Source organism: Kribbella sp. NPDC054772 (genome assembly GCF_053611945.1).
This window is the reverse complement of record NZ_JBSHBJ010000009.1, coordinates 123,216-180,393: the sequence shown is the minus strand read 5'-3', so window position 1 is coordinate 180,393 and position 57,178 is coordinate 123,216. Positions and strand designations below refer to the sequence as shown.

The window sequence follows — 57,178 nt, the reverse complement described above, 5'->3', positions numbered from 1 at the left end:
CCCGCCGCGGCTCTTCCCACCCGCCCACCCCCAACCCACAAACCCACACCACGCCCCCCCCGCCCCCCCCGGGGCCCCCCCCCAAAACCCCGGGCCCCACCTTTCGCTGTCCTGTCCTCTATTGCTGGAGTTTTAGGACTGTCAGGGGGACCTGGACGGGAATGGGTTGGGCGCCAGGGCCGGTGGTCCAGGCTCGGCCCAGGCGGGGGGCGGCTCGGGTGATGTTGGCGCCGAGGCGGACGCCGATCAACTCGCCGTCGCTGAATGAACGGGCCTCCAGCAACAGTCCGCGTCGTGCGCGCCGGGCCGCGCCGGCCCAGCCGCTCATGCCGGACTGGAAGCCGTCGGTGGTGGCGCCGAACACCAACGCGAGCCCCTGGTCGCGCCCCGACACCACGATGTCCTTCAGCAGTTTGTCCGCGGCCGCCGTCATCACCAGATCGGCGTCGTCGATCACGACCACCTTCGGACCGTGCGGGAGTTGCTCCAGCGCGCCCCGCAGTACGTCCTCGGCCGGGTCCGCCTGCTCCATCAGCAGCACGTGCGGATGCCGCGCCAGCATCCGCAGCGGCGACTCGCGGGGCGTGATCACGGCCAGCGAGGAACCACCGGCCAGCAACGAGACAGCCAGACACGACAGCGCGTTGCTCCGACCCGACCCGGGCGACCCGAGGACGGCGTACGACGATCCGACGCCGCCCAGGTCGACGCCGACAGGACCGACTTCGTCCCCACCGATGCCGATCAGGCCCCACTGCGGTCGCCGGTCGGCCTCCGCCACCCGTTCGTACGCCTCGGCGAACTCGATCGACGACGGCAGCTCCGCCATCTGGAACGGCCGCCGCGCGGCCGGGACCTTCGCGTCCCGTTGCACGGCCTCGGCAGCGATCGCCTTGATCGCGTCCACCTGTTCAGCGCCACCGCCGGTCGCGAGTACGGCGACCTGCGTCTCGGTCCCGGTCAGCACGTGCCAGCCGCGGCCCGGGTTCACGATCGGCGGGATCTTCACCCGCAGACCGACCCCTTGGTAGTCGGTCCGGTCGGCCTGCCGGAGCAGCAGCTTGTGGTCGTTGTGCGACGCTAGGCGCCCACCGAGCAGGGACCTCTCGGACGTCGCGATCACGTGGATGCCGAGACCGGCGCCTTCACGGAGCAGCCGCGTGATGTCCTGCAGCAGGTGGCTGTGGTCACTGTCGTCCAACGTCGCCGACAGCGCGTCCCAACCGTCGACGAACACCAGCACGTGCGCGGGTCGCTCGTTCTTCGGCAACACCTTGCGCAGCTCGTTCAGCCCGGTCGCGTTGTGCTTCCCGGCCAGCTCCTGCCGCTCGCTCAGCTCCTGGTTCAGCCGCCGCAGCAGCCGCGTCATGCGCTCCATGTCGTGCCGCGAGACAACCGCACCGCAGTGCGGCAGCTTCTCGATCGGGGCGAGACCACCACCGGCGGCGTCGATCCCGTACATGTGCAGATCGGCGACACTCAGGTACTTCGCCGCCGAGCCGGCCATCGTGCGGAGCGTCTGCGTCCGGCCGGACCGCGGCGCTCCGATCACGTAGAGATGCCCGAAGGTTTCGAAGTCGAGGCCGGCGACTCGTTGCTGCTGCAGCGCCGGAATGTCCTCCAGCGCGTACGGCGCGAACATCGGTGTGTCGCTCGTGTCGGGCAGCTCGTCCAGCAGGATCTGCGGCCCGAGCGCCGGCTTCCAGGGCTGCGGCTGGGCGGCGAAGTCCGGCAACTCGCCGGCCGCCGCACGCAAGGCTTGGACCAGCGCCTGCAAGTCGGTCGGCGCCGGTGCGCGCCGGTCGGCCTCGGGCTCGGGGTCGTTGTCCCGGTCAACGGTCTTGCCGAGCTCCGTCCACGGCAGCTCGGTGACCTGGACGGCGGCCGGATCGACCGGACCGGCCGGTTCCTCCTGCTCCTCGGTCCGCTCGGCCCCGACCCAGGCGGTCTGGAACAGATCCGCCAGCCGCGGCCCACGCCGGATCAGCGCCCGCCCCGGGATCCCCGGGCTGATCGATGCCGCCTCGTTCACGTCGACCACGTCCTGGCTCTCGGACTGGTCGGTCACCCGCAGCGCGATCCGCAGGTTGGTGTTCGCCCGGATGTCCCCGGTGACCACACCGGCCGGCCGCTGCGTGGCCAGGATCAGGTGGATGCCGAGCGACCGGCCGCGCTGCGCGATCCCGATCAGCCCCGGCACGAAGTCCGGGATCTCGCGCACCATCGCGGCGAACTCGTCGATCACCAGCAGCAGCCGCGGCAACCGCGCCAGTTCCGGGTTCGCGACCCGCTTGGCCTGGTAGTCCGGCAGGTCCTTCGCGTCGGCCGCGGCAAGGATCCGCTCGCGCCGCCGCAGCTCCGCCTCCAGCGATTCCAGCACCCGCTCGACCAAGTGGGCGTCCAGGTCGGTCACCATGCCCAGGGTGTGCGGCAGGCCCGCGCACTCCTTGAACGCACTGCCGCCCTTGTAGTCGACGAGCACGAAGGTCAGTTCGTCCGGCCGGTTCGCGACCGCGAGCGACGCGACCATCGACTGCAACAGCTCCGACTTCCCGGATCCCGTCGTACCGGCGATCAGGCCGTGCGGGCCGTCGGTGACCAGGTCGACGGTGAACTTCCCGTCGAAGTCGCTGCCGAGCACGAATGACGTACTCGCCGGACGGCGTCCCCAGCGGGTCAGGATGTCCGCGGGCTCCGGCGGCTCGAGACCGAGCTCGTCGAGCAGCTTCACCATCTTCGGCAGGCCGGCGTCGTGGTCCGGGCTGACGTCGCGGACCGGCGCCAGCGAGCGAGCGATCTGCTCGCACCACTGCGGCGATACCAGGTCGGCACGCACGTTCTTCTGGTCCGGGATCCCCGGCCGCCGGACCAGCAACGTCTCGTCCTCAGCCAGCACGACCCCGCTGCACTCCTGGGGCAACAGCCGCTCGTCCTTGTCCAGACAGACGGCGTACACACCGACCGCGGGCCCTTCGTTGAGGACCTGCACGAACCCGGGTACGTCGCGCAGCCGCCGGGACCCGTCGGCGATCACCATCACCTCGTAGTCCACCACCGTCTCGCGCTCGCTGGAGGCCTCCGCCCGCCGATGACGTCCCTGGACCTGCGACACCAACTCGCCGATCCGGGCCGCCGTGGTCGCCTCGTCGTTCGCGATCAGGACCGCAGCCGGACCCTTGTCCGGACGCAGCTGCGGCAGCCACCGCACCCAGTCCCAGTCCTCGGCGTCGTCGGACTCGGCCAGTACGACGATCCGCAGCGACTGCGGCGAATGCAGCACGGCCGCCTGGATCGTCAGCCAGCGTGCCAGTCCCCGCACGGTCGGCGCCTCGCCGGCGATCCCGAGCACCCCATGACTGCGCAGCGGTACGGCAATCGGCGCGTCCGGGATCGTCCATCGGATGGTCCGGTGGTTCTCCTCACGGCCTTGGTCGTCGAGCTCCTTCAGCGACGCCTGGTCCGCGGTACCGACGCGCAGCAGCAGGTAGTCCGGATCGTGCCGGCGGCGTTCCCACAGCCGGCTGCCCGGCCGGGTCGCCAGCTGCGCGATCCGGACCGGATCCGGTGCGGTCAGGTTCCGGATCACCCGTTCGCGGGCGACCGCGACCGCGATCTCCTCGTCGAGCGCCGCCTGCCGGGCGAAGTACAGCTGCCGGGCCTTGATGTGGTCGAGCCGGTTGGACTTCCGGCTGGAGAAGAAGTTCATCCCCATCATCATTGGACTGACCAACGTGAAGACGAGGAAGTAGTAGGAGTTGAACAACCCGACCATGACCAGGCCAAGCACCAGCGGCATCAGCACCACCGGCCACGGGAACGGCCGGTTCTGCGGCGGCGGGGGCGGCGGGGGCAGCCGGAGCTTGTCCTCGTCGAGGTGCGGCGCGAGGCGCGGCGGCCGGTTGTAGTCCAGCCCGAACCCGTCGTCGGCGACCCGGATCGCGGCGATCGGCTCGATCTCGCCGCTGCACCGCAGCAGCATCGGGCCGACCACGAGATCCTCGTCGGCCGGCCAGGACCGCACCTCACCGACCGGCGCCGTCGCCGGATCGACGACCCGCCGTTGCGGCTGCGGGTCCGGCATCGGCTCGTCGTCCTGCGGCCGGATCGCGCTGGTCGCCGCGTCGTCCTCCGGCGGTCCGATCCGCCGACTCAGTACGTCGCCGCCGACGTCCTCGGTCCGGTGCCAGTACGCCTCGCCGCTCGCCCCGACCGTGACCCACAGGCCGCGGGCGGGAACGTCGTCCCCCTCGAGCCGGATCGCGCACTGCGGATCGGCCCCGATCTCGTGACTGCCCGGCCCGACCCGCCACACCCGCCCGGCCTGCGGACCGGACACGGCGTGCAGCTCGACGACGACCGGCGCATGCCCCTTCGGCGCACTCTGCAGCAGATCGGGTACGTCGACCGGCCCGCCGACTCCGATCACGCCACCTTCACGAACCCCGGACCTCGCCAGCGGCACACCCGGGTCGAGGCGTTTACGGCCGAGGAAGAGCGTCGTACCCGGTTTGCCGAGGCCGTCCGCGAGACCGGCGACCGACAGGCCGCGCGGAACCCGGACGATCTTGTCGGCCCGGGCGCCGGAGCGCGAGTCGACCGTGGTCAGGTTCAGCTCCACGAGGCGGCCTTCCGGTCAGTGGCGGTCTCGTCCGTGGTCAGCGCCGAGACGCCGACCGATCCGGCCGGCAGTTCGAGGTCGCCGAGGTCCTCGGTCGCGGTGGTCTCCGGGCCGAACGGCACGCCGCTCTCGAACTCGTGCGGTGGCAGCCGCCGGATCGAGCGCGCGACGGCCTTTGCCAACGGCAACGGATCGATCCGCAGCCAGGGCGCGCCGCCGTGCAGCCGCAGCGTCTGGTCGGGCAGCGCCTCCAGCAACCGGCTCGAACCGCGCGGGACCCCGAGGCTGACCATCCGCCGCCCGGCCGGCAGCGGCCCGGACAACGGGCCGGCACCGACCACGAACCACGCGCCGAGCCGGCGCGCGGCCTCCTCCAGCGGCAGTCCGTCGTGCCGCGGATGGATGCCGTCGGCAACCTCGATCGCGCCGACCGGCAGCCGTACGTCGAGTTGGGCGGCGATCGCCTGGACCACCGCGCGGGCGGTCCGATCGACGCCGTACACGGACAGGATGCGCGGGCCGGAGAGCAGGTCGAGCATGATCACGGTCGTGCCGCCGGTGTCGATTCCGGCACAGACCAGCAAGGGCAGCTCCCGCACCGACCCGGTCTCCGGTACGTCGGCGCGCGCGATCCACCACAGCCGCGGATCCTGTGGGTCGGCCTTCCAGGGCGCGGGCGGCTCGAGATCCGAGGCGCCGGCCAGCAGTACGCCGATCCGCTCCTTCGCCAGCGCGACGGCGTACGGCGCCATTCCCGGAGTGACCGCGGCGGCGGCCACGATCGCACGTTCCGCATCGGTCCAGCGCTCGCGATCCCGCAGTACCGAGGTCAGCAGCCGCAGGCGGCGCTTGTACCGCCGGCGGGCCGCGATCGGCTCCGTGAAGGCCCGCACGGTGCGCTTGGTCTCGCGTTTGATGAACCGGAACAGCTTCTTCCAGCCACCGAGCCGGCGTACGACGAGGTTGATGAGGATGATCACCAGCAGGGCGATGCCGATGTAGCCGAGCACGCCGCGGACACCGCCGCCGCCCCCGAACGCCGAGTTCATGCTGCGACTCCGGCCCAGTCCACGCGGCTGAGCTCCGCCCTGATCTGCCGGACGGCGTTGTGCGCCCTCGACTTGACGGTCCCGACCGGTACGCCGAGCACCGCGGCGACCTCCTCGCCTGCGTGCCCGAGCAGGTGCACCCGGGCGATGACCTCGCGATGCGCCGGCGACAAACCGCGCAGTACCTCGACCAGCACCCGCCGGTCGACCACCTGCTCGGACGGGTCCGGCTGACTGACGGAGCCCTGCAACTCACCCGCGCCGAGGCCGACCGGGACCGCGCGACCGGACCGGCGATGGTGATCGACGACCAGGTTGCGGGCCACCCGGAACAGCCACATCCGCACCGGCCGGTCCTGCCACTCGATCCGCTCCGCGAGCTGCCAGGCCCGCAGCAGCGTCTCCTGGACCACGTCCTCGACGGCATGGCTGTCCTGGCCGAGGATGCTGGTGACATACCGGCGAAGGCTTTCCCGTTCGGCCAGACACAGTTCGATGACGGTCGTCCGGCGGACTCGCTCGTCGATGATGGATCTCCCTCGTGGGCGACGCAAAGTGGAGAACCTGGCTGCGCTTCAAAATAGGTTGAGAACGCTCTCATGACAACGCTAATGAGTGAACTCTCAGCAACAATTCGATCTCATGCGGTGATCGGTGTCACCTTTTCGCGCAACGTTTGACGTCAGTGGGGTGGCCGGGTGATCCTCGGCCTCAGACACGCGCAACGCCCCTTCCGTCCCAGAGCACAGGAGCAGACGTGCGACGCCGATCCACCGGTTCGTCCCGTTTCGCGGACACCTTCGCCAGCCGCCCCGGAGTACCCCGGATCACCCGGATGCCCGATCGGCGGGCCTGGTCCACGACCGTGGTCGTCGCTGCTCTCGTGGGCGGGATCGCGATCGGTGCGACCGCCATCACGGGCGGCGGCTCCGGGCCGACGTACACGACCGATGTGGCCTATGTGCCGCAGAGCCGGCCGACGGTCACACCGACCGTCACGCTGACGCCGACCCCCGAGCGGGTGGCCGGTCCGACCAAGACGATGACGGTCAAGGGCGATCCCCAGCAGGTGGTGAAGACGGTCGTGATGCCGGGCGTCACGATCACGCTGCCGCCGACCACGGTCACCGCGAAGCCGCCGCTGGCCGGGAAGCCGCCGACCGCGACCGTCACCGCGACCACGACGGCAACCGCGACCACCACCGCGACCAGGACGGCTACGGCGACCACGACTGCACGGACGACGACCACCACGACCGTGACCACGAAGCCGCCGGTCAAGACCACGCAACCGCGCGGCGCGACGACGCAAGGGCCGCCGGCAGTGGCCGCGGCGCCCGCCGTTCTGAAGAGCGACAGCACCAACCGGTGCATCGACGTACAGAACTCGACCGACGGCGTCGGCCGGGACGGAACTCCCTTGCAGGTCTGGGATTGCAAGGGAGTCGCCAACCAGGAATGGGTCTTCCAGCCCGACAGCACGATCCGCTCGATGGGCCTGTGCATGGACCTCGCCTGGGCGTCGACCGCCGACGGCACTCAGGTCCAGCTGGTCAACTGCAACGGCGGCTGGGCGCAGAAGTTTGCCCTGAGCAACCAACACGAACTGGTCAACCCGAGCTCCGGCAAGTGCGTCACGGCCGATGCCCCGGGCAACGGTGGCAAGCTCACGCTACGAGGCTGCAGCGGTGGCGCCAACCAGAAGTGGCACAAGCCCTAGTGTCCTGAGTCGGAAGTTGGGCGAGTGATTTCGGTGGTCAGGTGCGTGCATCGCGGTGCGTGGTCAGTGGCCTCGATGCGGAGCATCGTGGGCGCTGGGCACGTGCCGTGAGGTGCGTGCCTGGGCGCCGAAAGCGCCGTCGAACTTCCGACTCAGGACACTTAGTAGGCGTAGGGGTACCCTGACCAGTCGGCTGGCCGCTTCTCCAGGAACGAGTCGCGGCCCTCGGCGGCTTCGTCGGTGCCGTAGGCGAGCCGGGTCGCCTCGCCGGCGAACAACTGCTGGCCCACCAGACCGTCGTCGATCTGGTTGAACGCGTACTTCAGCATCCGCTGCGCGGTCGGCGACTTGGCGCAGATCTTCTTGCCCCACTCCAGCGCGACCGCCTCGAGCTCGGCATGCGGGACGACCTTGTTCACCATGCCCATCCGGTACGCGTCCTCGGCGGAGTACTCGTCACCGAGGAAGAAGATCTCCCGCGCGAACTTCTGCCCGACCTGACGGGCCAGGTACGCCGATCCGAACCCGCCGTCGAACGACGCGACGTCCGCGTCGGTCTGCTTGAAGTGCGCGTGCTCCGCCGATGCCAGCGTGAGGTCCGCGACCACATGCAGGCTGTGCCCGCCGCCCGCGGCCCACCCGGGGACGACACAGATCACGACCTTCGGCATGAAGCGGATCAGTCGCTGTACCTCGAGGATGTGCAGCCGCCCCGCTTTCGCCGGGTCGATCGTGTCGGCCGTCGTACCCTCGGCGTACTTGTAACCGTCCTTGCCACGGATCCGCTGGTCACCACCCGAGCAGAACGCCCACCCACCGTCCTTCGGCGACGGGCCGTTGCCGGTGAGCAACACGCAGCCCACGTCACTCGACATCCGGGCGTGGTCCAGCACGCGGTACAGCTCGTCGACCGTCTGCGGCCGGAACGCGTTCCGCACCTCGGGACGGTTGAACGCGATCCGCACCACACCGGCGTCGACCGCGCGGTGGTAGGTGATGTCGGACAGCTCGAAGCCGTCCACCTGCTTCCAGGCCGAAGGGTCGAAGATCTCGGAGACAGTCACCCCGAGAGCATATTTCAGCGCTTGGCCGTGCTCTCCCGCAGTACTACTTCGGCCTTGAAGGTCTCGGTCGCGATGTCGCCGCCCTCGACGGCCAGCTCCAGCGCCCGGCGGCCCATCTGCTCCAGCGGCAGCCGCACGGTCGTCAGCCCCGGCCACACGTCCCGCAGCGTCGCGATGTCGTCGAACCCGGCCACGCCGAGCTGCCCCGGTACGTCGACACCGCGCGCCCGCAACGCCGACATCGCGCCGACCGCCATCACGTCGTTCACCGCGAACACACAGTCGACGTCGGTCTTCCGATCCAGCAGCTGCTCCGCCGCGGCGTACCCACCGTCACGGGTGAAGTCGCCGGTCTCGACCGCCACCGGCCGCAACCCGGCCTCGGCCAGTCCGGCGAGGAACCCGTCGCGCCGGTCCCGCGCCGTTGCGAGTCCTTCCGGACCACCCAGTACCGCGAACTTCCGCCACCCGAGCTTGACCAGCTCCCGCGCCAGGTCGGCCGACCCCGAACGGTTGTCGGGCTCGACGGTGTGGGCCGGCATGCCGGACTGGCTGACCAGCGCGAGACCCGCACCGGAGTTCAGGAAACTCTCCACCTCGGTGGCCGTCCGGGACAGGCTCTCGGTGTCGGTCCGCCGGCTACCGATCATCACCGCGGCCCGCGCGCGCTGCGCCCGCAACGACGACAGGTAAGCGATCTCGCGCTCGTTGTCGCGGAACGTGCTGGCCATCATCACCAGCAGGTTGCGCTCGTCGGCGGCGCGCATCACGCCGTTCGCGATCGCGGCGAAGTACGGGTCCTCGATGTCGTGCACCAGGATGCCGACCAGGTTGGTCGACGACTTGGCCAGCGCCTGGGCCTGCGCGTTCGGCGTGTAGCCGAGCTCGTCGGCGGCCGCCTTGACCCGTTCCTGCAGTTCTGGACGGGGCACGCGGTCCCCGCCGTTCAGCACGCGGGAGGCGGTCGCGACCGAGACCCCCGCTCGTTGTGCAACGTCCAGCAACGTCACTGGTGCTCGCAGATTCACTGGCCTACCCTTTCGTGCGTCCCCCCGTGGGCGGTGGCGGTCACCCTATCGAACCACCCGTCCTCACGCCGTCCTCACGCTGAGTATCGGGCAGGTCGCTGCCAATCTCGGCAGAACCTGGCGTTGCGGCGCGCGAGTGACTAGCCTTCCCAGCCATGACGACCGTCCGCGCCAGGGTGACGATCCTGGTCTCGTCCGCCGTGCTCAGCCTCGCGACCGTCACCGGTCCCGCCGTGGCTGCTCCGCTCCCGGACGGGCCCGGTGCAACCGCCCCGGCAGCTCCCAGTGTGCCGCAGCATGTCGACGCGCGCACCAAGAGCACGCAGCCGGTCTACGACTACGCAGGAGCGATCCGCGAATCGGTGTACGTCGACACCACGATGGACACCGACTCCGACGGCAAGAACGACGTGATCGCCGTCGACATCGTCCGGCCGAGCGAACCCGCGCTCACCGGGACGAAGATCCCGGTGATCATGGACGCCTCGCCGTACTACTCCTGCTGCGGACGCGGGAACGAGAACGAGAAGAAGACCTACGACGGCGACGGCGTGATCCGGAAGATGCCGCTGTTCTACGACAACTACTTCGTCCCCCGCGGGTACGCCATGGTCGGCGTCGACATCGTCGGCACCGGCCGCTCCACCGGCTGCGGTGACGTCGGCGGCCGCGACGAGATCCAGTCCGTCGTCGACGTGATCGACTGGCTGAACGGACGCAACACCGCACATACTGCCGACGGGCAGAAGGTGAGCGCGTCCTGGACCACCGGCGCCGTCGGCATGATCGGGAAGTCGTACGACGGAACGCTCGCGAACGGGGTCGCGGCGACCGGCGTGAAGGGCCTGAAGACGATCGTGCCGATCTCGGCGATCTCGTCCTGGTACGACTACACCCGCTCCGGCGGCGTCCCGTACTCAGACGACTACATGCCCTGGCTCGGCGGCTACGTCGGCCACGACAGCCCGGCATGCGACAACGTGCGCGGCGAGCTCGGTGACAACGACGACGACGAGACCGGCGACTACACGGCGTTCTGGGCCGAGCGCGACTACACGAAGAACGCGTCGAAGGTGAAGGCGTCGGTCTTCATGACGCACGGCCTCAGCGACTACAACGTGCAGACCAACCACTTCTCGCAGTGGTGGTCGGCGCTGTCCCGCAACAACGTGCCGCGCAAGCTGTGGCTCGGGCTCGAGGACCACGTGGACCCGTTCGAGTTCCGGCGCGACGAGTGGGTGGACGAACTGCACCAATGGTTCGACTACTGGCTGCAGGGCCTGCAGAACGGTGTGATGAAGGAGCCGGCGGTCTCGATCGAGACGTCGCCCGACGTGTGGCGCGACTACAAGACCTGGCCGGCCGTGAACCGTCCGGTGGCGGTCCCGCTGACCGCCGGCAAACTCGGTGCCGCGGGCAAGGGTTCGGTGCAGATCACCGACGACCCCGACCTCACCGAGGACGACATCGTCGCGGACCCGTCCCAGGTGATCGCCGGACGGCAGATGTTCCTGTCCGCCCCGTTGAGCGCCGCGATGCGGATCAGCGGTACGTCGTCGGTGACGCTGCGGCTGAAGTCCGACTCGGCGACGACGCCGGTGACCGCGCGATTGGTCGAGTACGGCGACGCGCAGCGGTACTCCGGAGTTCGGCGTACCGACGAGAGCACCTGTGAAGGCTCGAGCACGGACTACGACGACAGCTGCTACTACTCGGTCGAGAAGCAGACCACCCAGAGCGACCACGGCATCGTCAGCCGCGGCTGGATCGACGCCGCCCACAGCAAGTCGCTGTCCAAGCCGACGTCGCTCACCCCCGGCCAGTGGACCACGGTCAACGTCCCGCTGCGCGCCCAGGACCAGGTCATCCCGAAGGGCCGCGTCCTCGGCCTCGCGATCACCCTGTCCGACACCGAGTGGACCAGCCCCAACGACACCGGCGCCACCATCGACATCGACCTGGCCGGCAGCAAACTCAACATCCCCGTCACCGGCGGCAAGATCACCGCCCCCACCAAGATCCAGCCCATCGACGTGAACATCACCACCCCCACCCAACGCCCCGACCTCCGAGACCCCAAGAACTAACCCCTCCCGCCGAGTCGTGAAAATCGGCTCTGAACATCTGCCGCGATCCACGACTCGGGGTTTGGGGCAGAAGCCAATCGCCACGACTCGGCGGGTTGTGGATAACGGAAGTCACGCGGTCGGAGAAATCTGGACAATGGTGGGGTGTTGGTCACGGCAGCGGAGGCTCGAGCCGCGGGAATGTCTCGGGGTGTGCTGCGCGGAGTGCATTACCGGCGCGTGTTGGGGTCGGTGTACGTCGGCGCGGACCTCGCGGTGACGTCCCGGGTGCAGGCCGAGGCCGCGCTGTTGCTGACGCCCGGCGCCGTCGCGAGCCACCAGACCGCACTGAGTTTGTGGACAGGTGACGACCGCGCCGGCGCCGTCGTACATGTGACTGTCGAGCGCCATCCGCGGGTGAGCCTTCCGCGAGTGCGCGGCCTGCGCGTTCACGAAGTACAGCACCTCGAGCGGGTACTGCGAGATGGATTGCTGACGACTCCGCCAGGGCGAACGTTCCTCGACCTCGCGCCGTACTGCGATCTCGTCGAGCTGGTCTCAGCGGCAGACTCCCTTGTACGGCGGTCCGATCTCCGGCCGGAGCACCTGATCGAGTTGGCGGCCGCGACGATCGGCGTTCGGGGCATCCGGCTCGCTCGCGAAGCGGCTGCGCTCGTCCGGTCGGGCGTCGACTCGCCGATGGAATCCCGGCTGCGGCTCATCATCGTTCTCAACGGTCTGCCCGAGCCGCGGATCGGTCACGTCGTCACTGACTCCGCGGGCGGCTGGATTGCGCGGCCGGATCTGAGCTACCCGGAGCTCAAGGTCGCGATCGAGTACGACGGTCAGCACCATCTCGGCGACGCCCGTCAATGGCGGCAGGACATCCGCCGGCGGGAGAACCTGGAACGCGAAGGCTGGCTGGTCCGCGTCATCACGGCGTACGAACTCCTGCAGACCCCCGGCACCGTCGTCGCCCGCATCTCCGAGGACCTCCGCACCCGCCGCCATCCCCGTCTCGCCGCATGATCGTTCCGCCGAGTCGTGGCGTTTGGCTCCCGGCCCCCAGGCCGAGTCGTGAGAATCGGCTGACGATCCTGGCCAAATTCCACGACTCGGGGGGTTAGTTGCTTTCGGCTACGAAGTTCATGGGGTCGCCGAAGGCCAGGTCGGTGATGCCGGCGGTGTGGAAGGCGCCGACGAGGAGGGAGCGGCGGTGGGCGGCGAAGGTGAGGACGTGCGCGACCATGCCGCCGTACGTGAAGACTCGTGGGGGTTCGCAGGTGGTGTCGACGAAGCTTTCGTCGAAGCGGCCGTCCTCGTTCAACTGGTTGACCAGGGCCACGAAGCGGGCGCCGGCTTCGGCGTGCCGGACCCGGAGTTCGGGGATCGGCGTGACGACCTGCCGGCCGCATTCGGGGACCTGGAAGGGGCGGTCCTCGACCGAGGCCAGCCACATCTCCTCCTGCCAGACCAGCCGGTCGAGCAGGTACCTGATCGAGATGTCGTCGTCGATACCTTCGACGGACAGTTCGATCGGGCGGTCCAGGGTGGCGGCGTCCAGGCGGGCGCCGCGTTCGATCAGCTCACCGGTCAGCCAGACGTGATGCTCGACCATCCTGACAAGTACGTCCATCCCTCTCACCTTTCGTCGGGCCGGCAGCCGTAACCCGGCCGGCGGCTGGAAATGCACTCCACTCGGCGCCTCGAGGAAGAACACCCGCGACGCCTCCCGCCGCCACTCCCGTGGCGGCATTCCATAAGCCCTGGCGAACGCCCGCGTGAACGCCTCGTTCGACCCGTACCCGGCCTCGACGGCAACATCGAGTACGGCGACCTGCTCGGCCAGCAACCGGTACGCGGCCCGCTCCAGCAGCACCCGGCGCCGGAACGCGAACGGCGACTCGCCCGCCACCGCACCGATCACCCGGTCGAAGTGGAACCGCGACAGATGCGCCCGCCCGGCGAGATCGGTGCCGTTCACCGACTCGCACGGCCCGGCCAGTCCCGTCGCCACCGCTCCCACGAACTCCTCGAACACATCCGCCATGCCCACCACTGTGCCCCCAGTCGCGACGTTCCGACTTGATCGAAATTGCGGAACCTCTGACTGGTTAGCGGAGTACTCCGCAATATGTAGTAGTGTTCTCCGCGGAACACCGGGAGCGTGACCGGTGCCGGAGGAGGTCTGATGGACACGAGCCAGCTGCTCAAGGGCGTACTGGATCTCGCGGTGCTGGCCGTGCTGCGGGACGCCGACGGCTACGGGTACGACGTCCTGCGCCGCCTGCGCGCCGCGGGCCTGGAGGACGTCGCGGACGCATCCGTGTACGGCACCCTCCGGCGACTGTTCCAGGCCGGCGCGCTGACGTCGTACGTGCAACCGAGCGAGGAAGGCCCGCACCGGAAGTACTACGGGCTGAACAAGACCGGCCAGGAACTGCTGGCCCGATCGACCAAGACCTGGAACCACTTCGCCGACACGATGTCGGTCCTGCTGGAGGAGGAGGCCGCGTGAACAGCACCCTGACCGGAGCGGTCGCGATCTACCTGGCCCAGGTGCGGGCCGAGCTCAGCGACCTGCCGCCGGGTGAACTCGAGGACGTGCTGGAGGACGTGAGCGGTCACCTCACCGAGGTGGCGGCCGAGTTCGGCACCGAGCCGACCGTCACCGACCTGCAGGAGCGCCTCGGCACTCCGCGGCAGTACGCCGACCAGTTGCGCACCGCCGCGGGCTATCCGGCCCGTCCCGCGCCCGTCAGCCAGGGTCACGCCGACGCGGGCCGGAAGGCGCTGGGCTGGGGACTGATCGCCGCCACCGTCGGACCGTTCTTCATCGCGATCGGGATCTTCGCCTGGTCGCGGGACGAGACCGCGTTCTTCGGGATGCTCGGGTTCGGCGTGCTGTTCGTGGCGGCGTTCCTCGGCATCCGGGCGTTGCGCGGGAACGACCCGCGGATCGTCCTGGACACCCCGCGCGGGGAGCGCGGCGCGGAGGCGATCCGCGGCTGGATCGACCAGATCCCGCCGCACATCCGGCGCGAGCTGCTGACGATCGGCCAGCCGGTCTGGTGGGTCGCGCGCGGCGTGATCGGCGCGGGCGGGTTCTTCGCGCTGTTCGGCGCGGCGTCGGTGACCGTGGTCGGGGCGGTCGCGGGCGCGGCGGTGTCGATCTGGATCGGCCGGCGGACCCAGCAGGACCGGCGCTGGCTGTGGTACGTCGTACCGCTGAACGTCGTCGCGGCGATCGCGGTCCCGTCGTTCCTGGCGGCGGCGTACGCCGGCCAGTCGTTCGGGTTCCTCAACAACTACAACGACTACCGCGGCCGGACCTCGCACTACAACCCGCCGTCGAACGGCCTGACGCTGAACGGGACCGAGGTCACGAACATCTACCCGTTCGATGCCCAGGGCAAGCAGGTCCCGGTCCGGCTGTACGACCAGGAAGGGAACCCGATCAGCCTCGACCTGCAGGACTGCTCGGCCAACTTCGCGAACACTCGGCGGGACACCACCACCAACCTGTTCCCGCTCGCCGTGGTCACCCCGGACGAGAACGGCACCGTCGATCAGGAAAGCTGCAAGGACACCACCAAGGCCCCGTTCGTCCCACCGCCGGCGCCGGCGACCATCACCACGTCACCCATCCCGAGCGCGACCCCGACGGGCAAGCCCAGCTCCGGACCGACGACGAGCAGGCCTCCGACCGCGGCCACCTCCAAGCCCGGCGTCACGCTCACCGTCGAACCCACCCGGTGAACGGCTACAGGTGCGCCGCCGCCACCCGGCGGTACCTGTAGCCCAACCGTTCGTACACCGCGATCGCGGCCGCGTTGTCACCGTTCACCATCAACGCGACCCGCCCGTGCCGCTTGACCAGCTCGGCCGTCACGAACGCGCACACCTGCCGCGACAATCCCTTGCCGCGAGCAACAGGATGCGTCGCCACCCCGGCCAGGAACCCGACCCCGGGCGCACTCCACGCATCCGCCGCGATACTCAGCAGCTCACCACGATCGCCCGTCACCGCGGCCCACCGCCGTACGCCGGGATGCCCGGGCCACGCGTACGACGACGGCGACGCCTCGGTGAGCAACGCCTCGACGCCGGCGTCCCCGTCCAGCCAGGCGGCCGTCGTGGTGACCTCCGGGATCTCGGACGCATCCATCCACCCGAACGCCGCCGCGAACTCCAGCCCCGGCACACGCTCGGCCAGCCCGCGGATCAACTCTTCGTCGCCGAACGGTCGGTACGACGGCCCGACCTCGGCCAGCACGCTCGTCGTCAACCGCGCCGCGTCGTCGATCGAGCCGACCACAGCCAGCCGATCGTGTTTCGACACCTCCGGCGAGGCCACCGCCACCGAGGACCCTTCGCACCAAACGCGCACGCCAGCCGCGAATCCCTGAGCCGCCCAAGCGATCAGCGGATCGCCCCCACTCACCAACTCCAGCTGAGCCGGCGCATCGATCTCACGCACACGCTCAACCTTAGGCCAGCCCCCTGACACGGCAGCGATCGGCCGGGCCTTGCTGAGTGGTGCAGGTCCGATGCGGATCTGCAGGCCATCACAATCCGCGAGTCACCGCGGTGCTGAGCGTGCGTGCCGCGCCCGCAGCGCGATTGTGATGGCCTGGCGGTCCGCCACCTACCCGTCGGCGCGCTGCACTGCGTACGGCGTGAGGTGGCGGTAGCCGCGGACGGAGACTCGGCGGAGGCGGTGCAGGGCGTAGGCGGGGTGGCCGTCGAGGGCGGCGGCGAGTTCGCGGTCAGCGAGCACGCGGCCGGGTTTGCACTCGGTGGTCAGGCGAGCGGCGAGGTTGACGACCTCGCCGTACACGTCACCGAGGCGGATCAGGATGGTCCCGTACGCGAGACCGATCCGCAGCTCGGGGAGTTCCCCGTCCGCGCTCACCGCATCCTGGAGCGCGAGCGCGACCGCGGCACCCTGCGCCGCGGTGTCGGTGACGAACAGCACCTCGTCACCGATCGACTTGATTACCCGCCCGCCGTTCAGCGCGACGACGTCGGCGGCCATGCCCTCGAACCGCTCGATCAGTTCACCGAGCTCGGCCTCGGTCAACCGCCGCGTCAGTCGCGTGTAGCTGACGATGTCCGCGAACCCGACGGCACGCACACCGCGCGCGAGCTCGTCCGACCCCGCCACCGCGCGCCCGGCGGCCGCGGCGAGGTGCCGGCGCCACACGTAGGTCTGCAACCGCTCCATCGCGGGCAACAGCAGGCCCGCGACCTCGACCGCCTCGTCCGCCGACAGCTCGGTCCCGCCGAGGAAGTCCAGGAACATCGCGGACTGCCACGACGCCAGCCGGGACTGGGTCTGCCCGAGCTTGCGCGCCAGCGAGGACTCCATCTCGGGCTCGATGAACCCGTCGTCCTCGAGCGCCGCGACCAGCCGCAGCGCCTCGACGTCGTCCTCGGTGAACGCCACCTCGTCGTCCGGCACCGTCGCGAACCCGAGCGCGTGCCACATCCGCTCGGCCCGTTGGATCGAGATCCCGGCCCGCTCGGACACCTGCACCCGGGTGAACTTCCGCTCGCCGCCCAGCAGCGTCTGCTCGAACTCCCGCGACAGCGCGCCCAGGTCCACCTGTCCCGCGGCAACCTGCTCGCCGGCAGGCTCATCGGACGCGCTCACGCCCACGTGTCCCCCAGCCGCCTGCGCCGTCGTCCGCGGACCGCAGGGTCAGGACGTCCCACGACGCTCGGCGATGGTGGCGTCGATCGCATCCCGGAACGCGGGCAGCCGACGCGTCAGGTCGTCGAACTTCTCCCGGGTGAAGTGCAGCAGCTGCAGCCGCGACTTCGCCGTCACGGTTGCCGTCCGCAACGTGTTCTTCCGGACCGCGACCTCACCGGCGATGTCACCGGGTCCGAGCTCGGCGATCTCCTGGCCCTTCTCGCGAACCGCCGCCGTACCGCTGAGGATCAGGTACGCCGCGTCCGGTGGGGTCTGCTCCAGAATCAGCGACCACCCGGCCGGTACCGAGACTTCCTCGCCGGCGCGGAAGATGTCCCGGATGTCTCGTCCGGACAGATCCGCGAACAGCGGCAGGTCCCGTGGGGACGTCCTACCCAGTGCCACGTCGATCCTCCTCGTCGGCACGGTGCCCGCCGGGCCACCCCGGCGATCCGCCGATGTTTCCAGTCGGTAACTCTAGCGGCTCGTGCCCGCCGCGGTCACCCGGAGGTCGCAAACACCAGAAATCGGCGGTACTTCGTCCGTTGCCCACTGCACATACCCGTCCGGGCGCACCACGATCCTCGCCGCGGGGATGTGCGCCGCATTGCCGGCCACGCGGTGAAGGGTTACTCAGGTGGCTAAATTTCTGTCAAGCGCGGGCCGAGACGAGCAGGATCGGTGGGCGGCGGCGGTGGATGGCGAGGTGCGGGTGGGCGGCGACCTGGGCCGGGGTGGGGACGGGTTCGTCGATCAGGTCGAGGTGGAAGCCGTGCCGGCGGAGGGTGGCGACGATCGAGCCGATGGTGCGGTGGTACTTCACGACGCCGTCCACGAACCAGGTCCGCTCGCGGCGGCCCTCGTCGGCGTAGTCGTCAACCACACAGTCGGCGCCCACTCGCGGAGCCGTCATCACCGGATGTTCGATCGTGAACACGAACGCGCCTGGCCAACTCGAACCACGGCCACACGAACCACGCCGACTCGAGCCGCGCCCACTCGAACCAGGCCCACTCGAGGCACGCCCAGGCGAGCCGCGGAGCCAGCGGGCCGCGCGGGCGACCAGGCCGTCGAAATCCTCGACGTAGTGCAGCGCCATGCTGCTGACCACGAGGTCCACGGAAGCCGGCGGGAGGTCGAACGTGGCGAGATCGGCCCGCTGATACCGCACCCGAGGATGCCGAGCCGCCGCCGCCAACATCTGCTCCGACCCATCAACCCCCAGCACCTCACCAACCCCCGCCTCCACAAGCCGAACCCCCAACCCCCCTTCCCCACACCCCAAATCCACCACCCGAACCCCAGCCAACGCTGGAACGTCGCCCGCACCGAGCGCACCGTCCGCGGCGGCCGCGGCCCCCGCGACTGAGAGTTGGCGTAAGGCCGCGTTCATTGCGGGAATTTCCAAAGCGTCGTTGATGCCTTGGCTTGTTCGGCGCAGTTCGCGGTAGCCGCGCAGGAAAGCAGGGTCGTCGTACAGCTCCGCGCCGTTCACAGCGACCGCTCCAGGTCGTGGATGTCGATCATCGGCAGCTCCCAGCGGAGGGCGAACTGTTCCAGGTCGGCAGCGCCAGCCATCACCCCGTCGGCACGCATCACCTCGCAGCAGACGCCCACCGGAGCGAGTCCGGCCGCCTTACACAAAGCAACGGTCGCCTCGGTGTGACCTTGCCGCTCCGCCAGCAACCCAGGCCGAGCCGCCAGCGGAAACACATGCCCAGGCCGCAAGAAGTCACCAGCCACCGCCTCAGGCGAAGCCAACCGCCGAACGGTCGCAGCCCGCTCAATCGCAGACACCCCAGTCCCCCCAGAAGCCGCCAGGTCGACAGGAACATGCATGGCGGTGCCTTGACGGTCCCCGCCGCCCGGGATCGGGCCGATCGCCAACCGCCGGAGTACGTCGGCATCGCACGGAACCGTGGTGTGACCGCAAACCTGGGTGAGCAGGAAACGCATCGCCTCCGGCCGGAAACGCTCACCGGCGAACACGACATCCCCCTCGCCCTCAGCCGTCGGATCCCACACGACGACCCCACCACCGGCCGCGATCTGCGCGACCACCTTCTGTACGCCGGCCTGCCCGCTCAACTGCCCCGCCCACGGCAACTGCGCCACCGCGCGCATCAGCTCGGCCCCCTGCCCGTCCCGCGCCATCCGAACCAACAGGTCGCTCTCGAGATTCACCCGGTCGCCGGCAACGAGCCCACCGAGCTTCGTCTTGGACAACGTGTTCGGCACCAGCACCACGGTGAACCGATCCTTCAACACCTCCGCGACAGTGATGCTCACCCCGTCGACAGCAACCGAGGTCTTGGCCACCAACCGCGCCAGCAACCGCTCCGGCGGCTTGATCCAGACCCGATGCCCGCCGGGCTCAACGTCGACTCGCAACACCTTGCCGACACCCTCGACATGGCCCTGGATCAGATGCCCGTCGATCCGGTCGCCGATCGCCACCGGCAGTTCGACATGCACCGCCATCCCGCCAGCGACCCGATCCAGCGTCGTACGCCGTCGGGTCTCGTCGGTGACCACGACCCGGATCTCGCCGGGGTCACCGGGCTCGGCAGTGAACCTGATCCCGTCCAGGCACACCGCGCCACCGGGCGCGACCGGCACCTCCGACGTCACCCGGAGCAGGTCGCCGGCGACCTCGGCGACGGTGCCTACGTGCTCGATTCGTCCTGTGAACATGCTTCGCTCTCCGCCACTCGATCATGGCCAGGGACCGCCCGGGTGCCCGACGGGGCACCGGAGTCCGAGCTGAAGCGGGGTATCACCGCATGGCCCCGGTAGCACCGGGTCACTCCGCCTTCCGGCAGAGCCGACGGGCCCGGAAGCAGTTCGCTTCCCACCGTCACACCGTGGAATCGCACCACCCGGCAGTAAACCACACGCCACCCGTTGACCCTGCCGACAGCCGCGGTTACGGTGGCGAGCAATCGATTTCTCGACCGGCTCTCTGACCACCGCCCTAGGAGACCCTGATGCGGAAACGATGGTTGCTAGTCCTGCCTGCCCTGATCACAGCGGCCGTGGTGCCCGCCGACCGGTCAACTCCCGCCCAGGCAGCGCCCACTCCCTCGCCGGTGCAACGCGTCGCGAAACTCACCGGCCCGCAGTCGATCAACGACACCGAGGCCCGGTTCGCACTGAAGGCGACCGACCTCGGCATCCTCTGGGACAACGGCTCCGGCGAGATCCTCACCGCGTTCGGCGACAGTTACGGCAGCGGCTGGACCGGCCCGGGCGGCGGCGCCGGCGACCAGGCGACCATCGACTGGCGCTGCAACCTGCTGTTCCGCAGCAAGGACGACACCCTGGCCGACGGGATGACCCTGGACTCGGCCGCCGAGGACAAGCCCGGTCACGCCAAGGAGTTCCTGCCCTGCAAGAAGGTCGACCGCGACGAGCACACCGTGATCCCGACCGCGGGGATCTCGGTCGGGAAACGCCAGTACGTGCAGTACATGTCGGTCAACTACTGGGGCCCGGCCGGCAGCTGGTTCACGAACTACTCCGGTTTCGCCTACTCCGACGACAACGGCGAGAACTGGACCAAGGATCCAGACGCCCGCTGGCAGAACACCAAGGCCTGGGACGACAACTTCCAGATGACCGCGCTGGCCAAGGACAAGGGCTACGTCTACATGGTCGGTACGCCGAACGGCCGGTTCGGCAGCGCGCACCTCGCCAGAGTCCCGCAACAGCAGGTCCTGCAGAAGAAGGCCTGGCGCTACTGGGACGGCCGCACCTGGTCGCCGCAGGAGACCGCCGCCGTACCGATCGCGGCCGGTCCGGTCGGCGAGGTCTCGGTGCAGTGGAACGCCTACACCGGCAAGTGGCTGATGATGTACCTCGACGAGCACCGCGCCGCGATCGTCCTGCGCTCGGCCAAGGACCTCACCGGCCCGTGGAGCGGTGAGCAGGTCGTTGTCAAAGGCACCGACTATCCAGGCCTCTACGGATCCTTCATGCACCCGTGGTCGACGGGGCCCGACCTCTATTTCACGATGGCGCAGTGGGACCCGTACAACGTGTTCCTGATGCACACGAAGCTCACCGACGACGCCCAGCCGGCCAACCTGATCAGCGACCCCGGCTTCGAGGCCCAGACCAGCGGTACGCCGTCCGCGCCCTGGCAACTGAGTGGGACCGGCGGCATCGACCGCACCAACCTCGGACACAGCGGCACGAACAACGCGTTCGTCCGGGACTCGATCGGCACTCACCAACTGCAGCAGACCGTCGCCGTGCGCCCCGGTCACCGCTATCGGCTGTCCGCCTGGATCCGCACCGCGGACAACACGTCCGAAACCATGCTCGGCGTCCGAACGCTGCGTGGACAAACGATTGCGCAACAGTCCGGCGGCGCGCATCCGCAGTACACGCAGGTGAGCGTCGACTTCGACTCCGGCAAGGAATCGCTGGTCCAGGTGTACGCAGGCTTCTTCGGGCACGGTCAGGATGTCTGGCTGCAACTCGATGACGTGGTGCTGGAGGAGGTCCGATGAAGCGACTACTGCTGGCCCTGCTGATCATCGTCAGCGCCCTGACAGCTCCAACCACAGCCCAAGCGGCCACCGGCCAACTGCTCCGCGACGAGACCGGCCTCTACCCGCGCGCGATCCGCCTCGAGCACAGCGGTACGGCGAACGGGCGGGTACTCGCGAGCGTCGTGACGTTCAGCGGCAACAACGGTCTCGGCGCGATCTACGAGAGCACCACCAACGGCACCAGCTTCACCCAGATCGGAACTGTCGCCGACCCACAAGCCTCAGCGGGCAAGGGCCTGTGCTGCGCGACCCTCTTCGAACTCCCTCAAACAGTCGGCGCCCTACCGGCCGGCACGCTCCTGTGGGCCGCATCGGTCGGCGCCGACGCGCGCCCGATGTCGCTCCGGATCTGGAAGAGCAACGACGTCGGCCGCACCTGGAGCTACCTCTCCAGCTGCGCGACCACAACCACCACCAAGGGACTCTGGGAGCCTGAGTTCTCCGTGTCGGCCGACGGCCATCTCGTCTGCCACTACTCCGACGAGACCGACTCGGCCCACAGCCAGAAGCTGATGGAAGTGCGCAGTACCGACGGTGTCACCTGGACCGACCCGTCGCCCACCGTGTCCAGTCCGACGTTCGGGCACCGTCCCGGCATGCCCGTCGTACGGCGACTGCCGAGCGGGACGTACGTGATGTCGTACGAGATCTGCGGTCTCGGTGGGCAGTACGACTGCGCGGCGCACACCCGCCAATCGACCGACGGCTGGAACTGGGGTTCGCCGTCCGATCTCGGCTTCCGCGCGCAGACGGTCGACGGCAAGTACTTCACCCATGCCCCGACGATCGCCCTGGCGCCGAACGGCAAGCTGCTGCTGATCGGCCAGATCCTGCAGAACGCCGACGGATCCGTCGCCGCCGACAACGGCCGCACCATCCTCACCAACACCGAAGGCGGGAACGGCAACTGGTACGAACTGCCCGCGCCGGTCGCGGTCAACAACCCCTACAACAACTACTGCCCGAACTACAGTTCGCCGATGCTCGTCTCACCCGATGGCACCAGCGTCCTGGAACTCGCCTCCGACTACGACGGCACGGTCTGCAAGACGTACTTCGCCACCGGGTCCACGATCGGCACCCAGGACGCGGGCGGTCTGACCGATGCGACGTACCGGCTGGTCAGTGCGCAGAGCGCGAACTGCCTCGACGTCTCCGCGGACTCCCGGGAGCCGGGCGGGAACATCCAGCAGTGGACCTGCAACAACCTCGGTCCGCAGAACTTCCAGCTCACGTCCGAGGGCAACGGGTACTTCCGGTTCCGCGGGCAGAACAGCCAGCTCTGCATGGAAGTCGCGAGCAACTCGTCCACACCCGGGGCGAACGTCCAGCAATGGACCTGCCAGGACGGCGGCTGGCAGCGGTGGAAGGCGGTGAACGTCGGGCGCGGGTACTACACGTTCGTCGGCCAGAACAGCAATCTCTGCCTCGACGTGGCCGGCGGCTCGACCGCACCCGGCGCGAACGTCCAGGTGTGGACGTGCAACAACCTCCAACCACAGATCTGGCGACTAGAACGCCGCTAGGCGGCACCCCGTCGGCGGCGGGTCCTTCGGGGCCCGCCGCTGCGGCGGCGAACCGGTCGGCGAGGTCCGACCAGACGGGGACCGGCCAGCCGGTCCTCGAGGCGGCGGGCCTCGCGGCGGATCGGCTGGGCGACGTACTCACCGAGGATCAGGCCGGACGCGATGGCGATCGCGATCGCCACGGCGGTGGCGAGGCTGACGATGCCGAAGATGTTGCCGCGGCTCATCAGTTCGTAGAGCCCGCGGTAGATCGTCAGTCCGGGCAGCAACGGGATCGAGCCGGAGACGACCACGATCAGCGGCGGGATCCCGGTCCGGCGGCCGAGCGAGTAGCTGCCGATACCGACCACGAAGGCCGCCGCCGCGGTGGACCAGGCCGGCCCGAACGCCGCGCGACTCATCATCGTGAACACCAGCGAACCCAGCGCCCCCAGGATCGCGACCGGCAGCAGCGCCCGCAGCGGCGCGTACGACGCGTACGCGAAGGCCACCGCCATCACCGCGCCGGAGCTGACCATGACCGGGAGATTCGACAACTGCACCATCTGCGCCTCGATGCCGACGTTCAGCCCGAGCTTCAGGCCGATCGCGAGACCGAGCGAGACGCCGGCGATGATGCCACCGGTGAGCAGCATCGCCTCGAGACTTCGGGCCGCCGCCGTCACGTAGTACCCGGTGATGGCGTCCTGGACGGCACCGGTGAGGGCGATCCCGGCCAGCAACATGATGATGCCGGCGGCAACGACGAGGGACGGTTTCACCGGCGCGTGCACGGCGTACAGGACGAGCGCGACGGCGGTCGCCACAAAGGCGCCCGCGACCTGCTGGTAGAACGCGGGCAGTCGCTGCCGGTTGAACCAGCGGTTGTTCAGGTCGATCACGACCGCGGTGAGGATCGCCACCGCCGTGATCAGCCAGCCGCCACCGAGCAGCAGCGTCGCGCCACCGGCCATCACGCCCCACGCGAGCACCGCACTCCACCGCGGGTACGGCGGACCCGCGGACGTCAGCCGGGCCAGCTCGCGGGAAGCCTCCTCGCGCGTCACGTCGCCGCGGGCGAACCGGCGTACCAGCCGGTCGACGTCGGTCAGCCGGGAGAAGTCCTGCGAGCGGTACCGGACCAGGCGGATGTGTGTCTCGGGGGCGACGTCGGGCGCCTCCTGGTACGAGACGGCCATCGAGGTGAACGTGATGTCGACCTCGCAGCCGCGCAGTCCGCCGGCCGCGGTGACACCGAGGATCGTCGCGGTCGCGTCCGCCGTACCGGCGCCGCTCGACAGCAGCACCTCACCGACCCGCAAGGCCAGGTCGATGGTGGCGTAGACCTCCCGCTGCTCTTCAGGTTCCATCTACTCTTCGAGCAACCGGTGTGCCATGGCCAGGTCGGTGATCAGGATGTTCACCCAGCCACCGAGCAGGGCAGCGCGGATCGCCGAGTGCTTGCGGTCGCCACCCGCCACCCCGATCCGCCGCGGTACCGCCAGCAACTCCTTCGCGGTCACCCCGATGACCCGCTGGTCGAACGTCGAGCGCACTAGCTTTCCCTCTTCGTCGAAGAACCGGAAACACACGTCCCCGACGGCACCGAGTCGGCGCAGTTCGTCCTGGTCCGCCTCCGCGACCGCGTTGCCACTGCGCTGCAGCAGCGGTGAAGGCTCCAGGCTGCCGATCCCGACCAGGGCGTCGGTGAGTTGTCCCCAGGTGCCCAGAACGTCCCGAACGGACACATCGTTCATCATCGCCCGCCGGACGCCCGGCGTCCCGACCAGGCCGGGCGCGGGCAGGTAGACCGGCATCCCGCCGGTCAGCTCGGCGAACCGCGCGGTCAGCCGGGTGGCCTGCATCTGCACCGCGGCGTCGCCCAGACCGCCGACGATCTGGACCACCTTGTCGACCACCGGCACGCTCTTGCGCGGCATCCGGTCGACGGCGCTGATCAGCGTTTCGCTCCAGGACGAGATCCCGACTACGTGCCCGCCGGTGAGCGTCATGTCCAGGTACGCCGCCGCGCCCGAACCGAGCGCGGGCAGCACCTCGTCGCCGATCCCGGCGGTGTCGACGACCACTGCGTCGCGCAGCCCGTACTTGCCCTGCAGTTCGTCCTCGAGGTCGCTGTGCACGCCGCTCGGCATGGTCACCACGGTGTGCACGATGCCGACCTCGACGGCCTGCTTGAGCATCCGGGACACCCGCGCCTGGGACAGGTTCAGCTCGGCGGCGATCTGCGGCTGCCGGATGCCCTTCTCGTGGTACATCCGGGCCACCTTCGCGAGCAGCCGCAGCTCGTCCAGCCCGGGCTGGCGCACCGCGCGGTTGCTGTTCACCGGCTCCCCCTTCACGAGAACGATCAGACTGGACTATAGGCAGATGTAGACCCGCGGCGCGCCACCCGCGTCAGGCAGCGGACTTCCCGGCGTGTCCCGTACGCCGCTCGCGACCACCGAACCGTCCCGTGGGTCGACGATCGTGTAGCCCAGCGGGACGCTGTCGTCGAACACCATCACGGGCCCGCCGGTGTCGCGGTACACGATCAGCATCCCGTTCGCTCCGCGCAGCGCCCGGCCGGAGATCACCCGGGTCCAGTCCGGGACCATGTCCGTCGTCGGCAGGCCGGCGAGGATCTTCCCGAGCAGTCCGACGTACGCCGATCCCTCGAAGCCGACCGCCTCGCGCCAGCCCGCGCCCGGGGCGAGGAAGAACTCCGAGTGGCCCGGCTCCTCGGGGTGCAGGCGCCACTGCCACAGGCTGCCCGCCCCGTAGACGACGCCCATCGTGCCGCCCGCGCACAGGTTGCTCCACGCCTCGTGCCCCTGCCACCAGCCCTCCGCGACCCCGGTCCGGCCGGTGTGCTCGTACGTCGGTTCGCCGTTCGCGACTGCCTTCACGGGCTGGTTGCGCCACATGTCCGCGACCCGCTCGGGCACGTGCTCGCCGGTGTGTCCGGTCTGGCACCACTGGAAGTCCAGCCAGTCGGCGTCCTGATGCGCCGCCGGCCGGATGTGCGGCCGGTAGTGGATGCCTGTCGGTTGCTCGTAGCAGTCCACGGCCTGGACCTCTGCGCCGCCCGCTGCGGTCTGCGGCTCGGTGCCCGCGCCATCCGCTCCGACCAGGTAGATCGCCGGCTGAGCGCCGTACCGCGCGACGAGATAGCGGCAGTAGGCGGCGTACTCCTCGGGTGGGACTACCGTGCCGGCGACGTCGAGGCCCTTCCAGCCGAAGCCGTGGAAGACCGGCTGGAGGACCGGGACGATGCCGTGGTCGACGAGGATCCGGAGCAGTACGTCGAGGTACTGGAAGTACTCGGTGTTCGGCTGCAGCAGGTGCCCGTCGGCGAGGTCCTCGAAGCCCACGCCGAAGCCTTCGTCCTGCGTCCGGTCGCGGGGGCCGACGGCGCGCATGTCCGGCTGGACCGACATCAGCAGGACGGCGTTGAACCCCTTCGCCTGTCTGTCGGCGGCGTACTCACGCACTTGGTCGGGGGTGGCACGCCAGGGCAGCGCCCAGGCGGTGTCGGCCACCAGCACCGCGGGCGTGCCGTCCGCGTGCACGAGGCTGCGGCCGCCGGGCGACATCTTCCAGAACCCGTGCGCGTAGAACGGGTTGCTTTCGTCCTCGGCGACCGAAACCTCGAACTCACCGCCCGACCACGTCCACAGACCAGGAAGCGGCGGGGCGAAGCGGACCTTCCGGCCCGCGTCGCCGTCGAGGAAGGTCGGCCGCCGCAGGACGACGCCGGTCTCGTGCGCGAACTCGGCCCACTCGGTGGTGGCGGGCAGCTCGATCTCCCGCCAGACGGATGAGATGGACATGACACTCCCGGGACGCTGGTTGCCGTTAAGCTGAGGACGAGAAGAACACACGTGCTCTGGGGTCGGTGAAATTCCGAGCCGGCGGTGACAGTCCGCGACCCGTGACTTCGCAAGAAGAAGCGGTTGACCTGGTGGAACTCCGGGACCGACGGTGAAAGTCCGGATGGGAAGACGCACGTGGCAGCCGCACGTTCCCTGACGGGGGACGTGAGGCTTGTCGTTGCCCCGGAGTGCTGGTGATTTCACAGCCGAGAGGACAACGATCGTGAACACCATCACCAGCCTGGACACCATCGAACACGCCGTCGCCGAGCTCGCCGCCGGACGCCCGGTCGTGGTCGTCGACGACGAGGACCGGGAGAACGAAGGCGACCTGACCTTCGCCGCGAGCCTCGCCACACCGGAACTGATGGCGCTGCTCGTCCGCCACACCAGCGGCTACGTCTGCGCGCCCGCCGCACCGGAGGTCCTGGACCAGCTGCGGCTGCCGCTGATGGTCCCCGACAACCAGGACAGCCTGCGGACGGCGTACACCGTGTCGGTGGACGCGGCGACCGGCGTCGGGACCGGGATCTCCGCAGCGGACCGGGCGCGGACCGTCCGGGTGCTGGCCGATCCTTCGGCCCGCCCCACGGACCTGATCCGGCCCGGTCACATCCTGCCGCTGCGCGCCGTCGACGGCGGAGTCCGGCAGCGGCCCGGTCACACCGAGGCCACTGTCGAACTCGTCCGGCTGGCCGGATTGCCGCCGGTCGGCGTGATCGGCGAGCTCATGAACGACGACGGCACGCTGATGACCGGAAGCGACCTGCGCGCGTTCGCCGACGCTCATGGCTTCGCGATGATCTCGATCGCGGATCTCGTCAGCTACCTGACGTGACCAGCTTGCGGGCCGCGTCGGCGATGCCCTCGGGGGACAGGCCGTAGCGGTCCAGCAGGTAGCCGGCCGACCCCGTGGGCGCGAACTCGCCGAACCCGAGGATCGACACCCGCGCCGGATGCTGCTGTACGACGGTCTCGGCGACCGCCCCGCCGAGACCACCGCCCCGCACGGCCTCCTCCGCGGTCACGATGCCGGCCGTCTCCCGCGCGGCCGCGACCACGGCGTCGGTGTCGAGCGGCTGCACCGTCGGCATCGACAGCACGCGCGCCGAGATCCCTTCCTCGGCGAGCCGTTCGGCGGCGGCGAGCGCGCGCCACAGCACGGTCCCGTTGCTGATCACGGTCACGTCGTTGCCCTCGCGGACCGTGACCGCCTTGCCCAGCTGGAACTCGTAGTCCTCCGGATACACCTTCGGCACGCTCATCCGGCTGACCCGGATGAACACCGGCCCCTCCGTCGCGGCCGCCCAGCGCAGCGCCGCCGCGGTCTCGATCGGGTCGGCCGGCACGATGATCCGGATCCCCGCGATCGCCCGCAGCCAGGCGACGTCCTCGATCGAGTGGTGCGTCGGCCCGAGTTCGCCGTACGCGACACCGGGGCTCATGCCGCAGAGCTTCACGTTGGTGTTCGAGTACGCGACGTCGGCCTTGATCTGCTCGAGCGCGCGCCCGGTGAGGAAGCAGGACGCCGCAGACACGAACGGGATCCGGCCGCCGTTCGCCAGCCCGGACGCGACGCCGACCATGTCCTGCTCGGCGATCCCGACGTTGATCAGCCGGTCCGGGAACGCCTTGCGGAAGCTGTTCAGCTTGCTCGACCCGACCGAGTCGTTGACGACACCAACGATCCGGTGATCGGCCTCGGCGAGCTGCGCGAGCGTCTCGACGTACGCGTCCCGGCAGTCGTACCGCGGCTGGTCCGCGATCGAGCGGGTCTCCACCACTGTCATGCCAACTCCTTCAGGGCCTGCTGGTACTCGGACGCGTCCGGCACCCGGTGGTGCCACGCGACGTTGTTGCTCATGAACGAGATCGGGTGGCCCTTGTGCGTGTGCGCGATCACGAACGTCGGCTTCCCGGGCCGGAACGGTACGGCGGACAGCACGTCGAGCAGCTCGCCGTGGTCGTGACCGTTCACCTCGACCACCGCGAACCCGAACGCCGCCGCCTTCTCCGGCAGCGGGTCGAGATCGTTGGTCTCCTTGGTGGTCGCACCCTGCTGCAGCCGGTTCCGGTCGACGATTACGGTCAGCCGGTCCAGCTGGTACTGCGAGGCAGCCATCATCGCCTCCCAGTTCGACCCCTCCTGCAGCTCGCCGTCCCCGACCAGCACGTACGTGCGGCGCAGCGAGACGTCGAGCTTGGCCGACAGGGCGTGCCCGACCGCGACCGGCAGCCCGTGACCGAGCGGGCCGGTGTTGGCCTCGACGCCGGCCACCTTGTTCCGGTTCGGGTGCCCGTTCAGCGCGGACAGCGGTTTGAGGAACGTGGCGAGCTCCTCGACCGGCAGGAACCCGAACGCGGCCAGCGTCGTGTACAGCGCTCCGGCGACGTGCCCCTTGCTGAGGATGAACCGGTCCCGCTCGGGGTCGTTCACCGTCTCCGGCGTGATGTCGAGCACCGCGCCGTACAAGGTTGCCAGGATGTCGATCGCGGAGAAGTCGCCACCGATGTGCCCGGCGCCGGCGTGGTGCACCAGCTTGAGGTCCTGGATCCGGATCTGCTTGGCGGCCTCGGCGATGTGCGCGATCTGCTCGGATCGTCCCGCATGCACGGGCAGCCGGCCGAGCACCGGCATCGTCGCATGATCAATGGTCAGCGTCATGCGATCTCTGCCATCGAGCTCAGCAGGACTTTCTGGACCAGCTTCTGGGCGGCCAGCGCGTCGTGCGACGCCTGTGCCGCGGCCAGGGCCTCTTCGTCCAGTACGTCGAGCGCGTGGTGGACCGCCTTCAGGAAGGTGATCGCCTGCTTCGCGGCCTGCACGCTGTCCTCGCGGAACGGGAACTGGTCGAGCTGCCAGACGCCCTCCCAGTTGTTCTTCCGCAGCGTGTGGAAGAACTCGAACGTCTCCACCAGGTGCACCGAGCCGACCACCATGTCGTCGTCCCAGCCGCGCAGGTTGTCGTTGACGTCGATCGCGAACAAACGCCCGTAGTCGATCGCCAGCTGCGCCGCGTCGGCCGGCGTCTCCTGGCCGTACAGCGAGTGCCCGAAGTCGAGCAGGATGCCCAGGTTCGGCAGCCCGATCTTCTCGATCCCGAGCAGCGTCCGGGCGACGTTCGGGAAGATGATCTTCACCCGCGGCTCGCGCGGCTTGTACTCGATCACGAAGTTGATGTCCGGGTGCGCGGACACCAGCTCCTTCAACCCGTCCAGCGCCAGGTTCCAGATGTCGTGGTAGTTCACCTGGAACGGGTAGTCCCAGCCGTCCTGCCCCGGCCACAGCTTCACGTACGAACAGCCCAGGTCCTTGGCGAGCTCGGTTGCCTGGTGCAACAGTTCGAGGGCCTGCTTGCGTTTCGCCGGGTTCGGGTTGGTGAGCGACCCCTTGACGAAGTCGCGGGTGTAGATCTCCGGCGTGATCGCGATCGCCTTGAGGTTGTTCCGCTGCAGCGCGGCCTTCACCTCGTCGAGCGTCCCGTCGTACCCGGCGAACGGCCAGTTCAGGTCGACCACCGAGAGGTCGCCGACCGCACCGGCGCGGTCGATCTGCTCGAGCAGGCCGACGGGTTCGCCGTACCCGTCGGTCGCATAGCGGTCCTTGTAGGTGGCGAAGTGCCAGATGCCTGCGCCGAAGACCGGTAGGTCAGTCATGGTTTCCTATCTCCTTGGTGTGGGGCGGTGAGGTCAGCCCTTGAGAGAGCCGGCGGTCAGGCCACCGACAATCCAGCGCTGAAGCAGGGTGTAGGCAATGAGGATCGGCACCACCGCGATCAGGATGCCCGCCGCGAGGCCGGTGTTGTTGTTCGCGAACTGGCCCTGGAAGTTCAGCAGTCCCACCGGGATCGTCTTGTGCGCGTCGGAGTTCAGCAGGATCAGCGCGAACAGGAACTCGTTCCAGGTCGCGACCGCGTCCAGGATCGCCACCGTGACCAGGGCGGGCACGGACAGCGGCAGGATGATCGTGAAGAACACCCGCCAGTCACCGGCGCCGTCCACCTTGGCCGCCTCGATGATCTCGTCCGGGATCTGCCGGAAGAACGACTGCAGCACCAGCACCTCGAACGGGATGCCGAACGCCAGGTACGGCCCGATCAACCCGAAGATGCTGTCGGTCGCACCGGCCGAGCGCATCATGATGAAGACCGGGACGATCGTGATGTAGATCGGGATCGTCAGCCCGAGGAACACCGAGAACATCACCGTCCGGCGGAACTTCATCCGCAGCTTGGCCAGCGCGAACCCGAGCATCGCCGAGACCAGGACGCCGAGCGGCACCTTGATGATCGCCAGCACGGCACTGTTCTTGTACGTCGTGGCGAAGTTGCCGATGTCCCACGCGTCCTTGAAGTTCGACCAGGTCAGCTGAGCGGGCCAGGACAACGGGCCGTTCCCGATGAAGTCGGCGAGCGGACGGACGGCAGTGATCACCAGGAGGGCAAGAGGTGAGATCCAGAAGAGGGCTATGACGGCCAGAACGAGTGTTGTTACCAGGCCTCGACGTCCTTTGGGCCCAGAACTGGTGGAGTTGATGGTTTCCACAGGCAGCTCGACCGGGGCTTGGGCTGTGAGGGTCATGACGCCTCCCTCGTCTGGGAGCGGACGTACGGGATGCCGACGGCGATGGCCACCAGCGTGATCACGACGGCGATCGCGGTGCCGTAGCCGGCCTGGTAGTACTGGAAGACGTTGAAGTACATCCATGTCCCCATCACCTGCGTCGACGTACCGGGGCCGCCGTACGTCATCGCGTAGATCATGTCGAAGACCTTGAACGAGTCGATCAGGGACAGCGCGAGCACGATGTAGTGCGCGGGCCGCAGGCTCGGCATCGTCACGTGCCAGAACTGCTGCCACTTGGTCGCGCCGTCGACCGTCGCGGCTTCGTAGAGCTCCCGAGGGATGCCCTGCAGCGCGGCCAGGTACAGCAGCATCGGGAAGCCGGTCCGCAACCAGATCGCCGGCACCATCACGGCCCACAACGCGGTCGAGTCCTGCCCGAGCCACGCCTGCGCCAGCCCGTCGAGCCCGATCATCCGCAGGAACGAGTTGATCGCGCCGTACTGCGGGTTGTAGAGCCAGCCCCAGATACTCGCGATGGACACCAGCGGCAGCACCGCGGGCGTGTAGAAGACCAGCCGGAGGATCGGTTTGCCGTGCACCTTGCCGTTCAGCGCGATCGCCAGCAGCAGACCGATCACGGTCGGGACGGCGATCGTCACCACGGTCCAGATCAGGTTGTTCCGGACCGCGGTCACCACGACCGGGTCACTGGGCAGCTTGAAGTAGTTGTCCAGCCCGACGAACTTGTACGTCGCGCTCAGGCCGTCCCAGTTGGTCAGGCTGAACCACAGTGACGACAACGCCGGGTACACCAGGAACGCGACGTACACCGCCAGTGCGGGGATGGCGAACAACCAGGGGGACCAACGGCCTCCACGTTTCGGCTTGGCTACTGCGACTGTCGTGGCCATGCGCTCAGCTCTTCGCCCAGGCGGAGACGATCTCCTGCATCTTCTTCGCCGCCGCGTCTGGGGCGACCTTGCTCTGCAGCAGGTCGCTCTGCACGCTGAAGTACTGGTCGGCCTGCTTCTTCGGGAACGCCTGGTCCTGGATCGTGTAGAACGGGTTGCTGCCGTACTTCTGCGACCACTCCGCCGACAGCGGCAGCGCCTTCGGGTCCGGCTCGGCGCCCTTCACGGTCGAGGCGGTGATGTTCATCGCCTTCTGACTCGCGGGCTGGACGATGAAGTCGATCAGCGCGGCCGCCTTGTCGGCGTTCCCGGTCTTGGCGTTGATCATGTACCCCTCGACGAAGCCCGAGTGCCGCGCGGGGGACTTGTCGGTCGGCAGCTCGAAGTTCCCGAAGCCGGACGGGCTCTTCTTCGCCGACAGGATCGCGCCGGCCTCGGTCCACTGCCCGGCGATCGTGTACGCCGTCTTGCCCTGCACGTACCACGGCTCGACGTCGGACGGGTCCAGACCGAGAGCACCCTGCGGCAGCCACTTCTTGTCCTGCCATTTCTTGAACCGCGTGAACGCCTCGACCACCTCGGGCCGGTCCCAGCTCTCGTCACCGGTCAGCAGCTTGTCGTGCAGGTCCGGCCCGGCGGTGTGCTCGAGCAGGTACTCGAACAGCCGCATGATGTCCCAGCCGTACTTGCCTCCGAGTCCACACGGCGTGACACCGACAGCCACCAGTTTGTCGTTCACGGCCTCGAGCTCGGCGTACGTCGTGGGCGGCGCGCTGACCCCCGCCTTGGCGAACAGCGACTTGTTGTACCAGGCCCCCAACCCGAGCTGCACGAACGGTACGCCGGACTTCACGTCGTCGAACGTCATCCCGGCGATCGCCGTGGTGTTGAGCTTCGACTCCCAGCCGTACTTGGAGTAGTACGGCGAGAGGTCGAGCGCCTGCTTCGCCTTCGCGAACGGGCTGCCGATCTGCCCGCCCCAGATCCGCCAGACGTCCGGGCCCTTGCCACCGAGCAGCTCGGTGCGCAGCTTGTCCGGGTACACGGCGGCCCCCGAACCGGGCAGGCTGTCGACCGTGGTCGTCGTACCGTTGGCCTCGTCGAACTTCTTCACCTGCGCCTTCAGCAGGCCGATCGTCGAGTCGTCCTCGTAGGTGAACAGGCGCAGATTGTTCGATGCCGCCTGAGTGGCTCCCCCGCCGGTCGAAGTACCACCGCCGGTGCAGGCGGACAGACCGGCGCCGAGCGCGGCGGCGGACGTGAGGCCGAGGAATCCCCGGCGGCTGAACGAACTCATGTGTTGCTCCTTTGGCGGGCGAAGCGGCGGATCTTGGCGAACATGTCCTCCAGCAGGAAGCGCACGTCGACCTGCTCGCAGACCTGGATGGGGTTGTCGGTGCCGGGCAGGTACCACCCGTCGACACCGAAACGCGGCGCCGGACGGGTCCGGAAGTTGCCGCTGTGCGGGTAGAGCATCAAGGAGATGGCCGGCGAGTCCCCGAGGGAGCGGGACTCGATGGGCTCGCCGTGGTACGTCGCGTTCCACTCGATCAACTGCTCGATCAGGTACTTGCCGAGTGGACCGGCGTCGCCGATCTTCTCCTCGAGCTCGGCGTAACTGACCGAAACCTTGGTGTAGACGTCACTGGGGACCTGCCAGACGGTGATCCCGGAGCCGAACACGACATTGGCGGCGTGGACGTCGTTGGACAGGTTGAACTCCATCCGGTGGTCGGCCGCGTAGCCGTTGTAGCCGCGACCGCCGATCCAGACCACAATCACGTTCCGGTGCGCCAGCTCGGGGTCCAGCAGGATCGCGGACGCCATGTCGGTGAGCGGGCCGAGGAAGGACACGAACAGTGGGTCGTTCTCGCCGGCCAGCTTGGACTCGTCGATGATCAGCTGCGCGCCGGGTGAGTCCAGCGGGGTCTGCTCGTCCGGGATGCCGGTGGCGGCGCCGTTCGCGACGGTCACCTTCCCGGTCAGGTCGAGCAGGTCCAGGAGCAGATCGATCTCCTCGCGGGACTCCTCCATGCTCCGGTTCGACCGGTGGGTGCCGAAGTGCGCGGGGATCAGGCCGCGGACGTCGAAGGTCGGCGACAACAGCCCGTGGACGATCGCGAACTGATCGTCCGCCTCGTTCTTGGCATCGGTGTTGATGATCACCCGGCGTCTGCTCGGCTTCACGCGGCTCTCCTCCGGTCCTTCGGACGAATAGATATTCAGTACTGCATAGCCTGTCGCCTTGAGTGTCGCCACGGCGCTACAGTCCCGTCAAGAGTTCGGTTGAAACTTGGAGGGCGAATGGTCCAGGCGGTACTGGCGATCGACCAAGGCACGACGAACTCCAAGGCGGTGCTGGTGGGCGCCGACGGGAGCGTGCTGGCGACCGGCTCGGCGCCGGTCGGGTTGTCCACACCGCGGCCCGGCTGGGTCGAACAGGACGCCGAAGATCTGTGGCAGAGCGTGTTGCGGGCCATCTCGGCCTGCCGCGCCCCTGACATCGATGTCGTGGGCATTGCGCTGTCCACGCAACGTGAGTCCGTCGTCGGGTGGGACCGCAGCGGTCAACCGGTCGGACCGGTGCTCGGCTGGCAGGACGTCCGGACGAGCGAGTGGTGCGACCAGCTCCCACCGAGTGTCGACGACCTAGCACGCCGCCGAACCGGACTGCGAGTCGATGCGATGTTCTCGGCGCCGAAGATGCGCTGGCTCCTGGACCACTCCTCCGACGCACTGGTCGGGACGGTCGATGCCTGGCTGATCCATCGCCTGACTGGTTGCCGTGAGCACCTGACCGAGGCGGGCAACGCCTCTCGCACCTTGCTCTACGACACGGTCGAGCTGGGCTGGTCAGACGAGCTGCTGGACGCGTTCGGCGTACCGCGGTCCGCCTTGGCCGACGTGCGTGCCTCCAACGCCGGATTCGGTGTCACACAAGGCGTTCCGGGGCTGCGCGACGGGCTTCCGATCGTCGCCGTACTCGCGGATTCGCATGCGGCGATGTACGGGCAAGGATGTACCCAGGCGGGGATGGTGAAGGCGACGTACGGGACCGGGTCGTCGGTGATGACGCCGGTGGACGGGTTCGTCGCGAGCGGCTGCACCCTTGCCTGGTTGACGGATCGGCCGGTCTACGCACTCGAGGGGAACATCGTTTCGTCGGGCGCGGCACTGGTATGGACGGCGACGATGCTCGGACTGCCCGATGTCGGCGCCTTGGTCGAACTGGCCGCGAGCGTGCCGTCGGCGGACGGCGTCGTACTCGTGCCGGCGTTCGCGGGGCTGGGCGCACCGCATTGGGATCGCGAGGCGCGGGCGGCGCTCACCGGGATGAGCAGCTCGACGGCCCGGGCGCACATCGCACGGGCCGCGGTCGACGCGGTCGCGCATCAGATCTGCGACATCGCTGACACGATCCCGGGGTCGCTGGGCAGTCTGCGGGCCGATGGCGGCGCGACGGTGGCCGGGCTCTTGATGCAGACGCAGGCGGATCTGCTCGGCGCGCCGGTGCAGGCCGCTGAGGTCGCCGAGGTGTCGGCGCTCGGCGCGGCCGAATTGGCGTGGACGACGCTTGGCGAAACGACCGGCTGGGCCCAGAAACGGACGAGTCGCAGCTTCGATCCCAGCCTCGACGACACCGAGCGTGCTCGGCGCCGGGCCGAGTGGGCGACCGCCGTCGCAGGGGTGCGCGTCCGGCCGGCTTGATCCAGAACAGCGCGAGCTTGGCGCGGCGCGCCATCACCCGCTCGCGGTACCACGGTGGCCAGACCGTGCGGAGATCGCTTTCCGTTGCAGGTTGACTGGTTGTGATGCCGCACCTAAGCTTCCCGTCACAGGCTTGGAAAGCCCTTTCCCAGCCCGAACGAGGGGAGGCGACATGTGCGAGCTCGAGTCCGGCGCCGCGCTGGCGCTGCCCGGCGGGATCGGCATCTCGAAGCTCACGGTGTACGACGCCGAGGCTCCGGACGGCCGCACCGGCGGTACTCCCCACGTGCACCTGGCCTGCTCCGAGGGGTACGTCGTGGTCGCGGGGACCGGCTCGGTCCAGACCCTGACCACGAAGGGTTACACCGAGACGGCGCTCCGGACCGGCGCCGTCGTCTGGTTCGAACCCGGCACGATCCACCGGCTCGTCAACGACGGCGAGCTGCAGATCCTCACCCTGATGGCGAACTCCGGTCTCCCCGAGGCCGGCGACGCGGTGATGACGCTGCCACCGGAGCACCTGGCCGACCGAGCGACGTACCTGGCGGCGACCGCCCTCACCGGTACAGGCCCGGACCGGACGGCGTCCGCGATCGCCCGGCGCGACCTTGCCCTGCAGGGCTACGCCGTACTGCGGGAGCGGTACGAAGCCGACGGTCCGTCGGCGCTGGATGACTTCTTCGCAGCGGCGATCCGGATCGTCCGGCCACAACTCGCCGACTGGCGCGCACGCTGGGAGCAAGGGGCCCGGCGACTCGCGGACCAGACCGGCGCCGCCCTCGACGCACTGGAGGCCGGCACCGCGCCGCACCTGCAGAACGCCGAGCTGCACCACCTTCCGACACCCACCGAGGCCGGCCGCCACGGCATGTGCGGCCACCTCGACATCTACGACACCCAAGCGTGACCCGAGCGTGAGAGGCAAGACTGTGAACGAGCGACGCATCGGCATCGTGATGAACGGCGTCACCGGCCGGATGGGCCTGCGCCAGCACCTCGAGCGTTCCATCGTGGCGATCCGGGAGCAGGGCGGACTGCCCGCCGCTGACGGCACGATGATCATCCCGGAACCGATCCTGGTCGGCCGCAACGAGGCCAAGCTGCGCCGGATCGCCGAGCGGTACGGCCTGGAGCGGTGGACCACCGACCTCGCCGAGGCGCTCGCCCAGCCCGACGTCGAGATCTACTTCGACTCGCAGCTCACCCAGCTGCGGGAGAAGGGCGTCCGCGCCGCGGTCGAGGCCGGCAAGGCGATCTACTGCGAGAAGCCGATCGCCGAGAACCTGGACGCCGCCGTCGACCTGGCCAAGCTGGTCGTCGGCTCCGGCGTCAAGAACGGCGTCGTGATGGACAAGCTCTCGCTGCCTGGCCTTCGCAAGCTCAAACGATTGATCGACGGCGGGTTCTTCGGCCGGATCCTCTCGGTCCGCGGCGAATTCGGCTACTGGGTCTTCGAGGGCGACTGGCAGGAGGCGCAGCGGCCGTCGTGGAACTACAAGTCCGAAGAGGGCGGCGGCATCATCCTGGACATGTTCTGCCACTGGCGGTACGTGCTCGACCAGACGTTCGGCGAGGTCAAGTCCGTGTACTGCCAGGGCGCGACGCACATCCCGACCCGGGTCGACGAGAACGGTGACAAGTACACCGCCACCGCGGACGACGCGGCGTACGGCGTGTTCGAGCTGGAGGGCGGGATCGTCGCGCAGCTGAACTCGTCGTGGACGACGCGGGTGTTCCGCGACGAGCTGGTCGAGTTCCACGTCGACGGCACCGAGGGCTCCGCGGTCGCGGGCCTGCGGAACTGCCACGCGCAGCACCGCTCGGCGACGCCGAAGCCGGTATGGAACCCGGACCTGCCGGTCACCGAGAAGTTCCGCGACCAGTGGGCGACGGTGCCCGACAACGAGGACTTCGACAACGGGTTCAAGGTGCAGTGGGAGATGTTCCTGCGGCACGTCGTCGACGACGCGCCGTTCACCTGGGACTTCGTCGAGGCGGCGAAGGGCGTCCAGCTGGCCGAGCTCGGCCTGAAGTCCTGGCACGAGGGCCGCAAGCTCGAGGTCCCCGAGCTGAGCCTGAAGGACAACTGATGGACCTGAGACTTCCGGTCGGCGGCGGGCAGCTCGAGAACTATCGGCTGTCCGGTACGCCGGTTGCGTCGGGCAACTATGCGCCGGCGAACTCGCGGCTGGCCTTCGCGGCCGCGCACGTGGTCGCGGATCCGCTCGGCGACAACTCGCCGGGCGCGCCCGCGGTCATCGACTGGGAGCACACGCTGGAGTTCCGCCGGCACCTGTGGTCGCTGGGGCTGTCGGTCGCGGAGGCGATGGACACGGCCCAGCGCGGTATGGGCCTGGACTGGAAGTCCACGCAGGAACTGATCAGGCGCTCGGCGGCTGAAGCACCCGACGGTCGGATCGCCGTCGGAGTCGGCACCGACCAACTTGCCACCAGCAACTACACCTTGGACTCGACTGTTGCCGCGTACGAGGAGCAGCTGGCGGTCGCGGAAGACGCGAGTGCGCAGCCGATTCTGATGGCGAGCCGGGCGTTGTGCGCTGCGGCTGAGTCGCCGGACGACTACCGCAAGGTGTACGACCGTCTGCTCACCCAGTCCACGAGGCCCGTCGTACTCCACTGGCTCGGCCCCATGTTCGATCCCGCCCTGGAAGGCTACTGGGGGAGCGGATCGTTCGAGTCGGCCGTGGAGACGGTCGTTGGTCTGATCAACGACAACGTGGACAAGGTCGACGGGATCAAGATCTCGCTGCTCGACGCGTCCAAGGAAGTTGCACTGCGCAACCGTCTTCCCGAGGGGGTGCGGCTCTACACCGGCGACGACTTCAACTACCCCGAACTGATCCGGGGCGACGGCGACCAGCACAGCGACGCCCTGCTCGGCATCTTCGCGGCAATCGCCCCAGCGGCTGCGGCCGCTCTGCACGCACTGGACCGCGACGACCTGGCGGAGTACGAGCGGGTGTTCGCGCCGACGGTTCCGCTGGCGCGGCAGATCTTCTCGGCGCCGACGTACTACTACAAGACCGGAATCGCCTTCCTGGCTTGGCTGAACGGGCACCAGCCCGGGTTCACGATGGTCGGTGGACTGCAGACCGGACGGTCGCTGCCGCACCTGGCCGACACGTTCCGGTTGGCCGACCAGGCCGGCGTACTGACGAACCCCGACCTGGCGGTCGAGCGGTTCCGGCAGCTGCTCCGCGTGGGTGGGATCGACGCGTGAACCGGTACAGCTTGAACCAGGCGACCACGAAGTACTGGCCGCTCGAGGACGTCGTCGCGGCCAGCGCGAAGGCGGAGCTGGAGTGGATCGGCCTGTGGCGGGAGCCGATCCAGGAGTACGGCGTCGAGCGGTCCGCCAGGCTGGTCGCGGACGCCGGCCTGAAGGTGTCGTCGCTGTGCCGCAGCGGCTTCTTCACCGCGACGGACCCGGCCGAGCGAGCAGCGAAGATCGAGGACAACCGCCGCGCGATCGACGAGGCCGCAACCATCGGTACGTCGGTACTCGTACTGGTGAGCGGCGGCCTGCCGACCGGTTCGCGGGATCTCGACGGCGCCCGCGCGATGGTGCGGGACGGGCTCGCCGAGCTGGCGCCGTACGCGGCCGAACGGGGGGTGCGACTCGGGATCGAGCCGTTGCACCCGATGTTCTGCTCGGACCGATGCGTGGTGTCGTCGCTCGGCGGCGCACTCGACCTGGCCGAGCAGTTCCCGGTCGAGCAGGTCGGCGTGATCGTCGACGCCTACCACCTGTGGTGGGACGCCGACGTGTACGGCCAGATCGAGCGCGCCGGTGCGCGGATCCTGTCCTACCAGGTGAGCGACTGGGTGGTCCCGCTCCCGGAGGACACGCTGCTCGGGCGCGGCATGATGGGCGACGGCGCGATCGAGCTGCGCCGGCTGCGCGAGGCCTGCGACACGGCCGGGTACGACGGGCCGATCGAGGTCGAGATCTTCAACCAGAAGCTGTGGGACGCGCCGGGACAGGAGGTTTTCGACCTGGCGCTGGCGAGGTACCAGGAACACGTCATCTAAAGGAGCTGACTGAACCTATGACAGACCGAACCCTTCCCGCCGACGGTATCGGGATGCACCTCTACACGATGCGCGACGTACTGGCCGAGGACTACCCGGGCACGCTGAAGCGGCTCGCGGACATCGGCTACCGCACGGTGGGGGTGAGTGGACGGTTCGACCACAGTGCCGAGGAGATCCGCGGCTTCGCCGACGACGCCGGGCTCGCGATCGTGCTCGAGCACGTCGGGTACGCGCGGATGAGTGACGACTGGGCGGGTGCGCTCGCCGATGTGAAGACGTTGGGTGCGCAGTGGGCCGTCGTACCGTCGATCCCGGGTGATCTGCACTCCGTCGAGGGCTTCAAGACCGCGGCGGCCGCGTTCACCGAGGCCGGCAAGGCCGCGCGGGACGCCGGGCTGAAGCTGCTGTTCCACAACCACGGCCACGACTTCGACGAGATCGACGGACAGGTGCTGTACGACATCCTGCTCGGGGTGGATCCGGAACTCCTCGGGTTCGAGCTGGACCTGTACTGGGCGGTCGACGGCGGGCACGACCCGGCGAAGCTGTTCCAGGACCACCCGGGCCGGTTCCCCGCGCTGCACGTCAAGGACATGGCCGAGGACGGCTCGTGGGAGGACGTCGGCGCCGGGAAACTCGACTTCGGCGCGATGTTCGCGCACGCCGAGTCGGGTGGCGTCGAGCAGTACCTGGTCGAGCACGACAAGCCGACCGACGCCTGGACGTCGGCCGAACGCAGCTACCGCGGGCTGACCGAACTCCGGTACTGAAATCTCTCGAGGATGTGAGAACGCGCGCTTAACCGGGTCATTTTTTGTGATCTGGGGCTCACACCCGGTGAGACCGGCCTAAGCTCGATCCGTGCAGATCGATCCCACGGTCCGGCTGACCGCCGTCCGGCGCCTGTACGAGGTGAGCACCCGCATGGGTGCCGGGCGGAGCCTGGCCGAGACCCTCCAGGCGGTCGTCGACGGGGTCGTGAACGGCCTCGGCTTCGGGATCGCGGTCCTGAACCTGCGGCACCCGGACGGGAAGTTCGAGGTGATCGCGGTGGCCGGCTCACCGGAGGCCCGGTCGGCGTTGCTCGGCCGGATCAGCGCTCCGGACATCTTCGATACCGAGTTCGCGATCGCGGACGCGTGGGGCAAGCTCCGGTTCGTGCCCCACGAGCGGCTACCGGAAGGTGAGGTGACCGGCTGGGTGCCCGACGTACCGGTGTCCGACGACCCGGACGCCTGGCACCCGCTGGACGCCCTGTTCGCGCCGCTGTACTCCTCCGACGGTGAGCTGGTCGGGATGCTGGCGGTCGACCTGCCGGAGGACCAGCGGCGGCCGGGTCCGGTGCACCGCGAGCTGCTGGAGATCTTCGCCACCCAGGCCGGGCTGGCCATCGACCGGGCCCGGCTGACCGATCAGCTGCGCGCCGAGAAGACCCGGCTGGAGGCCAGCGAGGCGACCTTCCGGCTGGTCTTCGAGGGCGCCGGGAACGGGATGGCGACGATCGCCTTCGACGGTCCCGAGCTGGGGCGGATCCTGCGGGTCAACGACGCCTTCTGCCGGATCACCGGGTACGCCGCGGACCAGCTGCTCGGGGCGCGGATGGCGACGTTCCTCCGCGACCAGGAGCCCGACCAGACCCGGCACGAACTCGAGGACCTCGCCGCGAGCAGCGGCACGTACCGCTTCGAGCGGATCTTCACCCAGCCGAGCGGCAACGAGATCTGGCTCGGCGGCACGGCGGCCCTCGTCGAGCAAGGCAGCGGACAGCCGCGGATCCTGCTCGTCCAGATCGACGACGTCACCGCCCGCAAGGACGCCGAACGCGAGCTCCGCCACCACGCCGCGCACGACCCGCTCACCGGCCTCCCGAACCGCCGGCTCCTCGAGCACCGCTTTACCAAGGTGCTCGAGCGCACTCGCGTCACCGGTCGGCCCGGGGCGCTGCTGTTCTGCGACCTCAACCACTTCAAACTCGTCAACGACGGCTACGGCCACGAGTCCGGCGACCGCGCGCTCCGCGAGATCGCCAACCGCCTCAGCGCGACCGTCCGGCACGGGGACACCGTGGCCCGCCTCGGCGGCGACGAGTTCGCCGTTCTCGCGGAGGACATCGCCGGTGACGACCTCACGGCCCTCATCACCCGCCTCGAGTCCGCCGTCAGCCGCCCGCTCCCGAACATCGCGGTCAAGGTCACCACCAGCGTCGGCACCGTCGCCATCACCCCCACCACCCGCGACCTCGACGCCCTCCTCCACCAGGCCGACCAAGCAATGTACGCCGCCAAACACCGCCGGCCGTAGGAACACAGGCCTGGTGCTGTCCAGCTGAATGTGATTGAAAGGACGCAATCGAACGACCTGGGGGAACGTCTCAATGCGCACACTCATGACCGGGCCGGTCTGGCTCTCGTACGGACAGATCTACGTTGAGAGCGGCGGAGATTTCGCCGATCTCGGCGAGTGCTTCGGCGGACAGCAGAACGGACTGTGTGGTGCCGCGGTCGCCGGCAGGCTGACCCTGATGACTGGGCTGCACACCGGCGAGGTCGACTTCACCGCCGAGCTGCACGATCAGGAACCGGCGATCGACGACACGTGGGAGGACATCGTCGAGGCGTCGTACCGACCGGCTCAGCCACCGACCTTGTCGGGGCTGGACTCGAACGACTGGTGGACGCTTCCGCTCGACCTCGTGGATTACCGGGTCCGGTACTCCGGCTGGGGCATGGATGCGGGCCACCAGGCCGGACCGCCGATGGACGACGAGCCGTTGGTCGACCGCTACCTGCTACAGTTCTGGCCCGCGCAGCCGGCACCCGATCGAGTGGTGAAGCAGACCAGCCGGCAGGCGGCGTACTGGCACGGCTTCGCTCGGGAACAGCCCACCCCAGCGCAGCTCGCCGAACGCAAACAGCAGAAGGCTCGAGAGGCCGAACAGCAGCGGCTCGTCGAGCTGGCGGCGGCGTACGGCGGTGCACTGCCGACCCAGCGGATCGAGAACACCAGGCACGGCCTGGATCTGTCGGCTCTGGACCGAGCATTCGTGGATGCCCTGGAGCAGACCGAGCCGACGACCCTCCGCGACATGGCGCGCTGGGCGGCGCGCCGCGCGTGCGAGGAGGCCGGGTACGCCGCCGAGGAACGGATCGCGGGCGTCCTGGACCGGATGGACAGCGGCGCCGACTGGCTCGACACACTCAACGGACCGCAACCGCCGGTCGAACCCGGGGCCGAGATCCGTGCATCCTCCCAGTTCGTCGCCCGGATGCACGGGTGGTTCGGCGACCGCGACTCCTTCGAGAACACCTCGACGGTGGTCACCTCCACCTTCTCCGAGGACCCGTTCAAGTCCGCGGTCGAGACGATCTGGCTGGCCACCGGACCGTTCGCGGACAAGCAGCGGTTACTCGACGAGCTGCGTCGGGAGTTCTTCGCGAACCGTCGGTATCTCGACAGGTAGTGCACCAGCGAGACGCTGTACGCAGGAGAGCAATCACGCTCAGGTGCACTACCTCAGCACCTGACACCTCCTGTCGAGCTGCCGATCGCCTTACGAACCCAGCTTCGTCAGGGCTTCGTCGGTGAGGCGGTAGACGGTCCATTCGTCCTGGGGTTTGGCGCCGAGGGACTTGTAGAAGTCGATGGCGGGGGTGTTCCAGTTCAGGACGGACCACTCGAGGCGTTCGTAGTTGTTGCTGACGCACTCCTGGGCCAGTGCGGTGAGGAGGGCCTTGCCGAGGCCGGTACCGCGGATCTCGGGGCGGACGAAGAGGTCCTCGAGGTAGATGCCGTGGACGCCGCGCCAGGTGGAGAAGCTGAGGAACCAGATGGCGCAGCCGACCACCTGGCCCTCGTGCTCCGCGACGTGGCAGAAGGCAGCGGGGCTGTCGCCGAACAGGGCGGTCCGCAGCTGGTCCTCGGTCAGGTGGCACTCCTCCGGAGCCCGTTCGTACTCCGCCAGCGCGTACACCAGCTCCACGAGCGCCGGGATGTCCTCCAGCCGGGCACGGCGAATCCGTTCGTCGATCTGCATGCGCCCTATCCTGCCTTGCGGCTCACGGCTCCAGCCCCGGCGTGGGACAGGTAGACGTCACACGCCGCGGGTGACCTTCGACATCGTGCGGCGGATGTACTCCGCGGTGTCGATGCGGCCGAGTTCGCGGTCGACGAGGTCGACGACGTCGTCGCGTTCCGGCTCCCAGTTCTCCACCGGGTTGTTCGCCAACGCATCGCTGACGCGCTGCTTCTGGTCGTCGTCGAGCTGGTCGAACAGATCCGGCCAGCGTTGGGCGTAGCGGCACGGTTCGTAGGCCATGAGGTGACTCCCCGGTAGCGAGCAATTCGGACCACCCTAGCGAAGACCCCCTTCGTAACATCGCCATTCGTTAATTCACCGGCGTCGTCCGTTAACTTTCTCGCCACTCGACGACTGAACACTGACAGCGCTTTCCCCCACCTGACCGCCCTTCATCTGGAGGAACCATGTCCTTGTCACGCCGCCGCTTCCTCGGCTACGGGGGTGCGGGCTCGGCCGCCGTACTGCTCGGCACCGGGGTCTGGGACGCCTCGACCACGTACGCCGCTCCGGCCGGCGCCGGCAACCCGTTCACGCTCGGCGTCGCCTCGGGTGATCCGCAGTACGACGGGGTCGTGCTCTGGACCCGCCTCGCCACCGACCCGTACGCCGTCGACGGGAAGGGCGGGATGCCCGCGCGCCCGGTCCGCGTCGAGTACGAGGTCGCGTACGACGAGGCGTTCCGGCACGTCGTACGGCGGGGCAGCGTCATCGCGACCCCGGAGCTCGGGCATTCGGTGCACCCCGAGGTTCGCGGCCTGCTGCCCGACCACGTGTACTACTACCGCTTCCGCACCGGGCGTGAGGTGTCGCCGACCGGCCGGACCCGGACCACACCGCACCCGCTGACGTCGCCGCGCGAGCTGCGGTTCGCGTTCGCGTCGTGCAACGCGTGGCAGGACGGGTATTTCACGGCGTACGAGCACATGGCTCAGGAGGACCTCGATCTCGTCGTCCACCTCGGCGACTACATCTACGAGTCGGGCGTGAAGACGAACAAGCGTGGCGTCACGACCGACCCGCGGTTCCACACCGAGACGTTCGACCTCGCGCGGTACCGCCTGCAGTACTCGCTTTACAAGACCGAGGCGCCGCTGCAGGCCGCGCACGCGGCGCACCCGTGGATCCACACCTTCGACGACCACGAGGTGGAGAACAACTGGGCCGGCGATATCTCCCAGGTCGACACTGAGCCGGACCAGGACCCGGCGGTGTTCCGCCAGCGTCGCGCGCAGGCCTTCCAGGCGATGTACGAGAACCTGCCGGTGCGGCACGAGCAGATGCCGAACGGGCCGGAGATCCGTTACCACCGGCGGCTCCCGTACGGCCGGCTCGCGGACTTCACCATCCTGGACACCCGCCAGTACCGCACCGACCAGCCGTGCGGTGACGGCGACTCGTCCACCTGTGACGACCGCTTCAACCCGGACAACACCATGCTGGGCGGCAAGCAGCGCGCCTGGCTGCTGGACGGGTTCCGCCAGTCGAAGGCCCGCTGGCAGGTGATCGGCAACCAGACCCCGATGGGTCAGACCGACTGGACGCCCGGCCCGGAGACGCACGTCTGGCTGGACCCGTGGGACGGTTATGTTGCCGAGCGCAACAAGGTGCTCGCGGCCGCGCAGGACAGCGGCGTCCGGAACCTGGTCGTCATCACCGGCGACCGGCACCAGAACTACGCCCTCGAGCTGAAGCGCGACTTCGCGAACCCGGACTCCGCCACGGTCGGCACCGAGTTCGTCGGGACGTCGGTCACCAGCGGCGGCAACGGTGCCGACACGACCGACCAGGGGCAGCAGTTCCTGGCCGCGAACCCGCACCTGAAGTTCTTCAACTCGCAGCGCGGGTACGTCCGGGTCACGGTCGACCAGAAGCAGTGGCGCTCCGACTTCCGTGTGCTCCCGTATGTCGAGACGCCGAACGCCCCGATCAGCACGCGGGCGACGTACGTCGTGGAGGACCGCCGCGCCAACGTGCACCAGATGTGAGTCAGACGCCCAGGCCGCCGTCCACGCGCAGCACGGCACCGGTGACGAACGACGCCCGGTCGCTGAGCAGCCAGGCGGCGGCCTGGGCAACCTCGATCGGCTCGGCACCCCGGCCGAGCGGGGTCTGCGTGATCAGCCCGTCGATCACGCCGGGCGTCGCGCGGTCCCAGTCCTGCAGCATCTCGGTCAGCGTCGTGCCGGGCGCGATCGCGTTCACCCGGATGTTCTCCGGGGCGTAGGTGATCGCGGCCGACTCGGTGAGACTGTTCACCGCCCGCTTCAGCGCCCCGTACGCCGGGAGCGCGGGATTGCCGGCGAAGGCGCCGACGCTCGACGTGTTCACGATGCTGCCGTGCCCGGCGCCGGCCCGGATCGCGGCGATCTCGGCGACCATCGCGGTCCACAGGCCGCGGAAGTTCACGGCGTACACCTGGTCGAGTGCGTCCTGGCCGAGGCCGTCCATCGGGCCCGGCTGCTGACCGATGGCCCCGTTGTTGAAAGCGGCGTCCAGACGCCCGTACTCCGCCACGGTCCGGTCGACCGCGGCGCGGACCGAGTCCGGGTCGGCGAGGTCGCAGACGACGTACCGCGCGTCGAGTTCCTTGGCGACGGCCGCGATCTCGGATTCGGTGCGGGCGGCGAGCATCACCTGCGCGCCTTCGGCGGCGAACAGCCGGGCCGCCGCGGCGCCGATCCCGCGGCCGGCGCCGGTGACGAGGATGACCTTGTTGTCGAGAAGTTTGTCCATGCCTTCGAGCCTTCGCGTCCCGCGGACCGGTAACCAGGCATCGGTTGTACCTGGTTGAGCCGTCCCGACCGGGCACACTGGAAGGCGTGGACAAGTCGGGACTGGCGGCATTCCTCCGTAGCCGGCGGGAGCGGGTCACCCCTGGCGACGTCGGCCTGCCCGCCGGCCGCAGACGCCGTACGCCGGGACTGCGGCGCGAGGAGGTCGCGCAACTCGCGTACATCTCCACGGAGTACTACACCCGACTGGAACAGGCCCGCGCGCCGCATCCGTCCAGCGAGGTCCTCGCCGGACTGTCGCGGGCGCTCCGGCTGAACGATGCCGAGCGCGACCATCTGCACCAGCTGGCCGGTGCGCCGCCGGTACGCCCTGTCGGACCGCCGCGGGAGGTGCGGCAGTCCATCCTCGACCTCCTCGACCGGCTGCCGAACGCGGCCGCGATCGTGCTCTCGGCGTCCTACGAGGTGATCGCCTGGAACCACCTCGCAGCGGCACTGATGGAGGACTTCTCGACCCGCTCCCGCCCCGAGCGGAACCTGCTCCGCCGCTCATTCCTCAGCGGCGACAGGCACGTGTACTCCGTGGTGGACGGCGAGCGCTTCGCCCGGAGCGCGGTCAACCACCTGCGCGCGACCGCCGCGCGGTACCCCGACGATCCGGAGATCCGCGAACTGATCGCCGACCTGCTGGCCGGCAGCCCGGAGTTCGCCGAGCGGTGGGCGGCCCATGAGATCGCGGCCGAGCCGATGCTGTGCAAGTCCTTCCAGCACCCGTTGGTGGGGCTGGTCACGGTGAATTGCGACGCCCTGGCGATCCCCGACTGCGACCAGCAGCTGATCATCTACACCGCGACCCCGGGCTCCCCGTCCGAGGAGGCGCTCCGCCTGCTGTCCGTCGTCGGGACCCAGCGGCTCGACCTCCCCGGCTGACCCTCACCGTCTCGCGAAGATCCCCAGCGCGTCGTAGGCGATCCACGATCCCTGGTCCTTGAACAGTTCAAGCACGTTCTGACCGGCGCGGAACAGTGCCCTGGGCAACGGCACCTCGAGGTACGACGGCTTCAGCGGCGACCCCGGGTACGTGCTGTCCGCGATCGTGGACCCCTTCGTCGCGCCGTTCGCGAACGTCAGGCGGCCGAACTCCGTGCCGTTGACCGTGAGCAGCGCCGACGCCGCGAGACTGGCATGACTGTCGATCAGCCACAGCGCCAGGTCGAGATCCTGTTCCGGTACGGCGGGCAGGTCGAAGCGGAACGTCGCGCGGTGATTCTTCGTCCCGGCCCACTTGTCGGCCGGCCCGGGCAGCAGGTAGGACCAGTCGGCGGCGGGCGTCGACGTACCGACCGTGTAGTCGACGTCGGACGGGAAGACGGTCGGGTACTGCGCGTAGCCCTTCGGCGAGAGGGCCAGCTCCGAGCCCTTGCCGTCGAAGGTGCCGACGGTCGCGACCGGCGTACCGGAGACGGTGACCGAGGTCTGGTTGGCGACCGCGGCGGCGCGGGAGCGGGCGGATTTGTTGCCTGTGGCATCGACGGTGACGATCGCGTAGGACCTGGTGACGCCGGTGAAGCCGAGGCCGCGGTGGACGAAGTGTGGGTAGACGGTCTTGCCGATCAGCGCGCCGTCGGCGTACACCGCGTAGTGGTCGACGACGGTGGCCCAGGAGACGGGTTTCCAATCGAGGGTGACGATGCCGATGGAGCCGGTGCCGTGCAGGCCGGTGATCGCCGGCGGACGGGTGGTCACAGTGCCTCCAGGCTGGGAGCGTCAACGGCGGTCCGGAAACGCGCCAGCACGTTCGGCTGAGCGTTCGCATCGGCTTGGATATAAGGGAAGTTCACGAACTCGGTGGTCAGTTCGGAGCGCATCATCGTGCTGTGCACGTAGCCGCGGCGGGCGTTGTAGAGCTTCATGTACGGGTGCTGCAGCCAGTCCTTGGCGTACGTGTCCGTGTCGGTGCCGTCGCCATTGGAGCCGACGGACGAGCAGACGAGTTCCACGCCGACCGTGCGGTCGTTCAGCTGCAGCTCGGACGCGACATGACGGTGGATGTCGCCGGTGAGCATCACCGAGGTCCCGGCGCCGCTCATCGCCTCCAGCACGCGGCGGCGGTTGGCCGGGTAGCCGTCCCACTGCTCGGTGCGGTCGTCGGTGACGGCGCTCAGGACGACACCGCCCGCCACGATGTTCCACGGCGCCTGCGACGTGCGGAGTCCGTCGTACAGCCAGGCCTCTTGCTCGGCGCCCATGATCGTGCGCTGCTCCGAGACGCGGTCGGCTTCGTCGACGGGGAGCGGGTCGCGGTACTGGCGGGTGTCGAGCAGGTGGACCCGGGCCAGCGAGCCCACGTCGTACCGGCGGTAGATCCGGCCGTCGGGGCCGTTCGGGAGACTGTCGAGGGCGATCGGGACGTTCTCGTAGTACGCGCGGTACGCGACCGCGCGGCGGTGAACGAAGAGTTCGGGCGGGACGCCGTACAGCGAGTTGGCGGCGCCGTAGTTGTTCTGCACCTCGTGGTCGTCCCAGACCAGGAACCAGGGCGCGGCCGCGTGCGCCGCCTGGAGATCGGGGTCGGTCTTGAAGAGGCTGTAGCGCAGGCGGTACTGCTCGAGTGTCTCGATCTCGACGCCGTGCTCGGGCCCGACGGTGACACCCGCGCGCCACAAGTTGTCCCCGGCAACGATTCCGTACTCGTAGATGTAGTCGCCGAGGAAGAACACTGCGTCCGGCGCTCGGCGGGCGATGTCGCGGTGCGCCGCGAAGTACCCGTGGTACCAGGCCTGGCAGGACGCGGTCGCGAAGGTGAACTGATCGCCGCTCGTCGGCAGGGTCTTCGTGCGGCCGACCGGGCTGAGTTGGCTGCCGACACGGAACCGGTAGAAGTACTCGCGGCCCGGGCGGAGGCCACGCACCTCGGGATGGACGGCGTGCGCCAGGTCAGGCGTCGCGATCGCGAGCCCACGCCGTACGACGTGCTGGAAACGATCGTCCTCGGCCACCTCGTACTGCACCGGGACGTTGGCGGCCGGCATGCCGCCGTGGCCGTCGGTGGCGAGTGGGTTCGGGGCGAGCCGGGTCCACAGGACGAAGCCGTCCGGTCGTGGATCGCCGGACGCGACACCGAGGGCGAAGGCGCCGTCGGGGATCGGGCGGGCCGGCGTGGCGTCGGCACTGGCCGGCGCGGCGACGCCGAGCGCGACCGAGGCGGCACTCAGGCCGGTCAACTGGAGGAAGGTACGACGGGACGGCACGGGCGGCTCCGTTCCTCAGGCGAGTTTCGCCATATTCTTACGTAACCACCCTGCGATTTGTAAGCCCTTGACTTATCGAGCCGGCCCGCCATTCTGGGTCCCCAGCTGTACCTGCTCGATCGTGTACTTCATCCTGCCCCGCACCTGCGCGACAACCTCCGGATCAGGCGCCACGTCCAGTCGACCGTCCGCTCGGTCGGCGGCCTCGGCGATCAGGTTTGCGGCGCGATCCAACGTCTCGTCGACGGGGCCCGTGGCCAGTGTGGTCATGAGTCGGCCGTGGTCGATCTGATCCTGGATCGGCGCCCAGTGCTCGTAGCTGTCCCGAGAGAGTCCCTCCGCGAAACCGCGAGACACCTCGCTGACCGCGTGGGCAGGTAGAGCAGTTCGTCAGGCCCGGTACCGGCTCGCTGGGCGGCGCTGGCGTTCAGCACCGCGTCCGGATACCAGGAAATCCCTCCGGTCTGATCCGGTCCACGGTCGGCGACCTTGGCAGCCGCATCGCGAAGCATGGACCGCCACCACTTGACGGTTGGCCGGTCGGACGCTGCCGGGCCGTCCTGCATTTGCGTCATCGGCTTCCTTCGAGTCGGGGGGAGGTCGCCGGTAGGGTGCCATGCTGTCCGGGTCACGCGACGTGGCTCGGCGATTCAGAAGCCGCACCGATCGGGGCGATTGAGTTTTCCTGTTGGTGTACTGAGTTCGGTCGCGCAAGGCTGGGTCCATGGCTGACACGAACAAGACCCGCCGGATCGGTGACGTCGAGGTGTCCGCGATCGGGCTCGGCGGGATGCCGATGTCGATCGAGGGGCGTCCGGACGAGGACCGGTCGATCGCGACCATCCACGCCGCACTCGACGCCGGGATCACGCTGATCGACACCGCCGACGCGTACCACCTAACCGCGACCGACGACGGTCACAACGAGACCTTGATCGCCAAGGCGCTGGCGTCGTACGGCGCCGACACGTCGAACGTGCTCGTCGCGACCAAGGGCGGCCACCTTCGCCCCGGTGACGGCAGCTGGACGCAGGATGGCTCCCCGAAGCACCTGGCCGCCGCGGCCGAGGCGTCGCTGAAGCGGCTCGGCGTCGACGCGATCGGGCTGTACCAGTTCCACCGGCCGGACCCGAAGACGCCGTACGAGGACTCGATGGGCGCGATCCGGGACCTGCTCGACGCCGGGAAGATCCGGATGGCCGGCATCTCGAACGCGAACCCGTCGCAGATCAAGCAGGCCAACGAGATCCTCGGCGGCCGCCTGGTCTCGGTGCAGAACCAGTTCTCGCCGAAGTTCCGGTCGAGCGAGCCCGAACTCGAACTGTGCGACTCGCTCGGGATCGCGTTCCTCCCGTGGTCGCCGCTCGGCGGCATCTCGAACGCCGCTGAGCTCGGGGCGAAGTACCCGGCCTTCCAGACCCTCGCCTCCGAGCTGGGCGTCTCGCCGCAGAAGCTGACCCTGGCGTGGATGCTGGCGAAGTCGCCGTACGTCATCCCGATTCCCGGCTCCAGCCGCCCGGAGACCATCCGCGACTCGTACAGCGCGATCGACTTCACGCTGACCCCCGACCAGGTCGCCACCCTCGACGCGGCCTGAGCGAAGCAGCGGCTGACCGAGGCCCCGGCCGGACCGAGGCCCCGGCATAACTGAGGCCGGGGCCGCGTTGAGGCGGGCATGGAAGACATGCGTGCACTCAGCTACGGCCTCGGCCGGCAGTACTTCGAGGAGCGCGACTACCGGGGCGCCATTCGCGCGCTGCGGCCGGTGGTCGACGAGACCCCGGACGACGTCGGCACGCGGCTGCTCCTGGCCCGGGCCTACTACCACGCGGCGCTCCTGAAGCCCGCCGAGGAACACCTCCTCGAGATCATCGACCGCGAACCCACGGAGTACTACGCCCACCTCATGCTGGCCCGAACCTTCGAACGCCAGTCCCGCCCCGAAAACGCCACCAAACACCGCCGAATCGCCGCCGCCCTCACCGGCGACGACGAACTGCTCCAGCCGCACTGAGCCGGACCCCGGGCACTCAGTAACCGCTCGAATCGACGCCGACCCCGCCGCGCCCCCGCGTGGCGTTGGGTCGGCGTTGGTGTTTGGTGAGTGGTGGGGGTCCGGCGGAATGCCGGGGCGGGGATTGGCGTTCTGGGTGGCATCAGTAGTTTAATAGTGAACTACCTAGGCGAGGAGAGACGGATGCAGTTCGGGGTGTTCAGCGTTGGGGACGTGACTGAGGACCCGACGACCGGGGTCACGGTCAGTGAGGGTGAGCGGATCAAGGCGATGGTCGCGATCGCGCTCAAGGCCGAAGAGGTCGGGCTCGACGTGTTCGCGCAGGGTGAGCACCACAACCCGCCGTTCGTGCCGTCGTCACCGACCACCCAGCTCGGGTACGTCGCGGCGCAGACGTCGAAGATCATTCTGTCCACGTCGACGACCCTGATCACCACCAACGACCCGGTGAAGATCGCCGAGGACTACGCGATGCTGCAGCACCTGGCCGACGGCCGGGTGGACCTGATGATGGGCCGCGGCAACACCGGTCCGGTGTACCCGTGGTTCGGGCAGGACATCCGCAACGGGATCGCGCTCGCCATCGAGAACTACGCGCTGCTCCGCCGGCTCTGGCGTGAGGACGTCGTGGACTGGGAAGGCAAGTTCCGTACGCCGCTGCAGGCGTTCACGTCGACGCCGCGGCCACTGGACGACGTACCGCCGTTCGTCTGGCACGGGTCGATCCGCTCGCCGGAGATCGCCGAGCAGGCGGCGTACTACGGGGATGGGTTCTTCCACAACAACATCTTCTGGCCGATGTCGCACACCAAGCAGATGATCGACCTGTACCGTCGCCGCTTCGAGCACTACGGGCACGGCGCCGCGGACCAGGCGATCGTCGGACTCGGCGGTCAGGTCTTCATGCGGAAGAACTCCCAGGACGCGGTCCGCGAGTTCCGGCCGTACTTCGACAACGCGCCGGTGTACGGGCACGGGCCCTCACTGGAGGACTTCAGCCGGGAGACGCCGTTGACCGTCGGCAGCCCACAGCAGGTGATCGAGCGGACCCTGGGGTTCCGGGAGCACGTCGGCGACTACCAGCGGCAGCTGTTCCTGATGGACCACGCCGGGTTGCCGTTGAAGACGGTGCTCGAGCAGCTGGACATCCTGGGCGAAGAGGTCGTTCCGGTACTGCGGAAGGAGTTCGCCGCGCTGAAGCCGGCGCACGTACCGGACGCGCCGACGCACGCTTCACTGAAGGCCGCGGCCGAGCGGGCCCGCGACCTGGAGACGATCGCGGAGCCGGCCGCCGTGGCTGAGCCGACCCCCGAGCCGACCGCTGAGCCGACCGCCGAGGAGCGGACCCGATGAACGAGAAGGTCATCGCCGTCGTGACGGCCGGGCTGACGACGCCGTCGTCGTCCCGGCTGCTCGCCGACCAGCTGGCAGACGCCGTGCGGGACGAGTTGTCCGGGCGCGGGATCGACTCGCGGATCGAGCTGATCGAGGTTCGCGATCACGCCCACGACCTGACCAACAACCTGCTCACCGGCTTCCCGTCGGCCGCGTTGCGCGAGGTACTGGAGACAGTCGCCGGCGCGGATGCGCTGATCGTGGTGAGCCCGACGTTCAGCGCGTCGTACTCCGGTCTGTTCAAGATGTTCTTCGACGTGCTCGACGACAAGGCGCTGGCCGGTAAGCCGGTCCTGCTGGCCGCGACCGGCGGGACCGAGCGGCATTCGCTCGTCCTGGAGTTCGCGCTGCGGCCACTGTTCGCCTACCTGAAGGCGCTCCCGGTCGCGACCGCCGTGTACGCCGCGTCGACCGACTGGGGCCCGAACGCCAGCGGCTTGCGCACCCGCATCAGCCAGGCGGCCGGCGAGCTGGTCGCGGCCTTGCACAACGAGACGCCCGCACAGACGGACCCGTTCGCCAACCCGACCCCGTTCGAGGACCTGCTCAACGGATAGGCGGACCGCCAGGCCATCACAATCCCAGCACTCGACCGCAGGTGAGCGGGGCGTCGCCGCATTCGGGCGATTGTGATGGCCTGGGGATCCTCAGGCCCGCTCGTCGATGAGTAGGGCGATCCCGTCCAGGATCCGAGCCAGGCCGAAGGTGAGGGCGTGGGCGGGATCGAGGGCGGATTGGAAGTGTTCGCCCACCGCCGTGCCGACTCGGCCGGCGGTGGGGAAGTGCGTGCCGGACATCACTGTCGTGAGGGTCGGCGAGATCTGACGCCACCACTCCTCGTCACTCAGGCCTGAGTCCCGCTGGAGCCTGAGTTGCTCGGCGCCGGCCCGGGCAGTGCCTTGGACGTGAGTGAGGACGAGCGCCAGCGCCGAGTCCATCTCGACGTCCGTCAGGCCGAGACCGTCGAGCGGGCGGAGCTCGGCCTCGTACTTGCGGGTGATGTTCGGACCCAACGCGTTCCGCATCGTCGGGACCTCGTGGATCCACGGGTGCGCGGTCAGGATCTCCCAGTTGCGGCGCGCGATGAACTCGAGCGCGCCGCGCCAGCCGCCGGGTTGACCGGCCGGCTCGTCGACGTCGGCGTACAGGTCGCCGTACACCTGGTCGAACATCAGGTCGGTCAGCTCGCCCTTGCCGGGGACGTGCGTGTACAGCGACATCGTCCCGACCTTCAGCCGCTCGGCGACCATCCGCATCGAGAGCGCTTCAAGACCCTCGGCGTCTGCCAGCTCGACCGCGGCGTCCACGATCGCGCGCACTGTGAGACCGGACCGGCCGGGCTTCGTGTGGCTGCCCCAGAGCAGCGCCAGACTGCGCGCCGGATCGGGCGCCGCCGCCTTTCTTCCCGCCACCGGAACCTTCTTCCGCCGCTCGTCGTTGACCGCATCGTACCTGAGCCGTACATTGTACGGTACACTCTACGGCTCAACGACCCGAGAGGTGGGAATGACGACGGAACGAGTGATCGAGGCCGCCGGTGTCCGGAAGAACTACCGCGGCGGCACGGAGGGTGCGGGGCTGAACGGCTTCGACCTGGAGGTCACGGCCGGCACGGTGACGGGCCTGCTCGGCCCGAACGGCGCCGGCAAGACGACGGTGGTGCGGATCCTGTCCACACTGCTCGAGATGGATTCCGGTACGGCGACGATCGCGGGGTACGACGTACGCCGGCAAGGAGCGGAGGTACGGCGGCGGATCGGGCTGGTGGGGCAGTACGCGGCTGTGGACGAAGTACTCACCGGGCGGCAGAACCTGGTGATGTTCGGGCGGTTGAACCATCTGAAGAACGCGAGGCGCCGGGCGGACGAACTGCTCGAGCAGTTCAGCCTGACCGAGGCGGCCGGGCAGGCGGTGAGCAAGTACTCCGGCGGCATGCGGCGACGGCTCGACCTCGCGGCGAGTCTGATCGTGGCGCCGCGGGTGCTGTTCGTGGACGAGCCGACGACGGGGCTCGATCCGGCGGCGCGGATCGAGGTGTGGAACGCCGTACGGCAGCTGGTCGACGGCGGTACGACGGTGTTGCTGACGACGCAGTACCTGGAGGAGGCGGATCAGCTGGCGAACCGGATCTCGATGCTGAAGGCGGGAAAGGTCGTCGCGGAGGGCACACCGGACGAGTTGAAGACGCAGCTCGGGTCGGACTGGCTCGATCTGGTGCTCGCCGATCCGGCCGACGTACGGCGGGTGGTCGAGCTGGCGGGATCGCTGGCGGACGGCGAGATCCGGGTGGCCGACGTACGGGTGAGTGTGCCGGTGAAGGACCGGACGAAGGCGCTGGTAGTGATGGCGAACTCGTTGCACGAGGCAAAGATCGAACCGGAGGACATCACGTTGCGGAGGCCGACACTCGACGAGGTGTTCCTGCACCTGACCGGAGCGGAGGTGGCGGCGTGACGGGGCTTGGGTACGCGCTCGCGGACAGTTGGACGATCGCGCGGCGGACGTTGACGCACTGGCGGATGCAGCCGGGGCTGGTGGTGTTCCAGTGGTTCTTCCCGGTGCTGATGTTGCTGATGTTCGGCGCGTTGCTCGGCGGAGCGATGGAGTCCCCCGAGGGTTCGTCGTACTACGAGTTGCTGGTGCCCGGGATCTTCGCGCTGGCGATGCTCTTCGGGCTGGAGGGCACGATGACCGCGGTCACCACCGACGTGTCGAAGGGCGTGACGGATCGCTTCCGGTCGTTGCCGATGAGTTCGGCGGCCGTGGTGCTGGGGCGGTGCATCGCCGACATGCTGGACTCGGCGGTGACGCTGGTCGTGCTGGTCGGGACCGGTCTCGCGCTCGGGTGGCGCTGGCACGAGGGGCTGCCGTCCGCGCTGGCCGCGTTCGGGTTGCTGCTCCTGCTCCGGTTCGCGCTGCTGTGGGTCGGGATCTTCATCGGCCTGACGGTGAAGAACGCGCAGAGCGTCACGATGGTGCAGGTCGTGGTCTGGCCGATCGGGTTCCTCTCCAGCGCGTTCGTCGCGACGTCGACGATGCCCGTCTGGTTGGGGACGATCGCCCAGTGGAACCCGCTCTCGGCCACGGCCACCGCGGCCCGGTCCCTGTTCGGCAACCCTGATCCGTCAGCCACCGCGACCTGGATCGGCACCCACGCCGGCCTGGCCGCGGTCATCGGACCGCTGCTGCTGACCGCGGTCTTCCTGCCGCTGTCCGCCCACCGCTTCCGCACCCTCTCGCGATAAGGCGGACGCCCACCACTCACCAACCGCCGCTCAACCGGGTGCCGAC

General features: G+C 69.0%; 52 protein-coding genes and 1 riboswitch. Of the genes, 24 read left to right on the top strand and 28 right to left on the bottom strand.

Going from position 1 to position 57,178, the window contains the following annotated elements; genetic code table 11:
• Window positions 1-118: 118 nt before the first annotated feature.
• From ACWGID_RS17635 to ACWGID_RS17625, 3 genes are read right to left on the bottom strand one after another with little or no spacing between them, the layout of a single operon-like run.
• The gene (locus ACWGID_RS17635; RefSeq protein ID WP_452197697.1) at window positions 119-4,618 is read right to left on the bottom strand and encodes an FtsK/SpoIIIE domain-containing protein; all 4,500 of its coding nucleotides are present in this window, start codon (window positions 4,616-4,618) and stop codon (window positions 119-121) included.
• Window positions 4,609-5,667 (bottom strand): hypothetical protein, encoded by a 1,059-nt coding sequence (locus tag ACWGID_RS17630; RefSeq protein ID WP_452197695.1) that lies wholly within the window; start codon window positions 5,665-5,667, stop codon window positions 4,609-4,611. The genes ACWGID_RS17635 and ACWGID_RS17630 overlap by 10 nt, the downstream gene beginning before the upstream one ends.
• Complete coding sequence (locus ACWGID_RS17625) at window positions 5,664-6,221, bottom strand: sigma-70 family RNA polymerase sigma factor (protein ID WP_452197693.1); 558 nt, start codon at window positions 6,219-6,221, stop codon at window positions 5,664-5,666. Before ACWGID_RS17625 ends, ACWGID_RS17630 begins: the two co-directional genes overlap by 4 nt.
• 203 nt (window positions 6,222-6,424) lie before the next feature.
• Here ACWGID_RS17625 and ACWGID_RS17620 point away from each other — a divergent pair, with 203 nt between their 5' ends.
• The gene (locus tag ACWGID_RS17620) at window positions 6,425-7,387 is read left to right on the top strand and encodes a ricin-type beta-trefoil lectin domain protein (RefSeq protein ID WP_452197691.1); all 963 of its coding nucleotides are present in this window, start codon (window positions 6,425-6,427) and stop codon (window positions 7,385-7,387) included.
• A 161-nt stretch (window positions 7,388-7,548) separates the two neighbouring features.
• Here ACWGID_RS17620 and ACWGID_RS17615 read toward each other — a convergent pair whose 3' ends face one another.
• Window positions 7,549-8,451: a 1,4-dihydroxy-2-naphthoyl-CoA synthase gene (locus tag ACWGID_RS17615; protein ID WP_452197689.1), complete on the bottom strand. Its 903-nt coding sequence runs from the start codon at window positions 8,449-8,451 to the stop codon at window positions 7,549-7,551.
• Between the two features lie 14 nt (window positions 8,452-8,465).
• The gene (locus tag ACWGID_RS17610; RefSeq protein ID WP_452197687.1) at window positions 8,466-9,479 is read right to left on the bottom strand and encodes a LacI family DNA-binding transcriptional regulator; all 1,014 of its coding nucleotides are present in this window, start codon (window positions 9,477-9,479) and stop codon (window positions 8,466-8,468) included.
• A 155-nt stretch (window positions 9,480-9,634) separates the two neighbouring features.
• On the opposite strand from ACWGID_RS17610, the gene ACWGID_RS17605 reads away from it, so the two are divergent.
• Window positions 9,635-11,566, top strand: coding sequence for a Xaa-Pro dipeptidyl-peptidase (locus tag ACWGID_RS17605; RefSeq protein ID WP_452197685.1), 1,932 nt, complete (start codon window positions 9,635-9,637; stop codon window positions 11,564-11,566).
• Window positions 11,567-11,785: 219 nt separating this feature from the next.
• Window positions 11,786-12,574, top strand: a complete 789-nt coding sequence (locus ACWGID_RS17600; protein WP_452197683.1) for a DUF559 domain-containing protein — start codon at window positions 11,786-11,788, stop codon at window positions 12,572-12,574.
• 94 nt (window positions 12,575-12,668) lie between these two features.
• Here ACWGID_RS17600 and ACWGID_RS17595 read toward each other — a convergent pair whose 3' ends face one another.
• Window positions 12,669-13,595 (bottom strand): helix-turn-helix domain-containing protein, encoded by a 927-nt coding sequence (locus ACWGID_RS17595; protein ID WP_452197681.1) that lies wholly within the window; start codon window positions 13,593-13,595, stop codon window positions 12,669-12,671.
• Window positions 13,596-13,736: 141 nt separating this feature from the next.
• On the opposite strand from ACWGID_RS17595, the gene ACWGID_RS17590 reads away from it, so the two are divergent.
• Entirely contained in the window at window positions 13,737-14,063 is a 327-nt protein-coding gene (locus tag ACWGID_RS17590; RefSeq protein ID WP_387767423.1) for a PadR family transcriptional regulator, read from the top strand.
• Window positions 14,060-15,304, top strand: a complete 1,245-nt coding sequence (locus ACWGID_RS17585; RefSeq protein ID WP_452197679.1) for a DUF1700 domain-containing protein — start codon at window positions 14,060-14,062, stop codon at window positions 15,302-15,304. Before ACWGID_RS17590 ends, ACWGID_RS17585 begins: the two co-directional genes overlap by 4 nt.
• Window positions 15,305-15,308: 4 nt before the next feature.
• On the opposite strand, the gene ACWGID_RS17580 is transcribed toward ACWGID_RS17585, so the two are convergent.
• The 5 genes from ACWGID_RS17580 to ACWGID_RS17560 all read right to left on the bottom strand — a co-directional run bounded on the left by ACWGID_RS17580 (window position 15,309) and on the right by ACWGID_RS17560 (window position 19,937).
• A complete protein-coding gene (locus ACWGID_RS17580; RefSeq protein WP_452197677.1) occupies window positions 15,309-16,025 on the bottom strand; it encodes a GNAT family N-acetyltransferase in 717 nt (238 codons plus the stop codon).
• Between the two features lie 168 nt (window positions 16,026-16,193).
• Complete coding sequence (locus ACWGID_RS17575; protein ID WP_452197675.1) at window positions 16,194-17,201, bottom strand: adenylate/guanylate cyclase domain-containing protein; 1,008 nt, start codon at window positions 17,199-17,201, stop codon at window positions 16,194-16,196.
• 48 nt (window positions 17,202-17,249) lie between these two features.
• A complete protein-coding gene (locus ACWGID_RS17570) occupies window positions 17,250-17,648 on the bottom strand; it encodes a cyclic nucleotide-binding domain-containing protein (protein WP_452197673.1) in 399 nt (132 codons plus the stop codon).
• A 247-nt stretch (window positions 17,649-17,895) separates the two neighbouring features.
• Window positions 17,896-18,636: a class I SAM-dependent methyltransferase gene (locus ACWGID_RS17565; RefSeq protein ID WP_452197835.1), complete on the bottom strand. Its 741-nt coding sequence runs from the start codon at window positions 18,634-18,636 to the stop codon at window positions 17,896-17,898.
• A 98-nt stretch (window positions 18,637-18,734) separates the two neighbouring features.
• Window positions 18,735-19,937, bottom strand: coding sequence for a 3,4-dihydroxy-2-butanone-4-phosphate synthase (locus ACWGID_RS17560; protein WP_452197671.1), 1,203 nt, complete (start codon window positions 19,935-19,937; stop codon window positions 18,735-18,737).
• Window positions 19,938-20,230: 293 nt separating this feature from the next.
• On the opposite strand from ACWGID_RS17560, the gene ACWGID_RS17555 reads away from it, so the two are divergent.
• Window positions 20,231-21,757 (top strand): DUF4185 domain-containing protein, encoded by a 1,527-nt coding sequence (locus ACWGID_RS17555; protein WP_452197669.1) that lies wholly within the window; start codon window positions 20,231-20,233, stop codon window positions 21,755-21,757.
• Window positions 21,754-23,325: an RICIN domain-containing protein gene (locus ACWGID_RS17550; RefSeq protein ID WP_452197668.1), complete on the top strand. Its 1,572-nt coding sequence runs from the start codon at window positions 21,754-21,756 to the stop codon at window positions 23,323-23,325. The genes ACWGID_RS17555 and ACWGID_RS17550 overlap by 4 nt, the downstream gene beginning before the upstream one ends.
• Here ACWGID_RS17550 and ACWGID_RS17545 read toward each other — a convergent pair.
• The 3 genes from ACWGID_RS17545 to ACWGID_RS17535 are packed head-to-tail and all read right to left on the bottom strand — an operon-like array spanning window position 23,322 to window position 27,134.
• Window positions 23,322-24,674 carry a threonine/serine ThrE exporter family protein gene (locus ACWGID_RS17545; RefSeq protein ID WP_452197666.1) on the bottom strand — a complete coding sequence of 451 codons (1,353 nt, stop codon included), beginning with the start codon at window positions 24,672-24,674 and terminating at the stop codon, window positions 23,322-23,324. The genes ACWGID_RS17550 and ACWGID_RS17545 overlap by 4 nt on opposite strands.
• Window positions 24,675-25,649: a sugar-binding transcriptional regulator gene (locus ACWGID_RS17540; RefSeq protein WP_452197664.1), complete on the bottom strand. Its 975-nt coding sequence runs from the start codon at window positions 25,647-25,649 to the stop codon at window positions 24,675-24,677. It lies immediately after the preceding gene.
• A gap of 33 nt (window positions 25,650-25,682) precedes the next feature.
• On the bottom strand, window positions 25,683-27,134 hold the full coding sequence (locus tag ACWGID_RS17535) for an apiosidase-like domain-containing protein (protein ID WP_452197662.1): 1,452 nt from the start codon (window positions 27,132-27,134) through the stop codon (window positions 25,683-25,685).
• A 47-nt stretch (window positions 27,135-27,181) separates the two neighbouring features.
• Window positions 27,182-27,315, top strand: a riboswitch (FMN riboswitch).
• 84 nt (window positions 27,316-27,399) lie between these two features.
• On the opposite strand from ACWGID_RS17535, the gene ribB reads away from it, so the two are divergent.
• On the top strand, window positions 27,400-28,014 hold the full coding sequence (gene ribB / locus ACWGID_RS17530; RefSeq protein WP_452197660.1) for a 3,4-dihydroxy-2-butanone-4-phosphate synthase: 615 nt from the start codon (window positions 27,400-27,402) through the stop codon (window positions 28,012-28,014).
• Here ribB and ACWGID_RS17525 read toward each other — a convergent pair.
• The 7 genes from ACWGID_RS17525 to ACWGID_RS17495 are packed head-to-tail and all read right to left on the bottom strand — an operon-like array spanning window position 27,998 to window position 34,840.
• Window positions 27,998-28,966, bottom strand: coding sequence for a transketolase family protein (locus tag ACWGID_RS17525; protein WP_452197659.1), 969 nt, complete (start codon window positions 28,964-28,966; stop codon window positions 27,998-28,000). The genes ribB and ACWGID_RS17525 overlap by 17 nt on opposite strands.
• Entirely contained in the window at window positions 28,963-29,841 is an 879-nt protein-coding gene (locus ACWGID_RS17520) for a transketolase (RefSeq protein ID WP_452197657.1), read from the bottom strand. Before ACWGID_RS17520 ends, ACWGID_RS17525 begins: the two co-directional genes overlap by 4 nt.
• Window positions 29,838-30,833, bottom strand: a complete 996-nt coding sequence (locus tag ACWGID_RS17515) for a sugar phosphate isomerase/epimerase family protein (RefSeq protein WP_452197655.1) — start codon at window positions 30,831-30,833, stop codon at window positions 29,838-29,840. The genes ACWGID_RS17520 and ACWGID_RS17515 overlap by 4 nt, the downstream gene beginning before the upstream one ends.
• Before the next feature lie 33 nt (window positions 30,834-30,866).
• A complete protein-coding gene (locus ACWGID_RS17510; protein ID WP_452197653.1) occupies window positions 30,867-31,757 on the bottom strand; it encodes a carbohydrate ABC transporter permease in 891 nt (296 codons plus the stop codon).
• The gene (locus ACWGID_RS17505; RefSeq protein WP_452197651.1) at window positions 31,754-32,653 is read right to left on the bottom strand and encodes a carbohydrate ABC transporter permease; all 900 of its coding nucleotides are present in this window, start codon (window positions 32,651-32,653) and stop codon (window positions 31,754-31,756) included. Before ACWGID_RS17505 ends, ACWGID_RS17510 begins: the two co-directional genes overlap by 4 nt.
• Window positions 32,654-32,657: 4 nt before the next feature.
• Entirely contained in the window at window positions 32,658-33,950 is a 1,293-nt protein-coding gene (locus ACWGID_RS17500) for an ABC transporter substrate-binding protein (protein ID WP_452197649.1), read from the bottom strand.
• Entirely contained in the window at window positions 33,947-34,840 is an 894-nt protein-coding gene (locus tag ACWGID_RS17495) for a nucleoside hydrolase (protein ID WP_452197647.1), read from the bottom strand. The genes ACWGID_RS17500 and ACWGID_RS17495 overlap by 4 nt, the downstream gene beginning before the upstream one ends.
• 117 nt (window positions 34,841-34,957) lie before the next feature.
• On the opposite strand from ACWGID_RS17495, the gene ACWGID_RS17490 reads away from it, so the two are divergent.
• From ACWGID_RS17490 to ACWGID_RS17455, 8 genes are all read left to right on the top strand, one after another.
• Window positions 34,958-36,361 carry an FGGY family carbohydrate kinase gene (locus ACWGID_RS17490; RefSeq protein WP_452197645.1) on the top strand — a complete coding sequence of 468 codons (1,404 nt, stop codon included), beginning with the start codon at window positions 34,958-34,960 and terminating at the stop codon, window positions 36,359-36,361.
• Between the two features lie 172 nt (window positions 36,362-36,533).
• Complete coding sequence (locus ACWGID_RS17485) at window positions 36,534-37,268, top strand: cupin domain-containing protein (protein ID WP_452197643.1); 735 nt, start codon at window positions 36,534-36,536, stop codon at window positions 37,266-37,268.
• Window positions 37,269-37,290: 22 nt separating this feature from the next.
• Complete coding sequence (locus tag ACWGID_RS17480) at window positions 37,291-38,451, top strand: Gfo/Idh/MocA family protein (RefSeq protein WP_452197641.1); 1,161 nt, start codon at window positions 37,291-37,293, stop codon at window positions 38,449-38,451.
• Complete coding sequence (locus ACWGID_RS17475; protein ID WP_452197639.1) at window positions 38,451-39,602, top strand: dihydrodipicolinate synthase family protein; 1,152 nt, start codon at window positions 38,451-38,453, stop codon at window positions 39,600-39,602. The genes ACWGID_RS17480 and ACWGID_RS17475 overlap by 1 nt, the downstream gene beginning before the upstream one ends.
• Window positions 39,599-40,414 (top strand): sugar phosphate isomerase/epimerase family protein, encoded by an 816-nt coding sequence (locus tag ACWGID_RS17470; protein ID WP_452197637.1) that lies wholly within the window; start codon window positions 39,599-39,601, stop codon window positions 40,412-40,414. Before ACWGID_RS17475 ends, ACWGID_RS17470 begins: the two co-directional genes overlap by 4 nt.
• Before the next feature lie 17 nt (window positions 40,415-40,431).
• Window positions 40,432-41,187, top strand: a complete 756-nt coding sequence (locus ACWGID_RS17465) for a sugar phosphate isomerase/epimerase family protein (protein ID WP_452197635.1) — start codon at window positions 40,432-40,434, stop codon at window positions 41,185-41,187.
• Between the two features lie 91 nt (window positions 41,188-41,278).
• Window positions 41,279-42,718 (top strand): diguanylate cyclase domain-containing protein, encoded by a 1,440-nt coding sequence (locus ACWGID_RS17460; protein ID WP_452197633.1) that lies wholly within the window; start codon window positions 41,279-41,281, stop codon window positions 42,716-42,718.
• A 73-nt stretch (window positions 42,719-42,791) separates the two neighbouring features.
• Window positions 42,792-43,877, top strand: coding sequence for a hypothetical protein (locus ACWGID_RS17455; RefSeq protein ID WP_452197631.1), 1,086 nt, complete (start codon window positions 42,792-42,794; stop codon window positions 43,875-43,877).
• A gap of 90 nt (window positions 43,878-43,967) precedes the next feature.
• Here ACWGID_RS17455 and ACWGID_RS17450 read toward each other — a convergent pair whose 3' ends face one another.
• A complete protein-coding gene (locus ACWGID_RS17450) occupies window positions 43,968-44,450 on the bottom strand; it encodes an N-acetyltransferase family protein (protein WP_452197630.1) in 483 nt (160 codons plus the stop codon).
• A gap of 57 nt (window positions 44,451-44,507) precedes the next feature.
• A complete protein-coding gene (locus tag ACWGID_RS17445) occupies window positions 44,508-44,732 on the bottom strand; it encodes an antitoxin VbhA family protein (protein ID WP_452197628.1) in 225 nt (74 codons plus the stop codon).
• A 167-nt stretch (window positions 44,733-44,899) separates the two neighbouring features.
• On the opposite strand from ACWGID_RS17445, the gene ACWGID_RS17440 reads away from it, so the two are divergent.
• A complete protein-coding gene (locus ACWGID_RS17440) occupies window positions 44,900-46,480 on the top strand; it encodes an alkaline phosphatase D family protein (RefSeq protein WP_452197626.1) in 1,581 nt (526 codons plus the stop codon).
• 1 nt (window position 46,481) lies between these two features.
• On the opposite strand, the gene ACWGID_RS17435 is transcribed toward ACWGID_RS17440, so the two are convergent.
• Window positions 46,482-47,228, bottom strand: a complete 747-nt coding sequence (locus ACWGID_RS17435; protein ID WP_452197624.1) for an SDR family NAD(P)-dependent oxidoreductase — start codon at window positions 47,226-47,228, stop codon at window positions 46,482-46,484.
• An 86-nt stretch (window positions 47,229-47,314) separates the two neighbouring features.
• Between ACWGID_RS17435 and ACWGID_RS17430 the strand changes: the two genes are divergently transcribed.
• Complete coding sequence (locus ACWGID_RS17430) at window positions 47,315-48,157, top strand: helix-turn-helix transcriptional regulator (protein WP_452197623.1); 843 nt, start codon at window positions 47,315-47,317, stop codon at window positions 48,155-48,157.
• Between the two features lie 3 nt (window positions 48,158-48,160).
• Here the strand turns inward: ACWGID_RS17430 and ACWGID_RS17425 are convergent, their stop codons facing one another.
• From ACWGID_RS17425 to ACWGID_RS17415, 3 genes are all read right to left on the bottom strand, one after another.
• The gene (locus tag ACWGID_RS17425; RefSeq protein WP_452197621.1) at window positions 48,161-48,973 is read right to left on the bottom strand and encodes a polysaccharide lyase family protein; all 813 of its coding nucleotides are present in this window, start codon (window positions 48,971-48,973) and stop codon (window positions 48,161-48,163) included.
• Complete coding sequence (locus tag ACWGID_RS17420; RefSeq protein WP_452197619.1) at window positions 48,970-50,478, bottom strand: alkaline phosphatase D family protein; 1,509 nt, start codon at window positions 50,476-50,478, stop codon at window positions 48,970-48,972. The genes ACWGID_RS17425 and ACWGID_RS17420 overlap by 4 nt, the downstream gene beginning before the upstream one ends.
• Before the next feature lie 72 nt (window positions 50,479-50,550).
• Entirely contained in the window at window positions 50,551-50,748 is a 198-nt protein-coding gene (locus ACWGID_RS17415) for a hypothetical protein (protein WP_452197617.1), read from the bottom strand.
• A gap of 454 nt (window positions 50,749-51,202) precedes the next feature.
• Between ACWGID_RS17415 and ACWGID_RS17410 the strand changes: the two genes are divergently transcribed.
• The 4 genes from ACWGID_RS17410 (at window position 51,203) to ACWGID_RS17395 (ending at window position 54,444) form a co-directional block, all read left to right on the top strand.
• Entirely contained in the window at window positions 51,203-52,075 is an 873-nt protein-coding gene (locus ACWGID_RS17410; RefSeq protein ID WP_452197615.1) for an aldo/keto reductase, read from the top strand.
• Between the two features lie 78 nt (window positions 52,076-52,153).
• Window positions 52,154-52,492: a tetratricopeptide repeat protein gene (locus ACWGID_RS17405; protein WP_452197614.1), complete on the top strand. Its 339-nt coding sequence runs from the start codon at window positions 52,154-52,156 to the stop codon at window positions 52,490-52,492.
• Between the two features lie 183 nt (window positions 52,493-52,675).
• Window positions 52,676-53,845, top strand: a complete 1,170-nt coding sequence (locus ACWGID_RS17400; protein WP_452197612.1) for an LLM class flavin-dependent oxidoreductase — start codon at window positions 52,676-52,678, stop codon at window positions 53,843-53,845.
• Window positions 53,842-54,444 (top strand): FMN reductase, encoded by a 603-nt coding sequence (locus ACWGID_RS17395; protein WP_452197610.1) that lies wholly within the window; start codon window positions 53,842-53,844, stop codon window positions 54,442-54,444. Before ACWGID_RS17400 ends, ACWGID_RS17395 begins: the two co-directional genes overlap by 4 nt.
• A 90-nt stretch (window positions 54,445-54,534) precedes the next feature.
• On the opposite strand, the gene ACWGID_RS17390 is transcribed toward ACWGID_RS17395, so the two are convergent.
• On the bottom strand, window positions 54,535-55,299 hold the full coding sequence (locus ACWGID_RS17390; protein WP_452197609.1) for a TetR/AcrR family transcriptional regulator: 765 nt from the start codon (window positions 55,297-55,299) through the stop codon (window positions 54,535-54,537).
• Between the two features lie 94 nt (window positions 55,300-55,393).
• Here ACWGID_RS17390 and ACWGID_RS17385 point away from each other — a divergent pair, with 94 nt between their 5' ends.
• Window positions 55,394-56,341, top strand: coding sequence for an ATP-binding cassette domain-containing protein (locus tag ACWGID_RS17385; RefSeq protein ID WP_452197607.1), 948 nt, complete (start codon window positions 55,394-55,396; stop codon window positions 56,339-56,341).
• A complete protein-coding gene (locus tag ACWGID_RS17380; RefSeq protein ID WP_452197605.1) occupies window positions 56,338-57,132 on the top strand; it encodes an ABC transporter permease in 795 nt (264 codons plus the stop codon). The genes ACWGID_RS17385 and ACWGID_RS17380 overlap by 4 nt, the downstream gene beginning before the upstream one ends.
• The last annotated feature ends 46 nt before the right edge of the window (window positions 57,133-57,178 follow it).

Coding starts and splice junctions, on each gene's coding strand:
- ACWGID_RS17630 (WP_452197695.1), bottom strand. CDS start 5,667: ATGAACTCGGCGTTCGGGGGCGGCGGCGGTGTCCGCGGCGTGCTCGGC.
- ACWGID_RS17605 (WP_452197685.1), top strand. CDS start 9,635: ATGACGACCGTCCGCGCCAGGGTGACGATCCTGGTCTCGTCCGCCGTG.
- ACWGID_RS17595 (WP_452197681.1), bottom strand. CDS start 13,595: ATGGCGGATGTGTTCGAGGAGTTCGTGGGAGCGGTGGCGACGGGACTG.
- ACWGID_RS17590 (WP_387767423.1), top strand. CDS start 13,737: ATGGACACGAGCCAGCTGCTCAAGGGCGTACTGGATCTCGCGGTGCTG.
- ACWGID_RS17565 (WP_452197835.1), bottom strand. CDS start 18,636: ATGAACGCGGCCTTACGCCAACTCTCAGTCGCGGGGGCCGCGGCCGCC.
- ACWGID_RS17560 (WP_452197671.1), bottom strand. CDS start 19,937: ATGTTCACAGGACGAATCGAGCACGTAGGCACCGTCGCCGAGGTCGCC.
- ACWGID_RS17555 (WP_452197669.1), top strand. CDS start 20,231: ATGCGGAAACGATGGTTGCTAGTCCTGCCTGCCCTGATCACAGCGGCC.
- ACWGID_RS17550 (WP_452197668.1), top strand. CDS start 21,754: ATGAAGCGACTACTGCTGGCCCTGCTGATCATCGTCAGCGCCCTGACA.
- ACWGID_RS17545 (WP_452197666.1), bottom strand. CDS start 24,674: ATGGAACCTGAAGAGCAGCGGGAGGTCTACGCCACCATCGACCTGGCC.
- ACWGID_RS17535 (WP_452197662.1), bottom strand. CDS start 27,134: ATGTCCATCTCATCCGTCTGGCGGGAGATCGAGCTGCCCGCCACCACC.
- ACWGID_RS17525 (WP_452197659.1), bottom strand. CDS start 28,966: ATGACAGTGGTGGAGACCCGCTCGATCGCGGACCAGCCGCGGTACGAC.
- ACWGID_RS17520 (WP_452197657.1), bottom strand. CDS start 29,841: ATGACGCTGACCATTGATCATGCGACGATGCCGGTGCTCGGCCGGCTG.
- ACWGID_RS17515 (WP_452197655.1), bottom strand. CDS start 30,833: ATGACTGACCTACCGGTCTTCGGCGCAGGCATCTGGCACTTCGCCACC.
- ACWGID_RS17510 (WP_452197653.1), bottom strand. CDS start 31,757: ATGACCCTCACAGCCCAAGCCCCGGTCGAGCTGCCTGTGGAAACCATC.
- ACWGID_RS17505 (WP_452197651.1), bottom strand. CDS start 32,653: ATGGCCACGACAGTCGCAGTAGCCAAGCCGAAACGTGGAGGCCGTTGG.
- ACWGID_RS17500 (WP_452197649.1), bottom strand. CDS start 33,950: ATGAGTTCGTTCAGCCGCCGGGGATTCCTCGGCCTCACGTCCGCCGCC.
- ACWGID_RS17490 (WP_452197645.1), top strand. CDS start 34,958: ATGGTCCAGGCGGTACTGGCGATCGACCAAGGCACGACGAACTCCAAG.
- ACWGID_RS17485 (WP_452197643.1), top strand. CDS start 36,534: ATGTGCGAGCTCGAGTCCGGCGCCGCGCTGGCGCTGCCCGGCGGGATC.
- ACWGID_RS17475 (WP_452197639.1), top strand. CDS start 38,451: ATGGACCTGAGACTTCCGGTCGGCGGCGGGCAGCTCGAGAACTATCGG.
- ACWGID_RS17465 (WP_452197635.1), top strand. CDS start 40,432: ATGACAGACCGAACCCTTCCCGCCGACGGTATCGGGATGCACCTCTAC.
- ACWGID_RS17455 (WP_452197631.1), top strand. CDS start 42,792: ATGCGCACACTCATGACCGGGCCGGTCTGGCTCTCGTACGGACAGATC.
- ACWGID_RS17450 (WP_452197630.1), bottom strand. CDS start 44,450: ATGCAGATCGACGAACGGATTCGCCGTGCCCGGCTGGAGGACATCCCG.
- ACWGID_RS17445 (WP_452197628.1), bottom strand. CDS start 44,732: ATGGCCTACGAACCGTGCCGCTACGCCCAACGCTGGCCGGATCTGTTC.
- ACWGID_RS17440 (WP_452197626.1), top strand. CDS start 44,900: ATGTCCTTGTCACGCCGCCGCTTCCTCGGCTACGGGGGTGCGGGCTCG.
- ACWGID_RS17435 (WP_452197624.1), bottom strand. CDS start 47,228: ATGGACAAACTTCTCGACAACAAGGTCATCCTCGTCACCGGCGCCGGC.
- ACWGID_RS17415 (WP_452197617.1), bottom strand. CDS start 50,748: ATGACCACACTGGCCACGGGCCCCGTCGACGAGACGTTGGATCGCGCC.
- ACWGID_RS17410 (WP_452197615.1), top strand. CDS start 51,203: ATGGCTGACACGAACAAGACCCGCCGGATCGGTGACGTCGAGGTGTCC.
- ACWGID_RS17405 (WP_452197614.1), top strand. CDS start 52,154: ATGGAAGACATGCGTGCACTCAGCTACGGCCTCGGCCGGCAGTACTTC.
- ACWGID_RS17400 (WP_452197612.1), top strand. CDS start 52,676: ATGCAGTTCGGGGTGTTCAGCGTTGGGGACGTGACTGAGGACCCGACG.
- ACWGID_RS17395 (WP_452197610.1), top strand. CDS start 53,842: ATGAACGAGAAGGTCATCGCCGTCGTGACGGCCGGGCTGACGACGCCG.
- ACWGID_RS17385 (WP_452197607.1), top strand. CDS start 55,394: ATGACGACGGAACGAGTGATCGAGGCCGCCGGTGTCCGGAAGAACTAC.